Raw genomic sequence first — 56,563 nt, 5'->3', positions numbered from 1 at the left:
ACCGATACCAAGGCCGGTTTCCTGGGCGCGTTCGATCAGCATATCCTTGCCCCGCGCGGAATGGATCACCGGGTGATGTTCACCGGCCCCACCGGCGCCAATGCGGTCGAGGCCGCGATGAAACTGGCGCGCAAGGTCACCGGGCGCACCAACATCATTGCCTTCACCAACGGTTTTCACGGCGTGACCCTGGGGGCGCTGGCCGCCACCGGCAACAGCTATCACCGGGGCGGTGCGGGGATGACGCTGAACGGCGTCACCCGGATGCCCTATGACGGCTATATGGGCGAAGATTGCGATACCACCAAGTTTCTGGAGGCGATGCTGAGCGATCGCTCCAGCGGCATGGACGCGCCCGCCGCGATCATCCTTGAGACCGTGCAGGGCGAAGGCGGTCTGAACGCCGCGCGTCCCGAATGGGTGCGGCGTGTGGCCGACCTGGCGCAGGCGCATGGCGCGCTGCTGATCATCGATGACATTCAGGCGGGCTGCGGGCGTACCGGCACGTTCTTTTCGTTCGAGGATATGGGCGTGACCCCCGACATCGTGACGATGGCGAAATCGATTTCGGGCTTCGGCCTGCCGATGGCGCTGATGCTGGTGCGGCCCGAGCATGACGTGTTCGGCCCGGCCGAGCATAACGGCACCTTCCGCGGCAACACCCATGCCTTTGTCACCGCCCGCGTCGCGGTCGAAAAATTCTGGGCGGATGACGCGTTCCAGAACGAACTGGCCGACAAGGCGGTGGCGCTGACCACGGGGCTGGCCGATCTGGCCGCGCTGATCCCCGGTGCGTTCCTCAAGGGGCGCGGACTGATGCAGGGGGTCGATGTGGGCTCGGGTGAATTGGCCGGTGCGATTTGCGCGCGCGCCTTCGCCAACGGGCTTGTGATCGAAACCTCGGGCCCCGAAGATCAGGTGGTCAAGGTGCTGGCACCGCTGACCACCCCCGATGCGACCTTCCGCAAGGGGTTGAACATTCTTCTCGACGCGGCCCGCGATGTGGTCGCCACACAGCAATTCGCAGCGGAGTAACCCCCATGATCGTTCGCGACTTTCACGACCTTTCCGACACCGACCGCGCCGTATCGGATGCCGGGTGGACATCCGTGCGGATGCTGCTGGCCGATGACGGCATGGGGTTCAGCTTTCACATCACCACGCTGAAGGCGGGCTCGGAACATACGTTTGAATACAAGAACCACTTTGAAAGCGTCTATTGCATGCAGGGCACCGGTACGATCACCGATCTGAAGACCGGCCAGACGCACGCGATCAAGCCCGGTGTGATGTATGCGCTGAACCTGCACGACCGCCACACCCTGCGCGCCGAGGACGAACTGGTCATGGCCTGCGTCTTCAATCCGCCCGTCACGGGTAGCGAAGTACACCGCGCCGACGGTTCCTACGCCGCGGCAGACGGATAACAGAAGGCACCCGGCCCGACCGGGTGAGATACACGTGAATTATTCCGACCATACCGTCGAAAAAATCGGCGGCACCTCTATGTCGCGGCTGAACGAGCTGCTGGACACGCTGTTCATCGGCGGCCGCAAGGATGCCGCGCTTTACAACCGGATTTTCGTGGTCTCTGCCTTTGGCGGGATCACGAACCTGTTGCTGGAGCACAAGAAAAGCGGCGAGCCGGGGGTCTATGCCCTGTTCGCCAGCGCCGAGAGCGATCACGGCTGGCTGGACGCGCTGACCCGCGTGGCCGAAGCCATGGCCACGGCGCACGGTCAGGTGCTGACCCATCCCGGCGATCTGCGCGAGGCCGACGATTTCGTGCGCGAACGCATCGAAGGCGCGCGCAGCTGTCTGATCGACCTGCAGCGCCTGTGTTCCTATGGCCATTTCCGCCTGTCGCAGCATATGCGCATCATCCGCGAGCTGCTGTCGGGGCTGGGCGAGGCGCATTCCGCCTTTACCACCACGCTGCTGCTGCGCCGCGCCGGCGCCCGGGCCCGGTTCATCGACCTGTCGGGCTGGCGCGACGAGCGCGAGCTGAGCCTTGAAGAGCGGCTGTTGGCCGGGCTGCAAGATGCCGATCCGGCCAAGGAATTGCTGGTCGTCACCGGCTATGCCCAGTGCGGCGAAGGCTTGATGCAGGAATTCGACCGTGGCTATTCCGAGGTCACGTTCAGCCGCATCGCCGCCCTGACCGGCGCGCGCGAGGCGATCATCCACAAGGAATTCCATCTGTCCTCGGCCGATCCCAACCTTGTCGGCGCCGATGCGGTGTGCAAGTTGGGCCACACCAATTACGACGTGGCCGACCAGTTGTCGAACATGGGGATGGAGGCGATCCACCCCAAGGCGGCGCGCACCCTGCGTCAGGCCGGCGTGCCCCTGCGCGTGACCAATGCGTTCGAACCCGACGATCCCGGCACCCTGATCGACGACCAGCCCGCCACCGCGCCTGCGGCCGAGATCGTGACCGGGTTGAATGTCTATGCGCTGGAGCTGTTCGAGCAGGACATGCTGGGGGTCAAAGGCTATGACGCGACGATCCTTGATCTGCTGCGCCGTCACAACGTGCGCATCGTGTCCAAAAGCTCGAACGCGAACACGATCACCCATTTCGTGGACGCGCCGCTGAAATCCATCCGCCGGGTCGAGCGTGACCTGAACGACGCCTATCCGTCGGCCGATGTGACGGTGCGGGCGCTGTCGCTGGCCTCGGTGATCGGGCGCGACCTTCAGGGGTTGCGGGTGCTCAGCCGGGGCATGGTGGCGCTGGAAAAGGCGGGGATCGAGGTGATTTCCGCGCAACAGACCACGCGCAGGGTGGATGTGCAGTTCGTCGTGCCGCGCGAAAGTCTGGATGAAACGATCCGCACCATGCACGCGCTGTATTTCCCCGTCGCGCAATCCGAATTGCACAAGCGGGCGGCCTGACGATCGGGCCGCCCTTCGGGGCACACGCATTCAGGTGGGCAGAAAGCCTTTTACCTCGTCGCTGGACACCACATGGCAATAGATCATGTTGATGGTTTCCAACTCGTTGAGATGCAGCGCCTCGGTGGCGGCGGCGCAGCAATCTTCGACCACGATCACCTCAAAGCTTTCATCCGCCAGGCTGCGCACCGTGGACGAAACGCACTGATCGGTGAAGATCCCGGCGCAGATCGTGGTGGTGATCCCCATATTCGCCAGGATCAGCCGCAGGTTGGTGCCGGTCAGCGCGCTGTCGGTGGTTTTCAGTACCGTGATCTCGTCGCCCTGCGGGGCCAGTTCGGGCACGATCTGGCTTTCCCCGGTGTCCTTGGGCATCAGCAGATAGTTGAACCCGGGCTTCTTCTGGCTGAGCGAGCGGTCGCGGCCATCATCCTTCAGACAGGCGATCCGGGCAAAGATCACCTCGATCCCGCTGGTGCGGGCCCAGGCGATCAGCCCCGCCGTGCGCGGGATCACCTGGCCGTTCATCCGGTCGTAAAACGGCTGCCAGCGCGCGGCCTCTGCCGGGTCGTCATCGGGTGCCAGATAGGTGTTCTGGATGTCGATCACCAGCAACGCGGTGCGTGCGGCGTCCAGCACGATATCGTCGGGCTCGGGGGCCGTGGCGTAATAGAAGGAACGATAGGCGGTTTTCCAGCTCATGTCAGATCTCCGCGATTGCCTCCAGGCTTTCGGGCAGGATCTGGCCGCCATCCACCACGATCTGCTGGCCGGTGATATAGGCGGCCTCGTCCGAGGCAAAGAACAGCGCGGCATTGCCGATATCCTCGACCGCGCCCAGCCGTTTCAGCGGGATCGAGGCGGCCATGGTTTTCAGATAGTCGGCCCCCAGATCCTGCAACCCTTCGGTATAGATATTGCCCGGCATCACCGCATTGATCGTGGTGTTATAGCGCGCCAGTTCCATCGCGGCGGTCTTGAGAAAACCAAGCTGGCCGGATTTCGACGCGCCGTAATGGGCCCAGCCGGGAAAGCCGGTCACCGGGCCGGTGATCGACGAGGTCAGTACCACGCGGCCCTTTCCGGCGGCCTCGAATTCCGGGATGCAGGCCTTGACGCACAGGAAGCTGCTTTTGAGGTTGGTGGCCATGACATGGTCCCAGTCCTCGGGCGCCATGTCGATCAGCTTGACCTGCGGGAAAATCCCGGCATTGGCGCACAGGATATCGACGCTGCCGAAGGCGGCTTTGGTCGCGGCGACAAGGCCCTGCACATCGCCCCAGTCGGACACGTCGCACAGGTGATAGGCGGCGGTTCCGCCCGCGGCCTCGATCTCGGCCACGGTGTCCTGCGCTGCCGCTTCGCCCCGCGCGGCGATCATGACCGGCGCGCCCTTGGCGGCGAACACCTTGGCGATGCCCTTGCCGATCCCTTTCGAGCCGCCGGTGACGATCGTGGCGCGTCCCTTGATGGAATTGAACATGGTGTCCCCCTTATTGATGTCTGGATGCGGTAAGGCTGCGGATGGCCCGCAGCAGCCAGGGCAGCGTCAGGCCAAGCGTCAGCAGAACGACCGACGCGGCAACGGACAGCATGCCCACGGTCGGCACGAGCGGCGAATAGCCCGACACCATCTTGGCATACAGCCATTCGGGCAGGGTCGAATCCGCGCCTGTGGTGAACAGCGACAGCGGAAAATTGCCCCACGACAGCAGAAAGGCGAATAGTCCCGCCGAAATCACGCCGGGCATCAGCAGCGGGATCGTGACCTCGCGCAGGATGTCCCAGGTGTTGGCGCCCATGTCGCGGGCGGCTTCCTCCAGCGCGGCATCGAAACTGTAGGCGCGGATCGCGATCACCAGCGTGGCGATCGGCACGATCCAGACCAGATGCGCCACAATGGCGGTTTTCCAGCTTGGGATGATGCCGATGGCGTTGAACCACATCAACAGGGCCAGCCCCAGCACGGTCTGGGGAAAGAAGATCGGCAGCAGGATCAGTTTTTGATACAGCTTGCGGTAGCGCCACTGATAGCGGGCAAAGGCCAGCGCGCCAAAAAAACCCATCACCATCGATAGCACGGTCACGATCCCCGCGACGCGCAGCGACACGAACAGCAACTCGCGTACCGTGTCGCTGGCCAGCGCCTCGCCGTACCAGCCGGTGGCGTAGCGCCGGATCGGAAAGCTCAGATACCGCGCCTTCGACACCGACGCAAAGCCGACCGACACCAGCGGCACATAGAGAAAGGCAAGGATCAACAGGCCGTAGATCACAAGGGCGGCGCGGGTCAGGCGATGGGGCCGCATCAGCCGCGCCTCCCGATCATGCTGTCCAGATCGGCCTTCGAGATGCCCCAGACCGCCAGCGCCCCGACAATCGCGATCAGCACCATGGCAAGGGCCGATCCCAGCGGCCAGTTCTGGCCATAGGTAAAGGCGGTCTCGACCTCGTCGGCGATGACGATCACGGTCTGCCCGCCCAGCAGCTTGCTTTCGGCAATCGCCCCGGCGGCCAGCACGAAGGTCAGCAGGCTGCCGACCATGATCCCCGGCGCGGCCAGCGGAATGTCGATTTCCCACAGGATCTGCCAGCGGCTGGCGCCCAGATCGAACGCGGCCTGCCGGGCGTCGTCGGGGACCATGGAAATCCCCTGCGCCAGCGGAAACAGCATGAAGGGCAGATAGACATAGACCAGCCCGAAAACGATCACCGGCACGTTGTAGAGCAGCCCGTCAAAGCCCGACCCGGTCCAGTGGCGCAGGTACCCCTCGATCAGGCCGCCCTTCATCAGGGTCAGGCCCCAGCCGAACAGCCGGATGTTTTCCGACACGAACAGGGTCATCACCACGCCGATGGTCAGCACCAGGCTGAAGCGGCCAAAGACCTTTGCCATGCCGAAGGCCAGCGGCCAGCAGATCACGAACAGGATCACCGTGGCGACCAGCGCCATGCCCAGCGACCAGGCGATCGATTTCCAGTACCCCTGTTTCAGGAAGGTGCCATAGGCCGAAAAATCGGGGATATGCGCCAGTGAGAACACCTTGGCGGGCATGATCGAAAACCCCGCCACCAGAAGGATCGGCGCCAGAAAGGCCAGACACAGGAACAGGCCCAGCGGCAGTGCATAAAGAAAGCCAAGCCGGCTGTTATGACGTTCCATCGCCGGCCCCCCCAATCAAGTGACAGGCGGCGGCGGCGCAGCCCAGCCGTACCGGCAGCCCCTCGCTTGCGCCCTCGGCGGCGATGCGGTTTTCGCGCAACAGCTCCAGCACCACGGGCTGGCCCGACGGCAGGGCGATCGCATATTGGATGCGCGACCCGAGGATGTATTCGGCGGTGACCGTGCCGTCCAGCATGATCTCGGCCGTTTCGTCCGGGGCCAGAACATGCAGGTTTTCGGGGCGGATCATCAGCGTGCCGTGGGCGGGCATCAGGGGCGCACCGACCTGCGGTGCGACCGTCACCCCGGCAAAGCCGCCATCTGCGGCGGGGAACAGATTGACCTCGCCCATGAAGCCCGCAACGAAGGTACTGACCGGGCGGGCATAGATTTCATCCGCCGGCGCGATCTGCTCGAACCGGCCCGCGCGCATGATCGCGATCCGGTCGGACATCACCATCGCCTCTTCCAGACTATGGGTGATGTAGACGAAGGTCTTGCCGGTCCTGCGGTGCAGGTCTTTCAGCTCTTTTTCCAGCGTCTTGCGCAGCCGGTAATCCAGTGCCGACAGGGGCTCGTCGAAAAACAGGATCTCGGGATCGAAGGCCAGCGCCCGCGCCAGGGCGACACGCTGCTTTTCACCGCCCGAGCATTGGTCGATCCGCTTGCCGTAATACTCCGCAGGCAGGCGCAGCAGCGTCAGCAGTTCCAGCGCGCGGGCCTTGCGTTCAGCCGCGGGCACCTTGCGCAGTTTCAGCGGAAACTCGATGTTCTGGCCCACCGTGCGGTGCGGAAACAGCGCCAGCGACTGAAACACCATGCAGGTCGGACGCTTGTTGGCGGGGATCTGGTCGATCCGCAGGTCGCGCAGCCAGATCGCGCCATCGGTCGGTTCATCCATGCCGACCAGCAGCCGGATCAGCGTGGTCTTTCCGCTGCCCGATGGGCCGACAATGGCAAGGAATTCACCGTCGCGCACATTCAGATCAATCGAATGCAGCGCGGTGAAATCGTCAAAGGTCTTGTTCAGCGCAGTGATGCGCAGGATCGGCGTATCGCCCATGAGGTGCCTTCGTTTTGATCGCCGGCGGCCCCGGCGCAGGAATGCGCGGGGCCGCCCCTGGATATACGTCAGGGTCAGCCGCGCTTGGCCGCGGTATAGATTTCCATCAGTTTGTCATAGTCCGCGATTACGTCATATTCGACCGACCGCGACATTTCCTCGGGCAGGCTGTCCCACTGGATCGCGTCCAGTTCGTCGCTGTCCCATTGCGCGAAAACCTCTGGATTGCCCATCTGGCTGACTGGGTTATAGGTGCCCTCGGCAAAGCCCACGGCCTTGCAGATCTCGGGCTTTTGCACGAATTCCAGGAAATCCTCGGCCAGCGGGCTGGGATCGGGATTGTTGACCAGCGAGGTCAGCTCGATCCACACGACGCCGCCCTTGCCGTCGATCGGCCCCGATTTCGGGGTGATGCCGCGGATATTGGTCAGCCCGTCCAGACGTGCAGGGCTGGCGGTATAGGTGCCGCCGGTGAAATAGGCGTCGATCTCGCCGTTGATCAGGGCGGTGTTCATCGCCACCAGATCGTCGGTCAACAGCTTGGCGCCGCCGAAGATCTGCTCGGCCACGCCGGTGAAGGTGGCGAACCCGGCCTCGTCCAATGGCTTGAACGGATTCAGGTCGCCGGTGATGCACATGTGCATGACGTTCCAGTTGTCATAGGTCAGGATGCCATAGCGATCCTTCATCGCCGGATCGAGGAACAGCTTCCAGCCCTGATCTTCGGCCAGTTCGCGGCTGATCTTGTCGGTGTTCACCACGAAAGAGAACGGGCCATACCGCTGCGGCATGCCGATCAGATCGCCATTGTCGGCGAAGGCAAGCGGGTAGGGAGCCGAAAATTCCGGCGCCATGGTTTCGAAATACGGCAAGAAGCGGTCCTTGTTCAGCGGCTTGATCAACCCTTCGGGCAGAAGCTGACCGCGCGCCCAGGGCTGGTTGAGGTTGATCAGGTCCCAGACCTTCACCTCGCCCGCGCGCAGCTTGTTGATCATGTCGGGGTCCGAGGTGCCGCTTTCGGCGCGCACGGTGGCGCCGGGGTGCAGCTTGCGGAACGGGCCCAGCACGTCGTCGGTGTTGTACCCTTCCCAGCACAGGATGTTCAGTTGATCCTCGCGCGAAGCCAGGGCGCGGCTGGCGGGCATCATCGCGGAAGCGCCGGCCAGGGCCCCGAGCCCGGCGGTGAAAGCACGGCGTGTCAGGCTCATCGTCAGTCTCCATCTCTCTGTTGGGTTATGCCGCGCGGGCGGGCCGCGCGGCGTTGTTCCGAGTGCAGTCGTTATGTTGCGCTGCAGCATTTGCCGATTTAGGATTCTCTAAAAAATTCGATGACGCAAGTAAAATGTTGCAAGTCACAGATTCAGTTTCTAGACTTGCCTCAAGATGCAGCAATGAAAGGCGCGGGGATGAGCGGTCTCTATCAGGATGGATTCGTCGAAGCGCTCAGAATCGGGGCGCAATCGGTGATGTCCCAATGGGGATTGTCCGATCGGACCGAGGTCACGCTGCTGACCCTGTCCGAGAATGCGACCTTTCTGGCCCGCGATCCCGACCGCCCGTCGCCGGTGATCCTGCGTGTGCACCGGCCCGACTATCACACGCGGGCCGAGATCGCGTCAGAACTGGCCTGGATTACCGCGCTGCGGCAGGATCAGGCCGTCGCGACCCCCGAACCGCTTGTCATGCAAAACGGCGATCTGATTGGTCAGTTCGAGGATGCCGGCCAGATCCGCCATGTCGTGGCCTTCGAATTCATGCCCGGCCGCGAACCCGACCCCGACGGCGATCTGGTGGATGGGTTCCGGTGCCTTGGCGGGATCAGCGCGCGGCTGCACGGCCATACCCGCCGCTGGCAGCCCCCTGCGGGATTTGTCCGCAAGACCTGGAATTTCGAAACCGCGCTGGGCGGTGCCCCGCTTTGGGGGGAATGGCGCGCGGCACTGGGGTTGCGGCCCGAGGGCAAGGCGATGCTGGAACGGGTCTGCGTGCATCTTGACCGGACGCTGCACGCCTATGGCACCGGCCCGGACCGGTTCGGCCTGGTTCATGCGGATCTGCGGCTGGCCAATCTGCTGGTCGAGGGTGACCGGTTGGGTGTCATCGACTTCGACGATTGCGGCTTCAGCTGGTTCGCCTATGACTTCGCCGCCGCGATCAGCTTTCTGGAAACCAGCCCGGCGATCCCGGCCCTGCAGGAGGCCTGGGTCGCGGGCTACCGCGCCGTTGCGCCGCTGGACGACGAACATGTCGCGATGCTGCCCACATTCATCATGTTCCGCCGGCTGCTGCTGACCGCCTGGATCGCCAGCCACGCGGAAACCGAAACCGCGCAATGGGCCGGGCTGGACCGGTTCACCGACGGGACGCTGGAGATTGCGGAAACCTATTTGAACGAAGTTCAGAAACAAGTGGTGTAACCGGAAATGAACAGCAAGGTTCGGCAGATCCTGGATATGAACGCTTTCGACAAAAGCTCGGTCCGGGCGGGCGAGGAGCCGGTGGCGCTGCGGCGCAGGCTCGACAATCTGGGCGCGGCCTCGGTGCTGTTCTACCGCGACCCGCTGGAGATCGCCTCGGCCGCGGGCAGTTGGATGATCAGCCGGGATGGCACGCACTATCTGGACTTCTACAACAATGTGCCGTCGGTCGGGCATTCGCATTCCGCCGTGGTGCGGGCGGTGGCCGATCAGATGGCGGTGCTGAACACCAACACGCGCTATCTGGTCGATATCGTGGACGACTATCTGGAGCGGCTGAAGGCGCGGCTGCCGCAGGGCCTGACGAATGTGGTCATGACCTGTTCGGGGTCGGAAGCGAACGATCTTGCCATGCGGGTGGCGCAGAAGGCCACCGGCGGCACCGGGTTTATCGTGACCGAAAACGCCTATCACGGGAATACCGCGCTGGTGACCCAGGTTTCGCCCTCGGCACTGAAACGGGCGGTTCTGCCCGATCACGTGGTGACGATCCCGGCCCCGTCCGCACAGGTTTTCGGCGCAGACCTGGCCGCCGGTTTCGCCGACAGCCTGCGCGCCGCGATTGCCACACTTGCGGCGCGCGGGCACAGACCGGCGGCTTTCATCTGCGATTCCATCTTTTCCAGCGATGGGATTTTCGCCGATCCGGCCGGGTTCCTGCAGCCTGCGGTCGCGGCGATCCGGGCCGCGGGCGGGCTGTTTCTGGCCGACGAGGTGCAGCCCGGATTTGCGCGGACCGGCGATTGCTTCTGGGGATTCGCGCGGCACGGGGTCACGCCCGACCTGATCACGATGGGCAAGCCGATGGGCAACGGATTTCCGATGGCGGCGATGGCCGCGCGGCCGGATTCTCTGGAAAAATTCTGCGAGGAAGTGGGCTATTTCAACACCTTCGGCGGAAATCCGGTTGCGGCGGCGGCGGGGCTGGCCGTGCTGAGCGTCATCGACGACGAGGGGTTGCAGCAGAACGCGCAAACGGTCGGCGCGCATCTGAAATCCCGGCTTTCGGCGCTGGCTGCGGCGGACCCGCGCATCGCCGATGTGCGCGGCGCGGGCCTGTTCATCGGGCTGGAACTGTGCGCGCCGGACGCGCCGGACAGCCCCGATCCGGGCTTTGCCCTGACGCTGATCGACCGCCTAAAAGAACGCCATATCCTGATCGGCGCGGCGGGTCGGTTCGGGAATACCCTGAAAATCCGCCCGCCGCTGTGCCTGAGCATGGACGAGGCCGATATCTTTGCCGATGCGCTGGGTGCGTCGCTGGCGGGTTGAACTAGGCTTTCGCCGGGCCGCCCGCCGTCAGGACCTCAACCTCGGCCTGTTTCAGGGCGCGGCCAAGCGGGCCGCCGGGCACCGCATCGCTGACCAGAATGTCGATATGGCTCCAGCGGGCATAGCGCGCGGTCGAGACCCGGTCGAATTTCGTCCTGTCGGCGACGACCATCCGCTGACCGGCCTGCCGCAGCATCGTGGCATAGACATCCGCCGCCTCGACCAGTGCGTCGCTTGGCCCGTCGGGCGCCAGCCCGCTGGCCCCGAGCACGGTCCAGTCGGCGTTGTATTCCGACAAGAAGCGGACGGTCTGGGCGCCATGCATCGCGCCTTCGCCCGAATGATAGAGGCCGGGCGCCATGATGACCTTGATCGTGGGGTTGAAGGACAGTGTTGTCGCCACGCCAAAGGAATGGGTGATCACGGTGATGTCGCGCATCTCGAACGCGATCCGGCGCGAGACATGCACCGTGGTCGCGCCCGACCCGATCATGATCACCCGTGCATCGGTCAGCCGGGGGACGGCGGCCCTGGCGATCGCGGTGCGCTCTTCCTTCAGCTCGTTCTGGCGGACCGACAGCGCGGGTTCGAGCCCCTGCCGCAACATCGCGCCGCCATAGGTGCGGCTGATCAACCCGCGCTCGGTCAGCTCGTCCAGATCCCGCCGGATCGTTTCGGTCGTTACCCCCAGTTCGCTGGCCAGCGCACCGACCCGCATCGTGGGAAGGGCCGTCAGTTGCGCGAGAATTTGGTTATGACGGCGGCTCTTCTTGTTCATCGCTCCGGGGCGTTCGGCTGTGCTGCTGCGGTTGAAGCAGAACTATAAGCCGCGCCGGGCCGCGCGTCACGCGGTTCGGTGGCGGGCGCCAATACGCCGCGCCGCCCCTTGCGTTTTGAACGGCGTTCCCATCTAGCCTTGCCGCAGACAGGCCTGAAACAGCCGCCGCGTGTTGTCGAAATCCATCGCCACCGGATTGCCGCCCACGCTGGGATCGTTCAGCGCCATTTCGGTCAGTTCGTCCAGCCGGTCGGACGGAACCCCCATATCGGTTAGCGTGTCGGGGATGCCCAGGGTCGCGCGCAGTTCCAGAACCCGCTGATAGAAACCGTCGAAACCACCCGGGATGCCAAGATAGGCGGCGGCCTGAACGATCCGGTCTTCGATGGCAGGGCGGTTGAAGGTCAGGACGGGCGGCATAACCACCGCGTTGGTCGTGCCGTGATGGGTGTTATAGACCGCGCCCACCGGATGGCTCAGCGCGTGGATCGCACCCAGACCCTTCTGAAAGGCCACGGCGCCCATGGCGGCGGCGCTCATCATATGGGCGCGGGCCTCCAGGTCGGTGCCGTCGGCATAGGCGCGGGGCAGGTAAGTGTCGACCAGCCGCATCCCTTCCAGCGCGATGCCCTGGCTCATCGGGTGATAATGCGGCGAGCAGAACGCCTCCAGGCAATGGGCGAAGGCATCCATGCCGGTCCCTGCGGTGATCGCCGCGGGCATTCCCACGGTCAGTTCCGGGTCGCAGATCACGACGCTGGGCAGCACCTTGGGATGGAAGATGATCTTTTTCACATGGGTTTCGGAATTGGTGATGACGCTGGCGCGCCCGACCTCGGATCCGGTGCCGGCGGTGGTGGGCACGGCGATGATCGGGGCGATGCCATCCGGGTCGGCGCGGGTCCACCAGTCGCCGATATCCTCGAAATCCCAGATCGGGCGGGTCTGGCCCGACATGAAGGCGATCATCTTGCCCAGATCGAGTCCCGAGCCGCCGCCGAAGGCGATCACCCCGTCATGGCCGCCCGCGCGATAGACGTCCAGCCCGGCGGCAAGGTTGATCTCGTTCGGGTTGGGGTCGACCTGCGCAAAAATCGCGCGGCCCAGCCCGGCGGCCTGCATCAGGTCAAGCGTCGCCACGGTGATCGGCAGCGGTGCCAGCCCGCGGTCGGTGACCAGAAGCGGGCGTTCGATACCGGCCTGTGCGCAGGCCTCGGCCAGTTCTTTGATCCGACCTGCGCCAAAGCGGATCGCGGTGGGGTAGGACCAGTTGCCAGTCAGTGTCATGATGTGACCTTCTTCAGGTGATAGGATTTGGGACGGGTCAGGTTGTGATAGCCGATCAGCGACAGCGCGCCGCCCTTGCCGGTCGATTTGCAGCCGGTCCAGCACAGCGCCGGGTCAAGGTAATCGGCGCGGTTCATGAACACCGTTCCGGTTTCGATTTCGCCGCCCAGCCGTTCGGCCCGTTCGGGATCGGCGGTCCACAGCGATGCGGTCAGGCCGAACGCGCTGTCATTCATCAGCGCCAGGGCTTCGGCGTCGCCCGACACCGGCATGATGCCGACCACGGGGCCAAAACTTTCGTCGCGCATCACCCGCATCGAATGGTCGACGCCGGTCAGGATCTGCGGCGTAAGGTAGGTGCCGCCGTCATCCTCGGCGAAGGGGGGGATATGGGCGGTGGCCCCGGCGGCCACGGCCTCGGCCACCTGCGCGCGGACTTCGTCCGCGAAACGGCGATGCGCCATCGGGCCCAGCGTGGTTTCGGAGCGCAGCGGATTACCAAGCCGGTAACCTTTCACCAGCGCGACCGATTTTTCGACAAAGGCACCGAACAGGGTTTCGTGAACATAGATCCGCTCGATCCCGCAACAGCACTGGCCGGAGTTGAACATCGCCGCATCCAGCAGCGTATCGACCGCCGCGTCCAGATCGGCGTCTTCCATCACATAGCCCGGATCCTTGCCGCCCAGTTCCAGCCCGACGCCGGTGAAGGTGCCCGCCGCCGCGCGTTCGATGGTCTGTCCGCCGCCGACCGAGCCGGTGAAGTTGACGAAGCCGAAGGATTTCGCGGCGATCAGGTCGGATGTCGTCTGATGGTCCAGAAACACGTTCTGGAACACGTCTTCGGGCACACCGGCCGCATGGAAGGCCTGTGCCAGGCGCTCGCCGACCAGCAGGGTCTGGGTCGCGTGTTTCAGCAGCACCGTATTGCCCGCGATCAGCGCCGGCGCGACCGAGTTGATCGCGGTCATGTAGGGATAGTTCCAGGGCGCGATGACCAACACCACACCATGCGGTTCACGCTTGATCAGCCGCCGGAACGTGGCGCTGTCCTCGATACTGATCGGGGCCAGCGCCTGTTCGGCGATCCCGGCCATATAGCTGGCGCGTTCGTTGAAGCCGCCGAACTCGCCGCCATAGCGGATGGGCCGGCCCATTTGCCGGGCCAGTTCCGGTACGATTTCGTCGTTCATTTCGCCGATGCGGGCGACCCCGGCCATGACCAGCGCGATACGCTGCTGCAACGGGCGGGCGGCCCAGTCTTTCTGTGCGGCGCGGGCGCGGGCGACGGCGTTGGCGGCCCCGTCCGGGCCCAGCACCGGACGTTCGGCATAGACCGATCCGTCGATCGGCGAGATACATTTCAGAACGTTGTTCATAGGTGTGTTCCTCAGGCGCGCTCGAACCCGCGCGCGATTTCCCAATCGGTGACTACGGCGTCGAAGGCTTGCTGTTCCCATTCGGCGGCGCGGGTGTAGTGATCGACAACAGCATCGCCGAAGGCGTCGCGCAGCATGGCCGATTGCCGCAGCTCTTCGGTGGCGTCGCGCAGGGTGGTGGGGATGTGGGTCCCGTTCCCTTCATAGGCATCGCCGGTGAAGGGCGTGCCGGGGTCGAGCTGTTCCTCGATCCCGCTGATCCCGGCGGCCAGCATCGCGGCAATCGCCAGATAGGGGTTCATGTCGGCGCCTGGCACGCGGCATTCGATCCGCACCGCGGGCGAGCCATCGCCGCACAGCCGGAACGCCGCCGTGCGGTTATCGACCGACCAGACCTTGCGCGTGGGCGCGAAGCTGCCGGTCTGGAACCGCTTGTAGCTGTTGACATAGGGCGCAAAGAACCAAGTGATGTCGCCCGCGTATTTCAGCAACCCGCCCAGATAGTGGCGCATCATCTGCGACATGCCCAGCGGGGCGTCGGGATCATAGAACAGCGGCGTGCCGTCGGTACCGCGCAGCGACTGATGCACATGGCTGGCCGAGCCCACGCGGGAGGCGTGCCATTTCGGCAAAAAGCTGACCGCGTGGCCCTTTTGCCAGCCGATTTCCTTGGCGGCGTGCTTGGCGATACTGTGGTAATCGGCGCAGTCCATCGCGCTGCCATAGCGGATGTTCAGTTCCTCCTGACCGGCCTCGGCCTCGCCCTTGGACCCCTCGACCGGGATGCCCGAGGCATAAAGCCCGTTGCGCAGGGTACGCATCACGCTTTCTTCCTTGGTGGTCTGAAGGATCTGGTAATCCTCGTTATAGCCGCTGATCGGGGTCAGATCGCGAAAACCCGCCTTGCGGATCTCGTCAAAGCTTTGCTCGAAGATGAAAAATTCCAGCTCGGTCGCGCAGACGGGCGTCAGGCCCATCGCCGCCAGCCGCGCAAGCTGCGATTTCAGCATCGCGCGGGGGGAATGGGCGATCTCGTGGTGGCCGTGATGATCCAGCACATCGCACAGCACCATCGCGGTGCCGTCCAGCCAGGCGGCGCGGCGCAGGGTGGCCATGTCGGGGCGCAGCAGGTAGTCGCCATAGCCGCGCGACCAGCTTGTGGCGGCATAGCCGTCCACCGTGTTCATTTCCAGATCGGTGGCCAGCAGATAGTTGCAGCAATGGGTTTCCTGCCAGGCGCTTTCCACGAAATGCTGCGCCAGAAAACGTTTGCCCATCAACCGGCCCTGCATGTCGACCATGCAGGCCAGAACGGTGTCGATCTCGCCCGACTCGGTCAGGTCTTTCAGCGCATCCAGCGTCAGGTTTCCGGGCATTGTGCTGCCTCTCCGGTTTTTAGCAAAGGAAGCCCCGGACCTGTGTCCGGGACTTCGGGTTTCGAAAGCGGGCCACCGGCCCGAAAGGACGATCAGCCGTAGCGGTAAGGCCGGCCGGCTTTCACCATGTCGGCGTTATACTGCTTAAAGATCTCGACCACCTTCGCCTTGGTTTCGGATTCGGCGGCGATTTCGTCCCAGAAGGTCAGCGCGGCGGCCTCGACCGTGGCCCATTCTTCGTCCGGGATGGTTGTCAGTTCCATCTTCGGGCCGTTGACCCGCAGGCTGGCCTCGCCGCCCCAATACCACCACTGGCGGTAATAATGCGACTGATCCATGCAGACCTTGAGCAGCTCTTTCAGGTGATCGGGCAGCTCGTTGTAGCGGTCCATGTTGGCAAAGAACGATCCGGCCCAAGCGCCCGAGATGTTGTTGGTCAGGAAATAGTTGGTCACATCGGCCCAGCCAACGGTGTAATCCTCGGTGATGCCCGACCAGGCGATGCCGTCCAACTCGCCGGTTTGCACGGCGACTTCGATGTCTTCCCAGGGCAGGGTGACCGGCACCACGCCGAACTGGGTCAGGAAGCGGCCGGCGGTCGGGAAGGTGAAGACGCGCTTGCCCTTCAGGTCTGCCAGGCTGTTGATCGGATCCTTGGTGGCGAAATGGCACGGATCCCACGCGCCCGCCGACAGGTGCTTGACGCCGACCTTGGAATATTCCGCATCCCAGATTTCATTCAGTCCGTACTGGTTGAACAGCACCGGCACATCCAGCGAATAGCGGCTGGCGAATGGGAAATAACCGCCAAACACCGTCACTTCGGTCGGCGAGGCCATGGAGTCGTCATCCGACTGCACCGCGTCGATCGTGCCCGACTGCATGGCGCGGAACAGCTCTCCGGTGGGGACAAGCTGATCGGCGAAGAACAGCTCGATCTGCATTTCGTCGCTGGCGATCTTGTTGAAGCTGTCGATGGCGGGCTTGATCACATGCTCGGCCAGCGCCGGGCCGGCATAGGTCTGCATCCGCCAGCGGATGGTCGATTGGGCCAGTGCGGGCGCGGCAAGACCCGCCGCCGGGATCAGCGCGGCACCCTTGATGAACTTACGTCTCGTCGTCATTTCCACTCTCCTTGTTGCTCTATGAATTGCTCCGTTATCGGAGTTCTTTAGGGGGTTATTTTCCGTAAACATAATTCGGCAGCCAAAGCGCGATCTGCGGGAACAGCATCACCACGGTCAGGGACAGGATCATCACCAGAACGAAGGGAACGATTGATCGGTAGATGTCGATCAGGCCGATTTCCGGCGGCGCCATCGCGCGCATCAGGAACAGGTTATAGCCGAAGGGCGGGGTCATATAGGCGATCTGCGTGGTGATCGTGTACAGCACACCGTACCAGATCAGATCGAACCCCAGCGCCTTGACCAGCGGCACATAAAGCGGTGCGACGATCACCAGCATGGCGGTGTCGTCCAGGAACGTGCCCATGACGATGAAGCTGAGCTGCATCAGGATCAGGATCATCCAGGGATCAAGGCCCAACTCGTCGGTGAACAGCGTGTCGATGGCGCGCACCGCGCCCAGCCCGTCGAACACCGCGCCAAAGCCAAGCGCGGCCAGGATGATCCACATGAACATGCACGAAATGCCCAGCGTGTTGCGCACCGAGTTCTCGAACACCTGCGCCGTCATCCGGCCTTTCAGAACGGCGGCCAGGAACGCGGCCAGCGCGCCCACCGCCGAACTTTCGACCAGCGAGGTCCAGCCGTTGATGAACGGCACCATCATCACCGCGAAGATGATCAGCGGCAGCAGCCCGGCGCGCAGCAGGCGCATCTTTTCGGCGCGGGTGATGCTCTCGCGCTCGCTTTCGGGCAGGACCGGGCCCAGTTCGGGTTGCAGCCAGCAGCGGATCACGACGTAAAGCACGAACATCGCCGCCATCATCAGCCCGGGAAACAGGCCCGCCAGCCACAACTGCCCGACCGGCTGACGCGCGATCATCGCATAAAGCACCAGCACCACCGAGGGCGGCACCAGAATGCCAAGCGAGGATCCGGCCTGAATGACCCCGGTCACCATGATCTTGTCATAGTTGCGCCGCAGCAGTTCGGGCAATGCGATGGTCGCGCCGATGGCCATGCCCGCCACCGACAACCCGTTCATCGCCGAAATCAGCACCATCAGCAGGATCGTCCCGATCGCCAGACCGCCGCGCAGCGGCCCCATCCAGACATGGAACATCTTGTACAGATCGTCGGCGATTTTGCTTTCCGACAGCACATAGCCCATGAAGATGAACATCGGCAGGGTCAGCAACGGATACCATTTCATCAGCTTCATCGCCGCCGAAAAGCCGATATTGGACCCGCCCGTCCCCCACAGCAACAGGGCCGCGACGACGCCGACGAACCCGATCGCGCCGAACACCCGCTGCCCGGTCAACAGCATGACCATCATGGTCGAGAACATGACGATCGCGATCATTTCATAGGACATCAGAACTTTACCCCGCGCAGCTTGGCGACATCCTTCAGAAACTCGGAAACCGCCTGCAGCAGCATCAGGAAAATGCCGAAACACATCGCGATCTTGATCGGCGCCAGATAGGGCCGCCAGGCGGTCGGGCTGCGCTCGTTATATTTCAGCGCATAGGCGGTGCTGTCGATCCCGCCATACAGCAGAACCCCAAGAAAGAAGATCAGGAAGAACACCGTAAAGGCATCGACCCAGGCCTTCGTCCGGTCGCTCCAGCCGCCATAGAACAGATCCATCCGCACGTTCGAGCCAAGCTGGATCGAATAGGCGCCGCCCAGCATGTAATAGGCCACCATCGCGAATTGCGCCATTTCCAGCGTCCAGCGCGAGGGCAGGAAAAAGGTCTTCGACACCGACGACCACAGCAAAATGCCCATCATCACAAAGATGCCGTACATGGCGATGCGCCCGACCCGGCGGTTGAAGCCATCGACAAGGCGAATGAATGTCAGCACGCCCGGATGCATCATCTGGCCCCTTCCATCACGACCCCGCAGCGCGTCAGCGCGGCGTGCAGATTGCGGTCCAGCAATGCGGCCATCGCGGCCAGCCCTTCGGGGTGGTCGATCAGATCGCTGCGCACTTCGATCATCACATTGGCCCGCCCGCGCGACTGCGCGTGCAGCTTCAGCGAATGGGTCACCCCGTCCCCGGGGCCGTAGGGTTGATTGCGCTGCACGTCCACATTGCCCCAATCTTGGGCCAGCAGTGCATCGGCAAGCCGGCGGTCGCTGTCATGCAGGATGCCGATCTGCACCGGGCGGGGCTGGCCGTTATAGACCGGGGTGAAACTGTGGACCGTGACCAGCGCCGCGGGCCGGGCCGCCAGCATCGCCCGGTCGACCGCCGCGCAAAACGGGTCGTAGACATCCGTCTGGCGGGCCTGTCGCGCCTGCGGGGTCAGATCGGCATTGCCGGGAATGTCGAATACCTCGCTGCGGGCGGGGATCGCGTCGGGGGCTTCGGGCGGGCGGTTGCAGTCATAGATCAGCCGCGACACCCGGCCCGCGACCAACGGCGCGCCAAAGGCCCCCGCCAGACGCTGCGCCAGCGCCAGCGCGCCGATATCCCAGGCGATATGGCTGGTCAAAGCGGTCCCGCGCAGCCCCAGATCGTGGTACTGTGGCGGGATGAAATGCGCGGCGTGTTCGCACAGGAAAACCACCGGGGACGGTCCTGCCAGCCCCTCTATCGCCACTGTGTCGAATGATTGCCCGTCGCGCGCCATGGCACCTCCACCCGGACAGGGTTCGATACTCGGCCCCGGCCTGTCAATAAAAAATCTGAAAAATTCTCTTCTAACAAAACGGGCCTGAAGATAAGCTTACAAACTGTGCGAACCATGCGTGGGGTGAAGAGGAGTGATGGAGACCGTTCAGGAACAGATCAAAGACCTGTTCGACACCTTGACCCGCGCCGAGCGGCAGCTGGCGAACACGATCCTGGAAAACTATCCGATGTCGGGCATGGGCTCGATCACGCGGCTGGCCGAAACCTCGGGCGTGTCCACGCCCACCGTGGCGCGGATGGTGCAAAAACTGGGGTTTTCCGGCTTTCCGGCGTTTCAGGCCGCCCTGCGGGCCGAGCTGGAGGCGCGCATCTCGAACCCGATCGAAAAGCACGATCACTGGTCCGACAGCGCCCCGCAAGAGCATATCCTGAACCGGTTCGCCGACGCGGTTTTGCACAATATCCGGCAGACGCTTGCCAATGTCGATCCGGTGCAGTTCGACCGGGCCGCGGCCCTGATCGCCGATACCGGCCGGCGCGTCTTTGTCCATGGCGGGCGTATCACGCATACGGTCTGCGACTATCTGCAACTTCATCTTCAGGTCATCCGCCCCGGCGTGATCCTGGTGCCGCCGGTATCCTCGGCCGCCTCGCACGCGCTGCTGGACATGCAGGACGGTGACGTTCTGGTGATCTATGACGTGCGCCGCTATGAAAACATGTCGCTGCTGCTGGCGCGCATGGCGCAGGAGCGCGGGGTCGAGATCATCCTGTTTACCGATCAGTGGCAATCGCCCGTCGAAAAGCACGCCATCCTGACCTTCAGTTGCCGGATCGAGGCACCCTCGGCCTGGGATTCGCTGACGGCGGTTTTGCTGCTGACCGAAACGATCATCGCGGCGGTTCAGGAAATATCCTGGTCCGATACGGCGCGGCGGATGAAAGAGCTGGAAGAGATCTTCGACCAGACCCGGATTTTCCGCAAATTCATCTGATCTGCCGGTGATCCGCCCGCCGCCGCTCTTCACAAAAAATTCACGAAATCTCCAAGCAGCTACGCAGTCCCGGGACTAGGGACGATGCAAACCAACCTTGGAGAATGCCATGAAATATTCGATGATGATTGCGGCGGCTGCTCTGTCCATCGGAAGCCTGAGCGCGGACATCGCCGCGGCGGAAGATGTTTCCATCACGCTTTGGTCGCGCGCCGACCGTTCGGGGCCGCTGCGGGCCGGCAACATCGTTGCCGCCGCCGAGCAGATGAACCGCGAGTTCGAGGCAGCCGGTTCCGACACGCGGATCGTCATCGACCTGATCGAGACCAACGCCAAAGGCTTCGACGCTGACGCGCTTGACCTGCTCAAGGCGCATTCGGTTGGCGATACGCCCGATATCGCCGTGGCCGCGCATGAATGGATCGGCTCTTTCGTCGAGGCCGGCTTTGCCGCCAATCTCGAAGATCACATCGCTGCGAACCCGTCGATGTATGCCGACATCATCCCGCAGCTGTGGAACGCGGTGATGTACAAGGGCGAGCGGTACGGCATCCCGCAGGATTCCGAAGTGCGCATGTTCTTCGTCAACAACGACATCCTGCGCGCGGCGGGCAAGTCGGAAGAGTTCATCGCCGAACTGCCCGGCAAGGTCGAAGCGGGCGAATTCACCATGTTCGACTGGTGCGACATGGCCGCCGAAACGGTACAGTCGGGGGCCGCGAAAATCGGCTGGGTCCACCGCCCCAATGTCGGCCCCGACTTCCAGATGGCCATGGCCTCTTTCGGGATCGACATCTACAACGACGACGAAGCCAAGCTGCAGATCACCAAATCCGGGCTGGAAGATTACTATGGCTGGCTGAAATACTGCGTCGACAAGGGCGCGCTGCCCGGCGACATGACTACCTATAGCTGGGACAGCACGCACGCGGCCTTCCGTGGCGGCGACGCAATGGGCAAGTTCCACGGTATCTGGAACGTCGGCGCCCAGATGGAAGCCTTCGATCTGGACGGCAAGGACGCCTATTTCCACAAGCTGACCTGGCTGCACGCCCCCGCCGGCAAAAAGGGCGGCCAGCCGAAGAATCTGAGCCACCCGGTCGTCTATGTCGTGGGCAACACCGAGCACAAGGACCTGGCGGCCATGTTGGTCGCGATGGCATCGCAGCACGTGCCCAACACCGCCCACGCGGTCAGCACCAACCACACCCCGATCAACTATGGCCAGACCGCGATGCCTGAATTTCAGGAAAAGGGCTGGGCGCTGATCGCCGGGACGCCGATGCTGAAATACGCCGAATTCATGCCCAACCACGCCAAGATCGGCCAGTACAACGCCATCACCTTCACCGGGGTGCAGGCCGTCGAAACCGGCGAGATGACCCCGCAGGAAGCGACCGAGATGGTGATCGAAGAGCTGGAGATCGAGCTCGGCGATGACGTGATCATCCTTGATTGATCAGGTTGGGGCCGTCCCTTTGCGGGCGGCCCCGCTTTTATCCGGATGAAACCTTCCGCCGCACGCACACACCTGAACATGCTGGTCTTTCTGGGGCCGGCCTGTCTGTTTCTTGTCTGCCTTCTGGTGGTGCCGATCTTTGTCGATCTGGTCGTGTCCTTCACCGACATGGCGCAGACCGTGCGCATCGGCGAATTCACCACCGAGCAGTTCGGCAAGCTGGTCACGGCCTCGGATGATACGCTTTTCGGGTTCGAGCTGCGCAAGTCGTTCTACCGCGCGCTCAGCCTGTCGGCGATCTACATCTTTTTCACCCTCGGGATCTTCAATGTCAGCTTCGCGCTGGTGCTGGCGCTGACCACCACCGCGCTGCCGGACTGGCTTGGCGGGGTTTATCGCGCGATCTGGCTGTTGCCGCGCATGTCGCCGTCGGTGGTCTATGCGCTGCTGTGGCTGTGGACGATCGACCCTACCGAACGCGGACTGCTCAATCAGATGATCGGCGTGGTGGGCCTGGGCCCGGTCAACATGAAACTCGACGCGCCGATGGCGCTGATCGTGGTGGCGAACGGGTTTATCGGCGCCTCGATCGGGATGCTGATCCTGACCAGCGCGATCCGCTCGATCCCCGAGCATCTGTTCCATGCGGCCCGCGCCGATGGCGCCGGGTCCTGGTCGATCACCCGCCATATCGTGCTGCCGGCCCTGCGCTGGCCGATCAGCTATATCATGGTCTTTCAGTTTCTCGCGCTGCTGGTGTCGTTCGAATACATCTTCCTGATCATGGGGCCGGCCCGGTCGACCATGACCATGGCAATGCTGGCCTATACCAAGACGCTGGCGCCGGGGATCGGGTCGGGCCAATACGCCTATGGCGCCGCGATCACCCTGATCCTGATCGTGATCGGAACCTTCGTGGCGCTGGTGCTGTGGCGCCTGACCAACATGAAGGCGCTGCTGACCACCCCGCGGATCGAGGTGCAGTGATGGTGGCCGTTCCCGACGCCCCGCGCACCGACTGGGCCGCACTTGCCCGGCAGTCCCGCCGCGCCCGGCTGTGGAAATCCGGGCTGCTGATCGGCTTTCTGACGCTGGTGTCGGTTCCGATCGTGCTGCCGTTCTTCTGGATGTTCGTGATCTCGATCTCGGCCCGCACCGGCGGCGTCGAATCCGCCGTGCTGTGGCGGGCCTGTGCCGTGCTGGTTCCGGCCGTCTTTGCCTGGGGCGTGGCCCATGCGGCCCTGCCACGCCCCCGCCAGCGCTGGATCGCGGCGAGTGCCCTCCTTGTGCTGGCGGCGCTTGGGCTGACCCTGACCGTGGGCACGGAGCTGCACCTGAACAACTATCGCTTCCTGATCACCCCCAACCTGATCGAGGAGATCCGCGGCGCGGCCACCGCCGGCGGCCAGTTCCCCTGGGTCTGGACCGCCTTCGGCAATTCGCTGCTTGTCGCCTCGGTCTCGACCGCGATGAAGATCTCGGTGGCGACCCTGGCGGGTTATTACCTGTCGCGCTTTTCGTTTCGCGGGCGGTCGGGCCTGTTGCAGGGCCTGCTGATCCTGGAGGTATTCCACCCCTGGATGCTGACGATCCCGATCTTTCTGGTGATCTTCTGGGTCGGGCTGTTGAACACGCTGACCGCCCCGATCCTGGTGCTGACGGCGATCGACCTGCCATTCTTCATCTTTATCATGAAGGGGTTCTTCGACGCCGTGCCCTGGGACATCGAGATGTCGGCGATGACCGACGGCGCTTCGCGCAGGCAGGCGTTCCGGATGGTGGTCATGCCGCAGGTGCGCAGCGGGATCATCGCCATCGCGGTGCTGGGCTTCATCAAAGGGTGGGAGGAATACGTCTTTGTTACCGCCCTGCGGACCGGCAATTCCTATTGGGTGATGTCGACCTACCTCTATTACGTGGCCGAGGATGTGATGGGCGTGGATTACGGCCTCGTGGCGGCGGTGTCGGTGTTCTACATCGTGCCGTCGCTGGTTCTGTATCTCTTCTGTCAAAGATATCTGACGCAAATGACGCTAGGGGGCGTGAAGGGCTGATGGCACGGGTCGAGATGAAAGGGCTGCGCAAGGCGTGGGATACCGCCGTCGCGGTGGACGGGATCGACCTGACGATCGAGGATGGCGATTTCGTCGCCATTCTGGGCCCTTCGGGCTGTGGCAAATCCACGACGCTGTTCATGCTGGCGGGGGTCTATCTGCCCACCGGCGGCGATATCCTGTTCGACGGCGCGCGCGTGAACGAGGTCGAGGCGCGCAGCCGCAATGTGGGCATCGTGTTTCAGTCCTACGCGCTTTATCCGAACATGAGCGTGTTGCAGAACATCATGTTCCCGCTGCGGTTTCAGACCATCCCCGACGCCGAGACGCGGGCGCGGGAAATGGCCGATCTGGTTCAGGTCGGCGATCTTCTGTCGCGCCGTCCCAGTCAGTTGTCGGGTGGCCAGCAGCAGCGCGTGGCATTGGCGCGCGCGCTGGTGAAACGCCCCAACCTGCTGTTGCTGGACGAACCGCTGTCCAACCTCGACGCCACCTTGCGCCTGACCATGCGGGCCGAGATCCGGCGCATCACGCGCGAACTGGGGGTGACCACGATCCTGGTCACCCATGATCAGCTCGAGGCGACGACGATGGCCGATCACGTGGTCTGCATGCATGCGGGCCGGGTGGAACAGACCGGCACCGCCGAAGACCTGTACCTGCGCCCCGAAACGCTGTTTGTGGCAGGCTTCATCGGCTCGCCGCCGATCAACCTGATTGTCGGCCCGGCGCCGGGCGGGGCGCTGACGCTGACCGGCGGTCATGGCGCGCGCACGGTCGGCATCCGCCCCGAAATGCTGCATGTCGCGGAAACCGGGCTGGGCGCACGTGTCATTGCCGTTGAACCGATGGGGCGCGAGGTGCTGACAACCGTAGACAGCGCCGTCGGCATGTTGCGGTTTCTGGAGGCGACGGCGCGCCCGACCTGGAAGGTGGGCGATACGCTGGCGCTGCGCTTCGCGCCGGGCGACAGCATTCTGTTCGACGAGCACGGCCGCCGGATCAAAGGCGCCCATGCAACGCTCAGGGAGCATATCGATGCGTGATGTCATCCGCACCATCACAGGCGAAATGGAATGCCCCTCGGCCGCGGATCGCCAGGCCGCTGCCGCCGCCTGGGGCAGCCGCGCCGCGCATGACGGGTTTCAGGGCGGTTGGCCCTGCCTGAACACGATCGAATACGTGGCCCCGGCCCAGCCATTGGCGATGCCCGCCGCGCTGACCGTGGCCGCCTGGAATATCGAACGCTGCAAACGGGTCGAGGAGTCCGCCTCGGTCTTGCGCGCCGCCGGGGCCGATGTGGTTCTGGCCACCGAGATGGATCTTGGCATGGCCCGCTCGGGCCAGCGCCACACCACCCGCGATCTGGCCGCCGCGCTGGGCATGGGCTATGCCTTCGGCACCGAATTCGTCGAACTGGGCGCGGGCGATCCGTTCGAGACCGCTGAATTCAAGGACTGTCCCAACCTGCACGGGCTGCATGGCAACGCGATCCTGTCGCGCTGGCCGCTTGAAAATCTGGCGCTGATCCCGCTGGACGATGGCGGTGAATGGTTCGTGCGCGCGCCGAAGGCGGACGGCCAGTACCGGGTCGGCGGGCGGATGGCGATGGCGGCGCAGATCGCAACGGGGGCCGGGCCGCTGACCCTGATCGCCGCGCATTACGAAAGCGAAAGCGACGCCGCCGGGCGGGCCGCGCAAACCGCGCGGATGTTGGACGGCGTGGCAAAGCTTTACGGCGGTGGGCCCTGCGTGATCGGCGGCGATTTCAACACCAATGGGTTTCAGGAGACCATAATTCGCGGCGCCGACATGCTGGCGCGGGCCCCGGATATTGAGCCCGCCTTCGCGCAGTTCGCCGGGTTCGGGTTCGACTGGCGCGCCTGCAATACCGGGCAGGTCACCACCCGGCTGCAACCGCACGCGCCGCCCGACCGGCCGCTGAAAACCCTGGACTGGTTGCTGACCCGCGGCGTGCGGGCCGAGGCCCCGTTCGTGCGCCCGGCCCTGTCCGAAGCCGGGGCCTATCTTTCAGACCACGAAATGATCGGCCTGCGGGTCCATCCGTGACCGTGCAGCCATCAGGAGAAACACCCATGAAATGCGTAAGCTATAATATCCAGTACGGGCTGGGCGCGGATGGCCGCTATGATCTGGCGCGCATCGCCGGGGAAATCGCACAGGCCGATATCATCGCCTTGCAGGAGGTGGACCGCTTCTGGCAGCGCAGCGGCATGGTCGACAGCCCGGCCGAACTGGCGCGCCACCTGCCGCAGCATCACTGGGTTTATGGGGCCAATCTGGACATGGATGCCAGCTTTGCCCAGGACGGGCGAATCGTGCAGCGCCGCAAGCAGTTCGGGACCATGATCCTCAGCCGTTGGCCAATTCTGTCATCGCGCAATTTTCCGCTGCCGAAATGGGGTGACCGCAGGCATCATTCGATTCAGCAGGGCCTGCTGGAGGCGGTCGTCGACACGCCACTGGGCGCCTTGCGGATCTATTCGGTCCATCTGAGCCACCTTTGCCCGGCCACCCGGCTGCCGCAGGTCGCCGCGATCCGCGACATCCTGGCGCGCGCGCCAGCCGAGGGGGGCGCCTGGTGCGGCGGTCATCCGACCCCGGCGGCGGGCTGGACCGAAGAGGACGAACCGCCGATGCCGCGCGATTTCATCCTGATGGGTGACATGAATTTCGACCCGTCGTCAAAGGAATACGAGGCGCTTGTCGGCGCGGTCGCCCCCGGTTTTGGCCGGCTGACGAACCGGGCCGGGCTGATCGACGCCTGGGTCGCCGCGGGTCATGACGAGGCGGGCGGCGCCACCCATCCCGGTGCCAGTTCGCGGATCGATCATTGCTTCGTCTCCGCCGATCTGGCGGGTCAGGTGACGGGCGCGTGGATCGACGACACGGCCGTGGGATCGGATCACTGGCCGGTCTGGGTCACGTTCGACAAAGCCCCCGCAGGGGTGCGGTAATTCGCGCAGTCCAATTAGTTGAGTTTTTTTGTCTGACGTTAAGCCCGCGTCATATTCAGCCGTTAACGCCAAGCCATGCGTAAGGGCATCGGCGGCTCTGATGCCTTCTGTTCGCGCAAAACTCATAATGGGAGATTTCCGACATGAAAGTTGCATCGCTTCTTTCCGCAACGACGCTGCTGGCCGGGACCGCGGCCTTTGCCCAGGACGTGCCGCAGGCCGACAATGAATGGTTCACCGCCGGTCAGGCGCTGATCGAACAGAAGATGGCTGTTCAGCCCAACACCAGCCGCGCCAAGAACGTGATCATCCTGATCTCGGACGGTAACGGCGTCGGCACCAACTACGCCACCCGTATCTGGCTTGGCCAGCAGGACGGAAAGCTGGGCGAAGAGCACGTCCTGCCGCAGGAGGATTTCCCCTATCTGGCGCTGTCCAAGACCTATAACGTCAACGCCCAGACCCCCGACAGCGCCGGCACCGGCACCGCGATGCATACCGGCGTCAAGACCAAGGCCGGTGTGATCGGCGTGGACGAAACCCTGGTCCGTGGCGATTGTGCCGCCGTCGAGGGCGCCAAGGTGACCACGATCGCCGAAATTCTGGCCGATCAGGGCAAAGCTGTGGGTGTGGTTTCGACCGCCCGCATCACCCACGCCACCCCGGCCTCGGTCTATGCCCATACCGCAGACCGCGATTTCGAAAGCAACAACAACCTGCCCGAAGGCTGCACCCAGAAAGACATCGCCGTGCAGCTGATCGAGGCCATGCAGGCCGGCACCATCGACCTGGCGCTGGGTGGCGGCCGCCGTCACTTCCTGCCCAAGGATGTCGAGGGCGAAGAAGGCAAAGGCGGCAAGCGTACCGATGGCCGCAACCTGATCAACGAAGCGAAAGAGGCTGGGTTCCAGTACGCCTGGAACGACGAAAGCTTTGCCGCGCTGACCACCGGCAACAACGCCCCGATCCTGGGTCTGTTCGAATCCAGCCATATGAAATACGAGCATGACCGCACCGGCGAACCCTCGCTGGCGCAGATGACCGAAGCCGCGATCAAATCCTTGGAAGGCAGCGAAAACGGCTATTTCCTGTCGATCGAAGCGGGCCGTGTCGACCATGCCAACCATGCCGGCAACGCGTATCGCACGCTGACCGACGGTGCCGCCTTCGCCGAGGCCGTGGCCATGGCCGACGAGTTGACCGACGATGCCGATACGCTGATCATCGTCACCGCCGACCACGAGCACGCCATTGCCTTCAACGGCTATTGCGGTCGCGGCACGCCGATCAACGGTCTGTGCTATGACATCGACCCGGCCGGGGTAAAGCACAGCGACAAGGTCCTGACCGGCGATGACGGCAAGCCCTATACCGTGATCGGCTATCTGAACGGCGTTGGCTCGGTTCTGCGCGAAGACATGAACTGGGTCGGTGCCCGCGCCGATCTGGCGCAGGAGGATGTGACCGATCCCGATTACGTGCAGCAGGCGCTGATCCCGAAATCCTCGGAAAGCCATTCGGGCGAAGACGTGGCGATCTATGCCAAGGGTCCGTGGGCGCATCTGTTCACCGGCACGGTCGAGCAAAGCTTCATCTTCCATGTGATGAATCACGCCGCAACCGCCGAATAAGCGGCGTGTGACAGAGCGGGCGAAGGGCCGGGAAATCGGCCCTTCGTCACCACACGGCCCGTCAACGACCCCACAACGGAGTGATCAGATGAAGCGCCGAGAATTCATAGCCCTGGCCACCGGGCTGGTCGCCGCCCCCGGCCTGGTGTGTGCCGCGGGCGATACCATCAAGCTGCGCGATCTTTACAACAAGGATCTCAGCTTTTCCGATCTGGCGCAGTCGCACGAAGGCAAGCGGATCACCGTTTCCGGCTTCATGGCCCCGCCGCTGAAAGCCGAGTCCGCCTTTTTCGTGCTGACCAAAACGCCGATGGCGGTCTGCCCGTTTTGCGAAACCGATGCCGAATGGCCCGACGACATTCTGGCGATCTATACCAAGCGCACGGTCAGGGTGGTGCCCTTCAACATTCGGATCGAAACCACCGGCGTGCTGGAGCTGGGCACGTTCAAGGATGAAGAGACCGGATTTGTCAGCCGCGTGCGTCTGAGCGACGCGATTTATTCGTAAGGCGCGCGCGATGGGGCTTGCACTGTCTGTAACCGATCTGACCGTGACCGGCGACAACGGACGCCGGTTGCTGGAGGTGCCCGCGCTGGCGCTGCCGCCGGGTCAGAGTCTGGGCATCCGCGGCCCGTCGGGGGCGGGCAAATCCACGCTGCTGTTCGCACTGGCCGGGTTGCTGGACCGGGTGACCGGCCGCACCCATTGGGGCGAAACCGATCTGATCGCGCTGCCCGCCGATCGGCGCGGGGCCTTTCGCGCCCGGCACATGGGGCTGATCTTTCAGGATTTCCTGCTGTTCGAGGAGCTCAGCGCCATCGGCAACGCGGCCTTGCCCGCGCTGTTTCAGCCGCGCCGCCGGCGCGCCGCCCTGCGCGCCCGCGCCGCCGCCCATCTGGCGCATCTGGGCCTGACGGAACCCGACCGGGGCGTCGCCAGCTTTTCGGGCGGCGAACGTCAGCGCGTGGCCATCGCCCGCGCCCTGGCCAATGACGCCGATATCCTGCTGGCCGACGAGCCCACCGCCAGCCTGCACCGCGAAGCTGCCGACCGGCTGATCGAGGATATGACCGCCACCACGCGCGCCGAGGGCAAGACACTGATCGCCGTCAGTCACGACATGGGCCTTCTGAACCGGATGGACCGGGTTCTGACGATCACCGACGGGCGCATTTCCGACGACAGCGGGGCCGGGTAAATGGGCACGCTTTGGGACAGCCTGACTGCTACGCAACAGGATGTGGCGCTGCTGATCGGCCTGCTTGTGCCGGCGGCGCTGGTCGGCGTTGCGGTGCTGCGTGGTTTTCACCCGCTGCCACTGGTGCGCGCGATGTTGTGGCGGTTTCGCTGGGCCAATGCGCTGTTCGTGCTGCTGATCGCGGTTTCGGTCGGCATCGGCATCGGATTGCTGGCACAGGAACGGGGCCTGCGGCGGGGCACGGCGGCGGCGGCGGACAAGTTCGATCTGGTGATCGCCGCACCGGGCAGCGAGATCACGATGATGCTGGCTGCGGTCTATCTGCAGCCCAGCGATGTGCCGCTGCTGTCGGGTGCGATCTATAACGAGGTCGCGACCCACGAAAACGTCTCGGTCGCTGCACCTTTGGCCTTTGGCGACAGTTTCGCGGATGCGCCGGTGATCGGCACCACGCCGGAGTTTGCCCGCTATCTGACCGGAGACCGGATCGAGGGGCGGATGTTCGCCACCAGTTCCGAGGCGCTTGTCGGGGCCACCGTCGCGTTGCAGATCGGCGCCAGCTTCACCCCCGCCCACGGCGTGGGCGACGCCGCCGATACCGAGGCGCATGAGGGCGGCGCGATGACGGTGGTCGGCCGCATGGCGCGCACCGGCACGCCCTGGGATCGCTCGATCCTGGTCCCGGTCGAGGCAGTGTGGGAAGTGCACGGTCTGGCCAACGGCCACGCCCCCGAGCGCGGCGGGCAGATCGGCCCGCCGTTCGATGCGAAATACTTTCCCGGCACCCCGGCGATCATCGTCCATGCCGAGGCGCTTTGGGCCAATTACGCGCTGCGTTCGGAATTCACCCGCGACGCCGAAACCATGGCGTTCTTTCCCGGTGCGGTGCTGGCCCAGCTTTATACGGTGATGGGGGATGTGCGGCAGGCGATGTCGGTGATGTCGCTGGTCACGCAGATTCTGGTGGCGGCCAGTGTGCTGGTCGGGCTTCTGATCCTGACCCGGCTGTTCCAGCGTCAGCTTGCGCTGCTGCGGGCGCTGGGCGCGCCGGTGCGCTTCGTCTTTGCGGTGGTCTGGTCCTATGCCGCGGCGCTGCTGCTGATCGGTGCGGCGCTGGGGCTGATGGTGGGGCAGGGGGCCACGGCGGTGCTGTCGCGCATCCTGAGCGCGCGCACCGATATCACGATCAGCGCGCCGCTGGGCTGGCCCGAGCTGCACTTCACCGCCGCCTTCGTCAGCGTGGCCACCGTGCTGGCGCTGCTGCCCGCCGTGGCGGTGCTGCGCCAGCCGGTCGTCAAATCCCTGCGTTCCTGAATATCCGAGGTCATATCATGCGCTTTGCCATCCTTGCTGCCGCCGCCCTTGCCGCCCTTCCGGCGGTCGCCCAGGAAACCCATACCCACGAGACCGGCCATGACAGCCATCTGGCGGAGCTGCACGGCCTGCATGTGCTGCATGCCTGGACCGCAGCCACCGGGGCGGACACCACGCTGGTCTATATGGATATCGAAAACACCGGCGCGCAGGACGTTGTGCTGGAGGGCGCCGAATGCGCGCTGGCCGAAACCGTGGCGCTGGTCGGCTTCACCCTGAAGGACGGCGCGGCGCAGTATCAGGATTTGCCACCGTTTCCAATCAAGGCGGGCGGCGAAGTCGTGCTGGCCCCGAACGGCCTTGCGCTGCGCCTGACCGGCCTGTCGGCGCCGCTGGAGGAAGGCGAAGGTTTCGAACTGGAACTGCAGACCAGCCTGGGCCATCTGGATGTGGACGTGCAGGTCGAACCCAAAGGCGCCACCGCGCACAGTCACGCGGGTCATAGCCACTGACGTCCCGTAGCGCATGGCGGCGGTGCCGGGTGGCGCTTGTTTCACGAAATGGTGCGGTGCGGGACTTGACCCTCCCGTAAGGGGAACCCCTATCTGTGGGACGAACCTGCCAGGGATGACGATCATGACCGCAGCAACAGAACTGAAGCTTTCGATCGAGGGGATGTCCTGTGCGTCCTGTGTCGGGCGTGTCGAAAAGGCGCTGCTTGGGGTGCCGGGTGTGGAACGGGCCGCTGTCAATCTGGCGTCTGAAACGGCGCAGGTGGCGTTTTCCGGCCCTGCGGATGCCAAGGCCATGGCCGCGACGCTGAAACAGGCGGGCTATCCGGCCCGCACGCGCACCATTGTTCTGCTGATCGAGGGGATGTCCTGCGCGTCTTGCGTCGGGCGGGTGGACAAGGCGCTGGCGGCGGTGCCGGGCGTGCTTGCGGTCAATGTGAACCTTGCCGCCGAAACCGCCACCGTCACCTGTCTGGACGGGCAGGTCAGCCATGCGGATCTGTTGGCGGCGGCGTCCGGCGCCGGCTATCCCGCCCGCCTGCAGGACACGGCGACGGCGTCCGAGGATATGGGCGCACGCAAAGAGGCCGAAGCGCGCGATCTTTGGCGCCAGACCCTGGGGGCGGCGGCATTGGCGCTGCCGGTTTTCGTGCTGGCGATGGGGGGCCATGCGATCCCCGGATTTCACGACTGGATCGGGCGCGCGATCGGGCATCAGACAAGCTGGATCCTTCAGTGCGTGCTGACCACGATCATTCTGGCCGGGCCGGGGCGGCGCTTTTTCATCAAGGGCGTTCCGGCGCTGCTGCGCGGCGCGCCGGACATGAACAGCCTTGTGGCGCTGGGTACCTCGGCGGCTTATCTGTTTTCCGTCGTGGCGACGTTCGCGCCGTCGCTGCTGCCACAGGGCACCCGGGCGGTGTATTTCGAGGCGGCGGCGGTGATCGTTGTGCTGATCCTGCTGGGCCGGTTTCTGGAGGCACGCGCCAAGGGGCGCACGGGTGCGGCGATCCGCAAACTTGTGGGGCTGCGGCCGAAAACCGCGCGCGTGGTGCGCGGGGGCGAGATCGTGGAGACCGACGTCGATCAGATCGGGGTCGGCGACCTGCTGCTGGTACGCCCCGGCGAACGTATCGCGGTGGATGGCGAAGTGACCGAAGGGTACAGCTATGTCGATGAAAGCATGGTCACGGGCGAGCCGGTCCCGGTCGCCAAAACCGCAGGTGCCCCGGTGACCGGCGGCACGGTCAACGGCACCGGCAGTTTCCGGTTCCGCGCCACAAGGGTCGGCGCGGATACGGTGCTGGCCCAGATCATCCGCATGGTCGAAGAGGCGCAGGGCGCCAAACTTCCGGTGCAGGGTCTGGTCGACAGGATCACCCTGTGGTTCGTTCCCGCCGTGATGGCGGCGGCCGCGGCAACGGTGCTGATCTGGCTGGTCTTCGGCCCCGATCCCGTGCTGACCCATGCGCTGGTCGCGGGGGTGTCGGTGCTGATCATTGCCTGCCCCTGCGCCATGGGGCTGGCCACGCCGACCTCTATCATGGTCGGGACCGGACGCGCGGCCGAGATGGGGGTGCTGTTTCACAAAGGCGCGGCACTGCAAAGCCTGCACAGCGTCGATGTGGTCGCCCTGGACAAGACCGGCACGCTGACCGAAGGACACCCCGAACTGACGGACATGTCGCTGGCACAAGGGTTTGACCGCGCGGAGGTGCTAGGGTTGGTGGCATCGGTCGAGCAGTCCTCGGAGCATCCCGTCGCGCGTGCTATCCTCCGCGCGGCACAGGCTGAGGGGATCGAGCTGCCCGCGGCGCGCGATTTCACCTCGGTCACCGGCTACGGCGTCCGCGCGACGGTTGGCGGCCGGGCCGTGCTGGTCGGCGCCGACCGTCTGATGGTGCGCGAAGGGATCGGGCTTGGTGATCTCGCGGAGGCGGGCCATGCCCTGGGGGCGGCCGGAAAGACCCCGCTTTATGCGGCTGTGGATGGCCGGATCGCTGCGGTGATCGCGGTCTCGGACCCGATCAAACCCGCTACGGCGGCGGCTGTAAAAGCGTTGCATGATCTTGGGCTCGAGGTCGCCATGATCACCGGCGACAACCGGGACACCGCACAGGCGATCGCCCGGCAGATCGGCATTGCCCATGTGGTGGCCGAAGTGTTGCCCGACGGCAAGGTTGCCGCGCTGAAAGAGCTGACACAGGGCGGCAAGAGGGTGGCCTTTGTCGGCGACGGGATCAACGATGCCCCGGCCCTGGCCCATGCCGATGTGGGGGTGGCCATCGGGACGGGGACCGATGTGGCGATCGAGGCGGCCGATGTCGTGCTGATGTCGGGCGATCTGCGCGGTGTTGTGAATGCCTTCGACATCTCGGCCCGCACGATGCGTAACATCCGTCAGAACCTGTTTTGGGCCTTCGCCTATAATGCGGCGCTGATCCCGGTGGCCGCCGGTATCCTGTACCCCGCGTTCGGGGTGATGCTGTCGCCGGTTCTGGCGGCGGGGGCCATGGCGCTGTCCAGCGTCTTTGTCCTGAGCAATGCGCTGCGCCTTCGGCTGATCCGTCCGGTGCTGTCCGATCCTGCGGCGCAGGGCCCTTTGCCACGCTGACGGTTCCTGAACGGGCGGCGTTTCAGTCCGGGGTGATGACCGGAAGATCAATGAAGAACGTCGTGCCGACGCCCATCTTGCTGGTGTAGTGGATGCTGCCCCCATGCAGTTCCAGGATACGCTGGGCGATATTCATGCCCAGACCCGAGCCGCCTTTTTTGCGCGTATCGGACGCGTCGACCTGCGTGAAATGGCCGAAGACCTTGTCCTCCGCGCCCTCGGGGATACCGATCCCTTCGTCCCGGACGGAAATCCGCGTGATCGGGCCGTGCTGCTCCAGCGTGATTTCGACCACGTCGCCCGGCTCGGAAAACTTGAGCGCGTTTGACAGGACATTGGCCATCACCTGCATCAGCCGCGCGTGATCGCCCTTCACATAGACCGGCGCCGTGACCCCGGTCAGGCGCAGCGACACCGACAGCGACTTGCCATAGCCCTCGTTCGCCTCGGCGGCGTCGCGGAGCAACTGCGCCAGATCGATCGGGATAAGCTGAACCGCCATCGCGCCGGACTCGATCTTGCTCAGATCCAGCAGATCGTCGATCAGCGCGCGCAATCTGTTGCTGTTGTTGCTCGCGATCTGCACGACGCGTTTCATTTCGGGGGGCATTTCGCCCAGCACCCCGGCATTCAAAAGGTCCAGGGTGCCCTTGATCGAGGTCAGCGGCGTGCGCAGCTCGTGGCTGACGGTGGACAGGAACTGCGTCTTGGCATCGCTGGCCGCCTGCGCCTGATCCGCCGCCAGCCGCAACGAGACCGCCGCCCGCTGTTGCGCGGTGATGTCCACCAGCATCAGCAGCCAGCCCAACGCGGGATGCGTGGGGGTCAGGGGATTGATGATCGGCCGCAGGCGCGGATCGAATGCGCGCCCGTCCCGTATCAGCGGCGCCTCTTTATGCAGCGCGCCGCCGCTCCGCATCTGCGGCACGATCGGACCCAGCGCGGCCATGCCTTCCAGCGTGTCGCCGATTTGCGGAAGCTCTTTGCCGAACACGCGATGCGCCTCGGGGTTGCAGCCCACAAGGCGACCGTCGGGGTCGGCGATCAGGATCGGGTTGTCCGAATTGTAGAACAGGATATCGCGTGCGATGCCGTTGATATCCATCATACTGTTGTTCATGACCAGCCAGCCGAATGCGCTGAGCACCAGGGCGAACATGAACGGCGTCGGATCAAAGCCGAAGAACGTAACGCCTCCGACGACATAGGCCAGATTTCCCATGATCGGCCCGAGCGTCGCCACCAGCAGTGCCACGAAGAAACCCCGAAAGGCAGGCGAAGCCCCCCGCAGCGCCCGCACCGCGATCGCCATGGACAAGACCATGAACGCGTAATCGTAGGCCGCGGCGACATAGAACAGCGGCCCGTGGTCATAGCTCACCGACAGGCGCCCCGACACCTCGACCATCCGCGTGCCGGGGCCATAGAACAGGTGGTGCCAATCGTTGCTCAGTGCCAAAAGGGCAATGGTGCCCGGTCCCCCGATCAGCAGCAGCAGCCGCCAGCGGGTGTATTTCTCCGTGCCCCCCGCCGCGTAGTCATACAGAAACATCGCCCAGGCCGTGGGCAGCAGGACAATGCCCGGCCAGGCGAACTGGGCCCAGAACACCTTGCAGCCCAGCCCGTCCGAGGCCAGTTCCATTCCGGCGGCAAGAAGCCACCACAGCATCGCCCAATGCGTGATCAGAAAGGCCCGCTTTCCCGGAAAACGGCGCTGTCGCCAGACCCAGCGCGTCAGTGCGGCCAGACCCGCAAACACCATGGCTACGACGGCCACCGGAAAATCAAACGTCAAAGAAGTCAGGCAAGGCAGCATAGTTGATCCTAGCGGACGAAGGATCAGGTTAATTCCTTCGAGTGAGATCGGAAAAGCGGTATCTGCAGAACGTAAATGTCTCGAACACTGGTACGCAAAGCGGCACGGGAAGACAGTCACATACAGGGCCGCTGTGCATGCAAAACCAGAAACTACCAACCAAGATTGGCCACATTGCGGCGAATTTTGAATTTACGCACCCCGCGCGTGGCCGCAACCACAGAGTGCACGTTAAAGGTGGTGTGCAAGGCAGGGTGAACCGCTAAAGCGTGCGACATATCGCCCGCAAGCGCCACGGGCATGTGCGCCGGGCGCCGGGCCGTTGCGTTGCGTTTTCAGATGAAATCCGCGTGGTTCTTTGCGGTGGGGGCGGGTCGCGGCCATCCCGCGAAAGCGCAGAATCATCTGCCGAAAAGAATGAAACCGTTGCGCGAACAAGGGCTTGCAGTGTATATGTAACGTAAAAATAGGTGTGCAACGCTTATGCGCAACTAAATGTGGCAATTTTGGGGCAGCGGAACATGCGGGACGGCGTTATCTACGTGGCGGCGGGGGCGGACTATCTTGACTTGGCAGAACGTTCCGCCCGGTCATTGAAGGCCAGGAACCCAGGGCTGGAAGTCGATCTTTTCACCGATCAGCCGGTTGCAGAGGGTCTGTTCGACGCTGTGCACCCGATTCCGCGGGGGGTTACGCCAAAACTGGCCAGCCTGCCTTTCAGCCGTTTCGACCGCACCCTCTATCTTGATTGCGACACCTTGGTGCTGGCCCCTTTCGGGGATCTGTTCGATGTGTTGGAACGGTTCGAACTGGCCGTTGCGCATGATGTGCGGCGCACCTCGGCTTTGATCCGCGAGGGCCACGCGCATGACACGCCCTATGCGTTCCCGCAGATGAATGCCGGCGTGATGCTGTATCGCAAGTCCCCGGCGATGGCCCGGTTCTGGGCCGACTGGCAAAGGCGCTATGCCGAGGCCGGGCGCAAACGCGACCAGATCACGTTCCGCGATCTGTTGTGGGCCTCGGATTTGCGTTTCTATGTGTTGCCGCCCGAGTTCAACCTGCGCCGGGTTACGATGCTGGACGCCTGGGAACCGCTGGATGCGCGCCCGACGATCATGCATTCGCACCGCCTGTTGCAACATCTGCGCGGGGAGGAAGAGCGCCTGGACGACCTCGCGGCGATCCTTCCCGCCGAACGCGAGGCGCTGACCGATGAATGGGCGGCGTTTCCGGATGTTCAAGGCGGGGCGCCGGCGGATGATCCTGCGCGGCGTTTTCACCTGGCCGAGGCGGCGCATATAGCGCAAAACCATGCGAAAGACCTTGCCGAGCAGGAGGCCCTCGCCAGGGCCGCGTCCGCGGCATGACCCGCAGCCCGGAGGATGGGGTGCCGTGTCTGTGCGCGGTGACGGATCAGGCGGACACCGCCTGAAGTTGTGGATTCTCCGCGCACATCGCGTTATTGTTATATTTTGAAGTTATGTTTCACAGAAAAATGCAGAGCGTCTGACAATAACAAACTGATATCGTCAACAATCGCTATGCTATATGATAGGGACGAGACGTAAAATCGATCAATTTGGTCGAATTGGGAAACAGTGATTGAGTATCGTACCGGACTTTCGCAGTAAGGGCAGATCCATGAACACACATACCCCCGACGTTGATCGCAAGCCGAGCGATGGGGAAGCCGAACAGGCACTGGCACTTTTGCGGCTGTGGGCGGCGAAATCTTCTGGCGACGAGATCGCGCAACTGGACCCGGCCGTCGCGCGGCTGCTGGGGGTTGATGGGCGGCCGAACTATCCCGCGTTCAGCCGCGACTATCCGCAGGCGTTCCGGGTCGATGACGGTTACAAACGCTCGCTTCCCGATCTGCAGAATGGCCCCGCCAGCCTGATCGTGGGCGCGCGCCAGCAAATCCAGCATGTCGGCATTTCGAATTTTCGCTTGCCGGTGCGGTTCCATACCCGGGACAATGGCGATCTGATGCTGGAAACCTCGGTCACCGGCACCGTCAGCCTGGAGGCCGAGAAGAAGGGCATCAACATGTCGCGCATCATGCGCAGCTTCTATCGTCACGCGGAACGCACGTTCAGCTTCGAGGTGATCGAGGCCGCGCTGGACGATTACAAATCCGATCTGGAAAGCTTCGATGCCCGCATCCTGATGCGCCTGTCGTTTCCATCGAAGGTGCGGTCGCTGCGCTCGGGTCTTGAGGGGTATCAGTATTACAGCATGGCCCTGGAACTGGTCGAAAGCGCGGGTGTCGCCAAGAAGATCATGCATCTGGACTATGTCTATTCGTCGACCTGCCCCTGTTCGCTGGAACTGTCGGAACATGCGCGGCAGATGCGTGGCCAGCTGGCAACCCCGCATTCGCAGCGGTCGGTGGCGCGCATTTCAGTCGTGTTGCAGAAGCATCGGGAATGCTTGTGGTTCGAGGATCTGATCGAAATCTGCCGTGCGGCGGTGCCGACCGAGACCCAGGTGATGGTCAAGCGCGAGGACGAGCAGGCCTTTGCCGAACTGAACGCGGCCAACCCGATCTTCGTCGAGGACGCGGCGCGGTCGTTCTGCGCCCAGTTGCTGGCCGATCCCCGTATCGGTGATTTCCGGGTCGCGGCCAGCCATCAGGAAAGCCTGCACAGTCATGACGCGGTCAGCGTCCTGACCGAAGGTCCGACCTTTGCAGCCGAAAGCCTTGATCCGCAGTTGTTCGCCACGCTGATCCACCGGGGCTGACCTTGGGGCAGTCGCCCGGGTGCCGTCCGGTTCGCCGGTCACGGTCTCCGGGCGGTCCTGCGACTATACGCTGGCCATGGGTTGCGGCGTCAGGTCGGGTTGCAGAAATCCCCCCGACTGCTGCGCCCACAGGCTGGCATAAAGCCCCTTGCGCGCCAGCAGGGCCTCATGTGTGCCATCCTCGATGATGGAACCGTCATCCAGAACGATGATCCTGTCCATGCGGGCGATGGTGGACAGACGATGCGCGATGGCAATGACGGTTTTGCCTTCGATAACCTCGTAAAGCGTATCCAGGATCGCGGCCTCGACCGCGCTGTCCAGGGCTGATGTCGCCTCGTCCAGGATCAGGATCGGTGCATCCTTGAGGATGACGCGGGCAATGGCGATGCGCTGGCGCTGACCGCCCGACAGTTTCACGCCACGCTCGCCGACCTGCGCATCATAGCCGCGCCGCCCATGGGCATCGACCAGCGTCTGGATGAAGTCGTGCGCCTCTGCCCGTTTGGCCGCGGCGATCATCTGCTCTTCGGTGGCGGTGGGGTTGCCATACATCAGATTGGCCCGGACCGAGCGATGCAGCAGCGACGAATCCTGCGTCACCACACCGATCTGCCGGCGCAGGCTTTCCTGTGTCACCTCGGACACGGGCTGACCGTCGATCAGGACCCGCCCGTGTTCGGCGTCGCGAAAGCGCAGCAACAGGTTGACCAGGCTCGACTTGCCCGCGCCCGAGCGTCCGATCAGCCCGACCCGCTGACCGCTGGGGATGGTCAGGTCGATGTGATTCAAGCCGCCGCGCCCCTTGCCGTAATGGTGCGAAAGCCCCTCGAACCGGATTTCGCCCTTGCGGACAACAAGCGGTTGCGCGTCGGGTGCGTCGGTCACGGAATGGGGCACCGCGACCGAGCGCAGGGCCTCGCGGATGACGCCCGCATGTTCGAAAAGCTGGGCCGTCAGCCCCATGATCCAGCCGCTCATCCCGTTCAGGCGGATTGTCAGCGCGATCGTCGCCGACACCTGCCCAAGGGTGGCGCCGCCATCGGTCCAGAGCCAGACAGCCGGGCCCACCAGACAGACGATCAGGGCACCGTTCAGGGTATTCATCCCGAAAGAGAGTTCCGTCATCAGCCGGCGAAAGCGCTGAAAGCGCAACCTCAGGCGGCGCATCGACGACAGGGCATAGGTTTCTTCCCGCGCGCCATGGGCGAACAGCTTCACCGTTTCGATATTGGCATAGGCATCGACGATGCGCGCCGTGACGCGCGACCGGGCGTCGGACCATTTTTCAGAGGCCGCCGCCACGCGAAGGGCCATGCGCCAGACATAGACGACATACAGCACAAGCCAGAGCGCCAAAGGCAACGCCAGACGATAATCGATCTCTCCGAGCAGAAAGATCGCGCCGGCAACATAGGTCAGTGCGAACCAAATGCCCTCGAATGTCAGGTAAATGCTGGCTTCGACCGCCGGCCCAAGCTGCATCACGCGATTGGTCAGGCGACCGGCGTAATCGTTCTGAAAATAGGTCAGCGAATGTCCCAGCAGGTGCCGATGGGCCTGCCAGCGCGCCTGCTCTTGCATATTCGAGGCCAGCGTCTGATCCAGAAAAAAATGGTTCAGGGCGATCAATGCGGGCCGCGCGAACAGCAGCAACAGGATCACCGTGGCCATTTCGACCTTATGTTCCGGCCAAAATGCCTGTGGCCCGGCGGCGGACATCAGATCCACCAGACGCCCGGCATAGAAGATCAACCCGGTTTCGACCGCAGCAACCACAAAGCCGATCACGGCCATCCAGGGCAGCCAGCGGCGGTAGGGTGCAAGCTGAACTTTCAGATAGTCCCAGAGCCCGGGGGGTGGTGTGGCCTTCGACACGTTTTTGAAAGGGTCGAGCAAATTTTCAAAAACGCGAAACAAGATGGCCTCCGCAGCGCGACACAGGAATTCCGGGGGATGATGGTACAAGGCCGCTTCGTCAGGTTGGGCGTCTGGCAGGCCGAACTGGTTACCAGCACACCCAATGAGAAAGTCGCGCCTTGTGTCAACATCGCGGTTTGACTTTTTGACCCCAAGGTCAAAAGATCTGCGCCCTGTCACGGAGTTTGCTATAATATATTGATAAAAGTAATTATTCTTGCAACAAGAATGTCACATATTGTGGCGAAACGGCATTCCATCTTGCTTTCGAACGATCTATTCTGGCGTGAATTATGAAATGCATTCGTGAAATTGCCTTCTATTTGTCGCATTTTTTTCATCGACGTTTGGCAAGGCTGCGCTCTGCGATAAAGTACAGGCTTTGTTCTCCGGACAAGGTCATTGGTGATTTGTATCAGTTCCTCCTCGTTCCGATCTGAAAACACAGGCAAGCCAACTGACCGTCGCCAGCCTGAGCAATTGAAAGCAAAAGGAACCTTCCGAATGAAGAACCGTCTGTTGACTACGCTACTGGGGGCGGCGCTGGCATTGCCTATATGCGCTTGGGCCGACCCCTTGCTGACCGTGACTTCGACCATCGCGGATGGCACGACAATCACCCAAGAATTCTCTGCGGAAGAGTTGCTTGCCCTGGAACAGGTCGAGGTCCTGACCGCAAACGACTATGTCGAGGGCGACGTTTCGTTTTCCGGCCCGTTGTTGCGTTCGGTGTTTCCCGACGGCACGCTTGACCCGTCCGATACGATCAAGCTCACGGCATTGAACAATTACAGCACGGAAATGCCGGCGAGCGAAGCGCTCGACTATAACGTTATTCTGGCGATGTCCCAGAACGGTGTGCGGATGTCAGTTCGTGACAAGGGGCCGCTTTGGGTGATCTATCCCATGAACGATCACAAGGAGCTTCGTGAACCATTGTTCAACGATCGCCTGGTATGGCAATTGTCGAAAATGGAGCATCTTCCATCGCACTGATTACCAAATTTACTGCCTTCCGCTGGGTCGTCGTCCTCGTTGTTCTGGTGACATTGGGGCTCGACGGCGTGGTGCTGACAAGCATGCAGCGCACGTTGGACGAGATGTCCGAAACAAAGCGTGGCGGTCCGCTATGGATTGCGACCCAGATGGAATTCGAGTTCATGCGCTTCGAAAAGGCGTTGGCACTCTTTGCGCACGACGCGCCTGATGTGACGGCGGATGACGTCCGGTTTCGTTTCGATATTCTATGGAGCCGGGTGGACATCGCCGCGGCCGGCCAGGCAGGTCAGCCGGCGGCGGCGGGATCGGACGCCGCGAATATCATTTCGGCACTGGCCGAAGAATTGCGCCGTCAGGATCCGGTGGTGCTGGCGTTCAAGGGGGGAGAGACCGAAGCGGCCAAGGCTATGCTCGAAACATTCGGCTCCTACCGCGAGGGTCTGCACGACTATACGCTGGCGGCCAAGCACGAGCAGTCCGATCAGGATACCTTTGCCAGAACGCACCTTTGGCTCATCTCCAAACTCATCGCGTTTTTAAGCGCCGCGATCGGGGTGGTTTCTTTGTTCGTTGCGGCCCTGTTTTTCGCGGACTCGCGCCACTATCGGAAAATGTCCGCCGAAAACGCCGAACTGCTGGCAGAGGCGCAATTGGCCTACAAGGCAAAGTCGCAGTTCCTGTCGACTGTCAGCCATGAACTCCGAACACCGCTTACATCAATCAAAGGTACATTGGGCCTGATGAAGGGCGGCGCGCTTGGCCCGTTGCCGGACAAGTTTCAGCGGATCGTCGATATCGCCTATGAAAACAGCAACAGGCTGGCCTTGCTGATCAATGACATTCTTGATCTCGAAAAATCCGAATCCGGCAGCCTCAGCTATCAGTTCCGCGATCTCGACCTGTCCGCCCTTGTCGAAGACGCGGTCGAGGCAAACCGGAATTACGACCCAGCCCGCAACATAGCGGTTACGATTTCGGGCACGGAAACGCCGGTGACCGTGCATGGCGACGACGATCGGCTGATGCAGGTCATGCTGAACCTGCTGTCGAACGCGGTGAAGTTTTCATACCCGAACGGGCAGGTGCATGTGACGTTGGCGCGGACGGGCCGCAAGGTGCGCGTGTCCGTTCAGGATCATGGATACGGCATTGCCGAGGGCTTCCGCGACAAGGTATTCGAAAAGTTCACTCAGGCCGATGCGTCCGACACGCGCCAGAGCGGCGGGACGGGTCTGGGGATGAACATCGCGCGCACGATCATCGAAAACCATGGCGGAACGATCGGTTTCGTCAGCGAAGTCGGGCGCGGGACAACCTTCTTTTTCGAATTGCCCACAGTTTGATGTGAACTCAGTTCATGTGGGGCGGCAGGGCGTGACACCGTGATCGGGGTCACGGGTGATCCGTCCTGCCGGTCTCCCGCCGGGGCGGGGTGGGCCGCAGTGGGCCTGTCGAAAAGCCCGAAATTCCGCTTGATTTCCCGTTGCAGCCCTATTAGCTGGATAATAATTGCCTATGCAACCATTATCCAGGCAATGACATGGAAGCGCAGGCGATGGATCGCGACCCTAAAAAAGAGTTCCTCGACAATACCGGCAAGTTCGTAAGGCTGCTGCGAAAGCTGTTCGATGCGCGTGCTAGGTCCATGGATCTGACCTATTCGCGGGCGCGCGCGCTTCTCGAAATCGAGCGGCGCGAAGGGGCGACGCAAACGGAACTGGCCGAGGCGCTGGAGATCGGAACGCCATCGGTCAACCGCATTCTGGACGGGCTGGAAGATAGCGGGCTGGTCGAACGGCGCGCGCAGGAAGGCGACAAGCGCACGCGCCAGCTGTTCCTGACCCCGCTGGCGCGGGCGCGGGGCGACCGAATTCTGACCTTCACCGAGGATCTGAAGGAAGAGTTGTTTGACGGGATTTCCGAGGATGACCTGCTGACTGCGAGCCGCGTGCTGGAACAAGTCACCCGAAATCTGGAAAGTGGCCGGTCGTGAGGACGGAAGGTGTGGAACAGCGCCAGCCCGGCCCCGACGGATCCGCCGTCGCCACGGCGGCAGCGGAACCGGAACAGTCCCCCGCGCCGCCAGCTGCCCCGCCCTTTACCCCGATGCCGTTACCCCGCGCCGCGGCCTATGTGCTGGCGTCGATAATGTTGGGGTTGTCGCAGGGCCTTGGCCAGGGTTTCGTTTCCGCCAACCTTCAGACGATCGCGGGCGAGATTGGCGCCACCCAGACCGAAGCGATCTGGCTGATGGCGGCCTATATGGCGCCTCGGGCTTCGTTGCCGCTGCTGCTGATCAAGATCAGAACCCAATACGGGCTGCGGGCCTTCGCAGAGGTTGGCATCGTGTTCTATGTCGTCGCGGCGGGGATGAGCCTGATGGTGTCGGACCTTCATTCCGCGATTGCGGTTCAGTTCATCAGCGGCTGCGCGGCGGCCCCGCTGTCGACGCTTGCATTTTTCTACATGCTGGAACCGCTGCCGCCGAAGCTGAAGATGAGCATGGGCCTGTCGCTGGCCCTGACCGTCATCATGCTGGGCACACCGCTGGCACGGGTCATCACGCCCGAGTTGCTGTCTTACGCATCCTGGTCTTCGGTGCTTGTGATGGGGTTGGGCATGGCGCTGACCGCGCTGGCGCTTGTCTTCATGCTGCCGCTTGCACCGCAACCCCGGGCCAAGGTCATCTCGGCGCTTGATATCGTGGTCTATCTGTTGATCGCCGTGGCGCTGGGCGGCCTGACGGTGACCTTCCTGATGGGCGCGACATATTGGTGGACCTCTGCCCAATGGCTGGGCGAGCTGCTGTTCGTTTCGCTTTGCGCCGGGACGGTCGCAGCCGTGATAGAGCTGAACAGGAAGGCACCGCTGTTGGATATCCACTGGCTGGCAAGCCCGGCCATCCTTCACCTGACCGGCGCGCTTTTGACCTTTCGCATCATCCTGTCGGAACAGAGTTCGGGCGCACCCGGGCTGTTCCGTGCGCTGGGGATGGGGCCCGAGCAGTTGAAGCCGCTGTTTGTCGTTATCGTCCTGGCAAGCCTCGCGGGCGGTGTCGCATGCGCGATACTGCTAAAGCCCGGCCGGGAAGAGAAATTCCATATCGTGGCCCTTGCCCTGATTGCGGTCGGCGCGTTCATGGACAGCCACGCAACTAGCCTGACCCGGCCCGAGCAGATGTATGTCAGCCAGGGCATGATTGCGTTCGCGAGCGCACTTTTCCTGCCGCCGGCCTTGCTGAACGGGCTGTTATCCGCGCTTGCCAAGGGGCCGCAATATCTTCTGAGTTTCGTGATTGTCTTCCTGACGACGCAAAGCGTGGGCGGCGTCATGGGATCGGGGTTGTTCACCACGTTCATCAACCACCGCCGGGCATTCCATTCCCAGGTTCTGTCGGAACAGCTGATCATTGGCGATCCGGCCCTGTCGGCACGGATTGGCCAGATCGGCGCGCAATATGCGTCTTCGTTGCCGGATCCCGCCCTGCGTTCGGCGCAGGCGGTGTCCAGCATCGGCGGCGAGCTGTCCACGCAGGCCTATGTCCTGGCCTATAACGACGCCTTCCTGGCGCTGTCGTCGGTGGCGACCGCGGCCCTGTGCGTTCTGCTGATCCATTTTGGCGCTCTGCGCTTTCTCGAACATCGTGCGGGCGCGGCGACGCCTGCCTGAAAGAACCTGCCATGAAGAAACACATCAAACGTCACTTCCCGACTTTCCTCGCGCTGTTCCTTGGCGTTGCAGGCATCGTTATCGTGCTTTACGCGTGGCAGCTTCCGCCGTTCCGGAACACGGTCGCGACCACTGAAAACGCCTATGTCCGGGGCCGTATCACCAGCATTTCGCCGCAGCTGTCGGGGTATGTGGCCGACGTTCCGGTGACTGACTTTCAGGAGGTGGAGGCCGGGCAGGTTCTGGTTCGGCTCGATGATCGGCAATACCGGCAAAGACTGGCCCAGGCGGTCGCCACGGTGCAGGCCGCGCGCGCGGCACTGGATAACAGCGAACAGGAAAGCCATTCGGCCACGGCCTCGCTTCACCTGCGCGAGGCGGCGCTTGACTCTGCCCAGGCCGCTCTCGCGTCGGCGCAGTCGGATTGGAAACGGGTGACAGAGTTGCAGGAGCGGGGGGTGATTTCCGTCAGTTCCGCCGATAAGACAGAGTTGGCGCTGCGTCAGGCTGAATCGCAGGTTTCGCAAGCGCAAAGCCAGATCGAGGTCGCACGGGAAGCCCTGAAATCCGTCGAGGTGCAGCGCCAGTCGCTGCTGGCCGGCGTGGCAAGCGCCGAGGCGGCGGTGGAACTGGCCCGCATCGACCTTGAGAACACGGTTATCAGAGCCCCCGAAGCCGGGCGGCTGGGCCAGATCGGCACCCGGGTCGGACAATATGTGTCGGCCGGAAGCGCGCTGATGTCGCATGTCGCACAGGACATCTGGATCATCGCGAATTTCAAGGAAACCCAGTTGCATGGCATGACGGTCGGTCAGCCGGTCACGTTCACCGTGGACGCGCTGCAGGATCGCGCCTTTACCGGGCATATAGAGCATTTCGCCCCCGCCACGGCATCCGAGTTCAGCCTGCTGTCGGGAAGCAACGCGACGGGCAATTTCACGAAAATCGCCCAGCGGCTGTCCGTCCGGATCGAAATCGACCCCGATCAGCCGCAGCGCGAGGTTCTTGCGCCGGGCCTGTCGGTCGTCGTTCACATCGACACGGCCTATGCGGACAGGTGACCGGACCGGCCGCACCCGGCGTGTGTCTGCGTCGCGCGGTAAAAAGATGCACTTTCCGGCCGGTTTAAGGCTGAAGGACCCGTGGGTGATCCGACGGCGGGATATTCGGCCAGATGTTCTTGACAAAAACAGTCAACTAAAATAGCGACGCACTCAGCCAGCTACGGGAAACCTCTCGAAAGCCAGTCCATCAGGCAAAAACGAGGGGAAACCATGACTGCCCAAAGATTCGCGGCGGCCGCGTTGGCCGTAACCGTTGCACATTCCGCCCAGGCGCAGACGTATGAGGGCGAGGTCCTTGGGACGATCGTGCTTGGCGAAAGCAAGCGCAGCGTCCAGACCGACACGGCCGCCTCGGAAACCGTGATCAACGAGGAAGAGCTGCAGGACCGCCAGGCCAACACCATCGCCGAACTGGTGGATTCAGTGCCCGGTGTTTCACTGGTAAACGGCTCGACCCCGGCGGGTTCGGGCATCAACATCCGGGGCTTCGGTGCGAATGGCACCTATGGCACCGACCAGAAGGTGCTGATCCAGGTGGATGGCGCGTCGAAAGGGTCGGAGGAACTGTACCGGATCGGCACGCAGCTTTTCACCGACCCCGAACTTTACAAAGAGGTCCGGGTGATCCGCGGCACGGTCGGGTCGTTCGCCTATGGCTCTGGCGCGGTGGGCGGGGTGGTCATCCTGAAGACGAAGGATGGCTCTGACTTCACCGGCGGCACGCCGGGGTTCGCCGTGCGGCAGGCGTTGTCCTACACCTCCAATGGCGAAGGGTTCGACAGCTCGACGATCCTGGCCTGGCAGCCGACCGAAAAGCTCGAATTTCTGGTCAACTATGTCTACCGCGACATGGGCGTTCAGCAGGACGGGAACGGCGATGATATCGGGGAAGACGGTTTCTCGCTGCCCTCGGGCCTGCTGAAGGGCAAATACACCTTTGGCAATGACGATCAGCACAGCATCACAGCGGCGCTGAGCTATACCGAAACCGATGAAAAAGACGTGCCCTATGACACGTTCGCGACCACGGGCGGCGCGTTCGGAAATGTGGACCGGTACACGCAGGACACCACCGCCACGCTGGAATACGCCTATAACCCGGCGGGGAACGACCTGATCGATCTGACCGCCACGCTCAGCTATTCCGATCAGAAGATCGACAGCGAAGGGGTCAGCGGCCAGACCGGCGGCCTGGCCGATATCGTGAATGCCGATCACCAGTACGAGACGACCAAGCTGAATGTCACCAACGACGCCTTCTTCACCACCGGCGCGCTGCGCCACAATCTGAAGGCGGGCGGCGAGCTGATCCACAAGAAGCGGCTTGATGCAAGTTCGGCCCCCGGCGGAACCGACAAGCGCTTTGCCCTCTTTGCGATTGACGAGATCGGCTATGGCGGCCTGACGGTAACGCCGGCGGTGCGTTATGAGACGCAGCGCGTGGGCGGGCCCAGCTATGACTATTATAACAATGACGCGCTGATGGGCGGTGTCTCGGCGCGGTATGAATGGGACAGCGGCCTGTCTGTATTCACCAGCGCGGCCTATACCGAAAACCTGCCGATCATGGATGACCTCACCAACCCGGACTATATGAAGCAAAGCGAAAAGGCGCAGACCTATGAGCTGGGCCTGGGCTATGCCAACAACTCGCTGCTGGCCGAAGATGACAATCTGGCCGCCAAGGCGACGATCTATCGGACGCGGGCCTGGGATCTGACCTCCTATTCCGGGGTGAACAAGGTCTATATCGAAGGGCTGGAGGTCGAGCTTTCCTACGCCATGGACAGCGGCTATTACGCCGATCTGAACGGGACCATGATGCGGGGCGAGGATCGCACCGTCACCCCGAATGAGGATTGGGAAGGCATCCCGGCCGACAACGTCCGCCTGACGCTGGGCAAGCGGTTTTATGACAACAAGCTCGATCTGAACTGGGAGGTGGTCCACAACGCCGAAATGACGCGGTCGACCGATCCGACCCCCAGTTCGACGGTGCATAATCTTGGTGTCTCCTACCGGCCTGACAGTGGTGCGTTCAACGGGGTAGAGGCGCGGTTTGCCGTCGAGAACCTGTTCGACAAGGCCTATCAGCCACATCTTTACACGCGCAAGGCACCCGGCCGGACCTTCAAGCTGACCCTCGCCAAGACGTTCTGACCGAATAGCGGGCGCATCCTCCCTGAATTCCCTTTGCGCCTGCCGTCACCTCCCACCTTGTGGGAGGTGACATATCATAGTAAAAAGATCGGGTATCGGGTCATCCCTGAATGCCCCAAGATCAGCGCCCAGCCACGCCGCGCCCGACAGGGGCGGTTGCGCCAGACACGCGTTCCCCCACATGTGAAAAGGAGCCGACATGGCGCAGCCTGCCCCCCTCAGCGCGGATCAAATCCGCCAAGCCCGTATCGACAGCCCCAAGACCCGCGACCGCGATCTGGCCGATCAGCTGGGCATCAGCGAGGCGGAACTGGTCGTCGCCCAGGTCGGTCGCGGCGCCACCCGGATCGACGCCAACCCCGACAAGCTGCTGCCGCTGGCGCGCGAGTTGGGCGAGGTGATGGCGCTGACCCGCAATATCTCGGCGGTGCATGAAAAGGTGGGGCTTTACGATAATTACCACAGCGGCGAGCACGCGGCGATGATCCTGAACGAAGAGATCGACCTGCGCCTGTTCCCGAAACACTGGGTGTTCGGCTTTGCCATCGAAACCGAAACCGGGGTGCGGCGCACATTGCAGGTGTTCGATGCGGCGGGGGATGCGGTGCACAAGATCTTCCTGCGCGCGGGGTCGGATCATGAGGCCTGGGCCAGGGTCGTGGCCGCGCTGGCGCTGCCCGATCAGTCCGACCGGATAGAGGTCGCCGCCCGCGCCCCGGCAGAGCCCGCGCGCATCAATCCCGAAAAGGTCGAAACGCTGCGCCAGGAATGGGCGGCGATGACCGACACGCATCAGTTCAACCGGCTGGCCGCGAAGCTGAAGATGAACCGGCTGGGCGCGTATCGCAGCGTCGGCGCGCCGTTCGTGCGGCCGCTGGCGCCCGACGCCGTGGACCGGCTGATGACCCGGCTGCAGGAAACCGGGGTCGAGGTCATCCTGTTCGTCGGCAACAAGGGCTGCATCCAGATCCATTGGGGGCCGTTGCAAACGCTGACGCCGATGGGCCCCTGGCTGAACGTGATGGACCCGCGTTTCAACCTGCACCTGCGCGGCGACCATATCGCCGAGGTCTGGGCGGTGGAAAAGCCCACCAAACGCGGCCCGGCCCTGTCGGTCGAGGCATTCGATTCCGAGGGCGGGCTGATCCTGCAAATCTTCGGGCGCCGCTTTGATGAAGGTGACAATTTCGACCGCTGGGCCGACCTTGTGGCTGCGCTGCCCGCACTTCATGTGGTCGAGGAGGCCTGAATATGGGCCGCTTTGCCGCAGCGCTGACCGGCGCGCTCATGCTCCTTGCCGGGCCGGTTCGGGCCGAAGGTTACCCCGAGGCCCGCCGGATTGTCGCCATCGGCGGGCCGGTGACCGAAATCATCTATGAGCTGGGCGAAGGCGACCGGCTTGTTGCGCGCGACACGACCTCGGTTTTCCCGGCGGCTGTCAGCGCGCTGCCCGATGTGGGCTATATGCGGCAATTGTCGGCCGAGGGCGTTCTGTCGGTCGGGCCGGACCTGATCGTGGCCCGCGCGACCAGCGGCCCGCCCGAAACCCTGGACATCCTGCAGGCGGCCTCGGTGCCGGTTGTGCTGATTTCCGACGATTTCACCACCGAAAGCGTGGTCGCGCGGATCGAGCAGGTGGGCGCGGCCCTGGGTGTGCCCGGCAAGGCGGCGGCGCTGTCGGCGCGGGTCGGCGATGATCTGGCGCAGATCGAAGCCGCGAATGCAGCGCTGCCGGCGCGCAAGCGGGTGATGTTCGTGTTGTCGATGACCGGCGGGCGGGTGAACGCGGCCGGGCGCGACACCGGCGCCGACGGGATCATTTCGCTGGCGGGCGGACGAAATGTGCTGGCGGATGCGTTCTCGGGCTATAAGCTTCTGACCGACGAGGCGATCATCGAGGCCGCCCCCGAGATCATCGTGATGATGACCCGTGCCGGTGATCACACCACCCAAAAAGAACATGTCCTGGCCCATCCGGCCATCGCCGCCACCCCGGCGGCCCGGGGCGGCGAGGGCGGATTTGTAGAGGTGGACGGCTATGCGCTGGGCTTCGGCCCACGCACGGCGGCGGCGGCGCGGGATCTGCACGCCAAGCTGTACGGGGCAGGGGGCTGACGGGTCATGGTCGCACTGACAGGCATTCCCGGCGACAGGCCGCTGCGCGCGCCGATGGGGGATCGCAGCCGCCGGGCCGCGCTGATCGGGCTGGGGCTGATGGGGCTGCTATGCGCCACGGCGTTGTTCAGCCTGGGCCATGGCGCCGCGGCGGACACGCGGGTGCTGCGCGCGGTTCTGGCCGGGATCGGTCTGGCCGAGCCGGTCAGCGCCCGCGATCAGGTGATCATCTGGGACATCCGGCTGCCCCGGCTGGTGCTGGGGGTCGCGGTGGGCGCGGCGCTGGCGGTGTCGGGTGCGGTGATGCAGGGGTTGTTTCGCAACCCGTTGGCCGATCCGGGGCTGGTCGGCATCAGCGCGGGTGCCGGGCTGGGCGCGGTGGCGGCGATTGTGCTGGGCGGGGCCTTGCCGGGGGCGATGGTCGCGGCGGTGGGGGGCTACCTTGTGCCGGTTGCCGCATTCGTCGGCGGCTGGGCCGCGACCTTGCTGCTGTATCACATCTCGACCCGGCGCGGGCGTACCTCTGTCGCGACCATGCTGCTGGCCGGTATCGCGCTGGCGGCGCTGACCGGGGCCGCGACCGGGCTGATCGTCTATTACGCCGATGACGCGCAGCTGCGCGACCTGACGTTCTGGAGCATGGGGTCGCTGGCCGGGGCGACCTGGGGCAAGGTGGCCTCGGCCGCGCCGATCATCGTGCTGGCGCTGGCGGCCAGCCCGTTTCTGGCGCGGGCGCTGAACGCGCTGGCGCTGGGCGAGGCGGCGGCCGCGCATCTGGGCGTCCCGGTGCAGCGCATGAAGAATATCGCCATTCTGGGCGTGGCGGCGGCGGTCGGGGCCTCGGTCGCGGTGACCGGGGGGATCGGTTTCATCGGTATCGTGGTGCCGCATCTGTTGCGGCTTGTGCAGGGGCCGGACCACCGGTTCCTGCTGCCCAACGCGGCGGTGCTGGGCGCAAGCCTGCTGTTGCTGGCCGATGTCATCAGCCGCACGGTCATCGCCCCGGCGGAACTGCCCATCGGCATCGTGACCGCCGTCTTGGGCGGGCCGTTCTTTCTGTGGATTTTGCTGCGCAACCGCAGCGTTGTGGATTTGTGAGGCGGCGATGGTGATCGCGCAGGACATTCAAGTCAGGCTGGGCCGGGTGCCGGTGCTGCACGGGGTCGGGTTCAGCGCCGCGCCGGGCCAGGTCACGGCCATCGTCGGGCCCAACGGTTCGGGCAAGACGACGCTGCTGCGGGCGCTGACCGGCGAGGTGCCCTATGGCGGCACGGTGACGCTGAACGGCCGCGTGGTGGCGCAGATGGCCCCGTGGGAGCTGGCCGCGATCCGCGCCGTGCTGCCGCAGGCGGCGGCGCTGGCCTTTCCGTTCACGGTGCTGGAGGTGGTCCGGCTGGGCCTGACGGCGGGGGTCTCGGCCCAACGTGCGGCGCTGCCGCACGAGGCGCTGGCCCGGGTCGGGCTCGCCGGGTTCGACGGGCGCATGTATCAGGAGCTTTCAGGCGGTGAAAAGCAGCGCGTGCAGCTGGCCCGCGTGCTGACCCAGATATGGGAGCCGGTGGCCCATGGCGCGCCGCGCTGGCTGTTTCTGGATGAGCCGGTCTCCAGCCTTGATATAGGCCATCAGCTGGGCGTGATGCAGCTTGTGCGCGACTATGCCGAAGCGGGCGGCGGGGTGATCGCGGTGATGCATGACCTGAACCTGACGGCAATGTTCGCCGACCGTGTGGCGCTGGTGTGCGGCGGGCGGATTCGGGCGCAGGGGCCGGTGGACGAGGTGCTGACCGATGCGCATCTGTCCGCCGCCTATGGCTGTGCGCTGCGTATCAATACCGCGCCCCCCGGGGGTGCTACCTATGTGCTGCCGCACAGCGCATCGGCCCCCGTGCCGGGCAAGCTGGCGGCAGAGTAAAGAAGGCAGCCGCCAGGGGTATGAACACTTGACAGTTTTAGTCAGATAATAGTATCCAATATCCAAACTGCGCATCTCACGCCAGCGTTCAGGCCAGCCCCGGCGATGCGACCAGAAACCGGGGCACATATGATACCAAAGATGCACACAGTCGCCGCGCTTTGCCTGTTGGCCTGTCCGGCAATCGCCGTCGCCGAAGGTGCCACGCTTCGCGTAGATCTGAACGCGGCCGAGCAGGTCGACAGCGCCTGCCGCCTGATCTTCACCACTCGCAACGAGACCGGCACGGCGATTGACAAGCTGGTCTATGAAACCGTGCTGATCGGCAGCGACGGGGCGGTGCAGCGTCTGACCCTTTTCGATTTTCGCGACGCGCCGGCGGGCAAGCTGCGGGTGCGCCAGTTCGATGTGCCGGCGACCGACTGCGCCGCGCTGGGGCAGGTGCTGTTCAACGGGGTCAGCAGTTGCGTCGTAGGCGGAGCGGAAAACCCGGTCTGTGCCGAAGCGTCGGACATGTCGTCACGGGTATCGATCGAGGTGCTGCAATGAGCATTGCCGCAACCGCGCATGACCGCATCGCCGGGCTGGTCGCGCTTGGCGGGCCGGTGGTCATGCTGTTGCTGGGGCTGTCGGTGCTGTCCCTGGCGATCACGCTTTACAAGCTGGCTGAATATCAGCGGCAGCGGCTGGGCCATCATCGCGGATTGACCGGCGCGGTGGCGCTGTGGCGCGACGGGCGGCGGGCCGAGGCGATCGCGACACTGGCCAACCGGCAAGGCGCGGTGGCGACCCTGCTGCGCGAGGCGATGCAGGCCTGTCTTGCGGGGGCCGGCACCGCAGCCTTGCGCGAACGGATGTTTACCCGCGCCGAGGCGGCGTTCGGGCGGCTGCAATCGGGGTTCAGGCTGCTGGATTCGATCGCGCAGATCGCGCCGTTGCTGGGGCTGTTCGGCACGGTTCTGGGCATGATCGACGCATTCCGTGCGCTGCAGGATGCGGGCGCGGGCGTTGATCCGTCGGTTCTGGCGGGCGGCATCTGGGTGGCGCTGATGACCACGGCGGTCGGGCTGGCGGTGGCGATGCCGACCGCGCTGATCCTGACCTGGTTCGAGGCGCGGATCGCGCGCGAACGGCTTTATGCCGACGAAGCACTGGAAGAGGTGCTGAACCCCGGCATGATCCGGCCCGCCGCGACGGCGGTGGACCCTGCCGGATACCGGGCGCAGCCCGGCGCGGGCCATGCGGCGTAGTGCGGGGCAGATACGGCGGCGGCGGCTGTCAATGACATCGCTGATCGATGTCATTTTCCTGCTTCTGCTGTTCTTCATGCTCAGCTCGACCTTTTCGCGTTACAGCCAGATCGATCTTGCGGTGGTCCGGCGCGGCATGGCCGAGCCGTCCGGGACCCGCCCGATTTTCCTGCGGCTGACCGGGGCGGGGCTGTCGCTGAACGGGCGTGCGCTGTCATCGGGGGACGCGGCAACCGCCATCGCCGCCATGCGCGACACGGGGCAGGCGCGGATGCTTCTCAGCGTGGGGGCGGACGCCACGGCGCAGCAGTTGGCCGATGCGCTTTTGGTTTTGCGCGCGGTGCCCGATGCCACGCTCAGCGTGATCCGATAGGTGCGGCATGCGGCGCAGATCCATCCCCATGACACGCGAAAAGGGCGAACCGACCATCGCGCTGATCAATATCGTGTTTCTGATGCTGGTGTTCTTTCTGGTCGCGGGCAGCATGGCACAGCCGCTGGACCCCGCGTTGCAACTGGTGTCCACCCGCGCGCTTGAGGGCAGCGCGCCGCCCGATGCGCTGGTGCTGCATGCCGACGGCACGCTCAGCCACCGGGGGCAGGGGGCGACCGAGACCGCGTATCTGGGCAGCCTGACCGGCGCCGCCCCCGAGGCCCGCATCCTGCCGGACAGGAACGTTGCGGCAGAACGCCTGCTGGAGGTGGCCGAAGCCTTGCGCGCGGGCGGCGCCGGGAAAATTCTGATCGTGACCGAGAAGGAACTGAAATGACCCTGCGCGGTATTATGGCGACCCTGGCGGCGCTAAGCGGTTCGGTGGTGATGCATCTGACCGGGGCCGGTCTGGCGACGGGAACGCAGGAGGCTGTGCAGATCGAGGGCGGGACCATGGTTCAGGTCGCGATGCTGGGCAATTCCTTCGAGGATATGGTGACGGGGGCCGTGGCCCGCCCGCAGGTCGCCCCCCCGGTGCAGACGCGGCCCGAAACGCTGCCTGCCCAAACGGCCGAAACCACCCCCGTGACGCCGACAGAGGTGCCGTTGCTGCCGACGGCCGACCTGCCGGCGCAGGCACCGTCGCCTGCGCCACATACCGCCGTCGCCGCCCCGCCGATGATGACCAGCGCGCCGGTTGAAACCCTGACGGCGCAAGACCCGCCTCCGCATCCCAAGCCCGCCGCGAAGGCGCCCGAGGCGTCACCGGGCAATGGCGCGCAGAACCGTGCGCGCGGGCAGGCCGACGGTCGCAAAACGGCCAAGGCCGTGACGGCGAAAACCGCGACAGGTGCAAGCGGGGCCGCACCCGGAAATGCCCGCCTGAGCAACTACAAGGGCCAGATCATGCGCAAGATCGCCCAGCAGCGCAAGAAATCCGCCGGGGCCCGGGGGACCGCCGCGGTGGCCTTTCGGATTGCCGGCTCGGGTGCGATTGCCGGTGTGTCCATCGTCACCAGTTCGGGCGACAGCCGGATCGACCGTGTGGCGGTCGAGCATATCCGCCGGTCCGGCCCGTTCCCGCCGCCGCCGGGCGGGCAGCAGCTCAGCTTTGTGGTGCGGTTCGAAAGCAAGGGGTAACCGCTTGACTTCTGGCGTTGCGCCACGCGGATCAGGGGCCGAATGCGGTTTATCCGAAATGGTGAAACGATCCCGGTTTTTCCGGTAACATCGCGATTTTTCCACGCTATATATCCCGATCAGCTTTCGCGAAGCGGCCTGTGCCGTTCCGCCGGTCTCGTCCCGTCGCGGGGGCAGGCCCAGAAAGACCGGAACCGCAGGTGGGGTGCGGCGTTGGTTTATCGGGGCGTGATGTGTCAAAGTGAAATGATGGAATGTTGATGGATCGGCGCCGGTTTTCGGAAATAACGACCGCGCCGCGCGGTTGTGTTGTTCGGGGGCAAACCTGATATGGTGAAACGAGTTTTGAGAAAGTGGAGCCCGTTCTGACGTCCGCCCCCGACACCCCTGCGCCATTGGACGATCTGATTGCCTGCCCGTATTGCGATGTTCTGCACCGCATTTCGGCAGTGCCCAAAGGCGCACGCGCGCGCTGCAAGCGCTGTGGCACGGTGCTGATCGCGCCGCGCGCCGGCGCCTTTGCCCGGATCGTCAGCCTGGCGGTCACCGCCATGATCCTGATGAGCGCGGCCATGTTCTTTCCGTTTCTGGCGCTTTCGGCGGGCGGGCTGCATCACGCCACCTCGATTCTTGGCGCCGTGCTGGCCTTTTCGAGCGGCCTGATGGTGCCGCTGTCGGTCGCGGTCGCCGGTCTGATCGTGCTGATCCCGCTGATCCGGTTGGGGGCGATCATCTATACGCTGTGGCCCCTGACGCAGAACCGGCCGCCGTTTCCCGGCGCGCGCCGCGCCTTTGCGCTGGCGGAAAAGCTGAAACCCTGGTCCATGGCCGAGATCTTCATCGTCGGGGTCGGCGTGGCCCTGGTCAAAATATCGGGCATGGCGTCCGTCACCCTCGGGCCCGCCTTCTGGGCCTTCGCCGCGCTGGTTCTTGTGACCGCGCTTCAGGATACCTTTATGTGCAAGCACACCGTATGGACGACACTGGAACATCCCGAACGACCCTGACCGCGCGCGCCGCGGGGCTGATCGCCTGTCGGCGCTGTGGCAAAGTCCATGCCGGGGGCATCGCGCGTTGCGTGCGTTGCGACCGCGCGCTGCATAGCCGCGAGCCG

At 64.0% G+C, this 56,563-nt stretch carries 53 protein-coding genes (2 of these 53 only partly in view); 37 read left to right on the top strand and 16 right to left on the bottom strand.

Features of this window, described 5'->3' with window-relative positions:
- The 3 genes in view from ectB to ACSR1C_RS10225 are tightly spaced (at most 34 nt apart) and all read left to right on the top strand, a layout consistent with a single transcriptional unit that may run on beyond the window.
- On the top strand, positions 1-1,035 hold the 3' portion of the coding sequence (ectB, locus tag ACSR1C_RS10235; protein ID WP_460258977.1) for a diaminobutyrate--2-oxoglutarate transaminase. 255 nt of this gene lie to the left of the window's left edge; only the last 1,035 of its 1,290 coding nucleotides appear in the window; its start codon lies beyond the left edge, outside the window; its stop codon occupies positions 1,033-1,035.
- Between the two features lie 5 nt (positions 1,036-1,040).
- The gene (locus ACSR1C_RS10230) at positions 1,041-1,427 is read left to right on the top strand and encodes an ectoine synthase (RefSeq protein ID WP_460258978.1); all 387 of its coding nucleotides are present in this window, start codon (positions 1,041-1,043) and stop codon (positions 1,425-1,427) included.
- Positions 1,428-1,461: 34 nt separating this feature from the next.
- Complete coding sequence (locus ACSR1C_RS10225) at positions 1,462-2,898, top strand: aspartate kinase (RefSeq protein WP_460258979.1); 1,437 nt, start codon at positions 1,462-1,464, stop codon at positions 2,896-2,898.
- Positions 2,899-2,928: 30 nt separating this feature from the next.
- On the opposite strand, the gene ACSR1C_RS10220 is transcribed toward ACSR1C_RS10225, so the two are convergent.
- The 6 genes from ACSR1C_RS10220 to ACSR1C_RS10195 form a co-directional block, all read right to left on the bottom strand.
- Positions 2,929-3,600 carry a cysteine hydrolase family protein gene (locus ACSR1C_RS10220; protein WP_460258980.1) on the bottom strand — a complete coding sequence of 224 codons (672 nt, stop codon included), beginning with the start codon at positions 3,598-3,600 and terminating at the stop codon, positions 2,929-2,931.
- Between the two features lies 1 nt (position 3,601).
- Positions 3,602-4,381, bottom strand: coding sequence for a 3-oxoacyl-ACP reductase FabG (fabG, locus tag ACSR1C_RS10215; protein WP_460258981.1), 780 nt, complete (start codon positions 4,379-4,381; stop codon positions 3,602-3,604).
- 10 nt (positions 4,382-4,391) lie between these two features.
- Complete coding sequence (locus tag ACSR1C_RS10210) at positions 4,392-5,207, bottom strand: ABC transporter permease (protein ID WP_460258982.1); 816 nt, start codon at positions 5,205-5,207, stop codon at positions 4,392-4,394.
- Positions 5,207-6,061 carry an ABC transporter permease gene (locus ACSR1C_RS10205; protein WP_460258983.1) on the bottom strand — a complete coding sequence of 285 codons (855 nt, stop codon included), beginning with the start codon at positions 6,059-6,061 and terminating at the stop codon, positions 5,207-5,209. The genes ACSR1C_RS10210 and ACSR1C_RS10205 overlap by 1 nt, the downstream gene beginning before the upstream one ends.
- On the bottom strand, positions 6,048-7,124 hold the full coding sequence (locus ACSR1C_RS10200; RefSeq protein WP_460258984.1) for an ABC transporter ATP-binding protein: 1,077 nt from the start codon (positions 7,122-7,124) through the stop codon (positions 6,048-6,050). The genes ACSR1C_RS10205 and ACSR1C_RS10200 overlap by 14 nt, the downstream gene beginning before the upstream one ends.
- 74 nt (positions 7,125-7,198) lie before the next feature.
- Positions 7,199-8,332 carry an ABC transporter substrate-binding protein gene (locus ACSR1C_RS10195; protein WP_460258985.1) on the bottom strand — a complete coding sequence of 378 codons (1,134 nt, stop codon included), beginning with the start codon at positions 8,330-8,332 and terminating at the stop codon, positions 7,199-7,201.
- A 198-nt stretch (positions 8,333-8,530) separates the two neighbouring features.
- Between ACSR1C_RS10195 and ACSR1C_RS10190 the strand changes: the two genes are divergently transcribed.
- Both ACSR1C_RS10190 and ACSR1C_RS10185 read left to right on the top strand, forming a co-directional pair.
- Entirely contained in the window at positions 8,531-9,541 is a 1,011-nt protein-coding gene (locus ACSR1C_RS10190; RefSeq protein WP_460258986.1) for a phosphotransferase enzyme family protein, read from the top strand.
- A gap of 6 nt (positions 9,542-9,547) precedes the next feature.
- Positions 9,548-10,873 carry an aspartate aminotransferase family protein gene (locus ACSR1C_RS10185; RefSeq protein ID WP_460258987.1) on the top strand — a complete coding sequence of 442 codons (1,326 nt, stop codon included), beginning with the start codon at positions 9,548-9,550 and terminating at the stop codon, positions 10,871-10,873.
- A gap of 1 nt (position 10,874) precedes the next feature.
- On the opposite strand, the gene ACSR1C_RS10180 is transcribed toward ACSR1C_RS10185, so the two are convergent.
- From ACSR1C_RS10180 to ACSR1C_RS10145, 8 genes are all read right to left on the bottom strand, one after another.
- Positions 10,875-11,651, bottom strand: coding sequence for a DeoR/GlpR family DNA-binding transcription regulator (locus ACSR1C_RS10180; protein WP_460258988.1), 777 nt, complete (start codon positions 11,649-11,651; stop codon positions 10,875-10,877).
- A gap of 132 nt (positions 11,652-11,783) precedes the next feature.
- The gene (locus ACSR1C_RS10175) at positions 11,784-12,938 is read right to left on the bottom strand and encodes an iron-containing alcohol dehydrogenase (protein ID WP_460258989.1); all 1,155 of its coding nucleotides are present in this window, start codon (positions 12,936-12,938) and stop codon (positions 11,784-11,786) included.
- A complete protein-coding gene (locus ACSR1C_RS10170) occupies positions 12,935-14,317 on the bottom strand; it encodes an aldehyde dehydrogenase family protein (RefSeq protein WP_460258990.1) in 1,383 nt (460 codons plus the stop codon). The genes ACSR1C_RS10175 and ACSR1C_RS10170 overlap by 4 nt, the downstream gene beginning before the upstream one ends.
- Before the next feature lie 11 nt (positions 14,318-14,328).
- Positions 14,329-15,693, bottom strand: coding sequence for a glutamine synthetase family protein (locus ACSR1C_RS10165; protein WP_460258991.1), 1,365 nt, complete (start codon positions 15,691-15,693; stop codon positions 14,329-14,331).
- Between the two features lie 92 nt (positions 15,694-15,785).
- Positions 15,786-16,817, bottom strand: a complete 1,032-nt coding sequence (locus ACSR1C_RS10160) for a TRAP transporter substrate-binding protein (RefSeq protein WP_460258992.1) — start codon at positions 16,815-16,817, stop codon at positions 15,786-15,788.
- A 55-nt stretch (positions 16,818-16,872) separates the two neighbouring features.
- The gene (locus tag ACSR1C_RS10155; protein WP_460258993.1) at positions 16,873-18,198 is read right to left on the bottom strand and encodes a TRAP transporter large permease; all 1,326 of its coding nucleotides are present in this window, start codon (positions 18,196-18,198) and stop codon (positions 16,873-16,875) included.
- Entirely contained in the window at positions 18,198-18,704 is a 507-nt protein-coding gene (locus tag ACSR1C_RS10150) for a TRAP transporter small permease subunit (protein WP_460259286.1), read from the bottom strand. The genes ACSR1C_RS10155 and ACSR1C_RS10150 overlap by 1 nt, the downstream gene beginning before the upstream one ends.
- The gene (locus ACSR1C_RS10145; protein WP_460258994.1) at positions 18,704-19,465 is read right to left on the bottom strand and encodes an N-formylglutamate amidohydrolase; all 762 of its coding nucleotides are present in this window, start codon (positions 19,463-19,465) and stop codon (positions 18,704-18,706) included. The genes ACSR1C_RS10150 and ACSR1C_RS10145 overlap by 1 nt, the downstream gene beginning before the upstream one ends.
- 136 nt (positions 19,466-19,601) lie before the next feature.
- On the opposite strand from ACSR1C_RS10145, the gene ACSR1C_RS10140 reads away from it, so the two are divergent.
- The 13 genes from ACSR1C_RS10140 (at position 19,602) to ACSR1C_RS10080 (ending at position 34,223) form a co-directional block, all read left to right on the top strand.
- Complete coding sequence (locus tag ACSR1C_RS10140) at positions 19,602-20,462, top strand: MurR/RpiR family transcriptional regulator (protein ID WP_460258995.1); 861 nt, start codon at positions 19,602-19,604, stop codon at positions 20,460-20,462.
- 109 nt (positions 20,463-20,571) lie between these two features.
- A complete protein-coding gene (locus ACSR1C_RS10135) occupies positions 20,572-21,921 on the top strand; it encodes an ABC transporter substrate-binding protein (RefSeq protein WP_460258996.1) in 1,350 nt (449 codons plus the stop codon).
- Positions 21,922-21,966: 45 nt separating this feature from the next.
- Entirely contained in the window at positions 21,967-22,908 is a 942-nt protein-coding gene (locus tag ACSR1C_RS10130) for a carbohydrate ABC transporter permease (RefSeq protein WP_460258997.1), read from the top strand.
- Positions 22,908-23,975, top strand: coding sequence for a carbohydrate ABC transporter permease (locus ACSR1C_RS10125; protein ID WP_460258998.1), 1,068 nt, complete (start codon positions 22,908-22,910; stop codon positions 23,973-23,975). Before ACSR1C_RS10130 ends, ACSR1C_RS10125 begins: the two co-directional genes overlap by 1 nt.
- Entirely contained in the window at positions 23,975-25,021 is a 1,047-nt protein-coding gene (locus ACSR1C_RS10120) for an ABC transporter ATP-binding protein (RefSeq protein WP_460258999.1), read from the top strand. Before ACSR1C_RS10125 ends, ACSR1C_RS10120 begins: the two co-directional genes overlap by 1 nt.
- Positions 25,014-26,045, top strand: coding sequence for an endonuclease/exonuclease/phosphatase family protein (locus ACSR1C_RS10115; protein WP_460259000.1), 1,032 nt, complete (start codon positions 25,014-25,016; stop codon positions 26,043-26,045). Before ACSR1C_RS10120 ends, ACSR1C_RS10115 begins: the two co-directional genes overlap by 8 nt.
- A 26-nt stretch (positions 26,046-26,071) precedes the next feature.
- The gene (locus tag ACSR1C_RS10110; RefSeq protein WP_460259001.1) at positions 26,072-26,953 is read left to right on the top strand and encodes an endonuclease/exonuclease/phosphatase family protein; all 882 of its coding nucleotides are present in this window, start codon (positions 26,072-26,074) and stop codon (positions 26,951-26,953) included.
- 143 nt (positions 26,954-27,096) lie between these two features.
- The gene (locus tag ACSR1C_RS10105) at positions 27,097-28,584 is read left to right on the top strand and encodes an alkaline phosphatase (RefSeq protein ID WP_460259002.1); all 1,488 of its coding nucleotides are present in this window, start codon (positions 27,097-27,099) and stop codon (positions 28,582-28,584) included.
- Between the two features lie 88 nt (positions 28,585-28,672).
- Positions 28,673-29,092: a hypothetical protein gene (locus ACSR1C_RS10100; RefSeq protein WP_460259003.1), complete on the top strand. Its 420-nt coding sequence runs from the start codon at positions 28,673-28,675 to the stop codon at positions 29,090-29,092.
- 10 nt (positions 29,093-29,102) lie between these two features.
- A complete protein-coding gene (locus ACSR1C_RS10095) occupies positions 29,103-29,783 on the top strand; it encodes an ABC transporter ATP-binding protein (protein WP_460259004.1) in 681 nt (226 codons plus the stop codon).
- Complete coding sequence (locus ACSR1C_RS10090) at positions 29,784-31,097, top strand: FtsX-like permease family protein (RefSeq protein ID WP_460259005.1); 1,314 nt, start codon at positions 29,784-29,786, stop codon at positions 31,095-31,097. It begins immediately after the preceding gene.
- Positions 31,098-31,114: 17 nt separating this feature from the next.
- Positions 31,115-31,609, top strand: coding sequence for a copper chaperone PCu(A)C (locus ACSR1C_RS10085; RefSeq protein ID WP_460259006.1), 495 nt, complete (start codon positions 31,115-31,117; stop codon positions 31,607-31,609).
- 124 nt (positions 31,610-31,733) lie between these two features.
- The gene (locus ACSR1C_RS10080; RefSeq protein ID WP_460259007.1) at positions 31,734-34,223 is read left to right on the top strand and encodes a heavy metal translocating P-type ATPase; all 2,490 of its coding nucleotides are present in this window, start codon (positions 31,734-31,736) and stop codon (positions 34,221-34,223) included.
- A gap of 22 nt (positions 34,224-34,245) precedes the next feature.
- On the opposite strand, the gene ACSR1C_RS10075 is transcribed toward ACSR1C_RS10080, so the two are convergent.
- On the bottom strand, positions 34,246-36,000 hold the full coding sequence (locus tag ACSR1C_RS10075; protein WP_460259008.1) for a histidine kinase N-terminal 7TM domain-containing protein: 1,755 nt from the start codon (positions 35,998-36,000) through the stop codon (positions 34,246-34,248).
- A 560-nt stretch (positions 36,001-36,560) separates the two neighbouring features.
- Here ACSR1C_RS10075 and ACSR1C_RS10070 point away from each other — a divergent pair.
- Together ACSR1C_RS10070 and folE2 are read left to right on the top strand one after the other, a co-directional pair.
- A complete protein-coding gene (locus tag ACSR1C_RS10070; protein WP_460259009.1) occupies positions 36,561-37,409 on the top strand; it encodes a hypothetical protein in 849 nt (282 codons plus the stop codon).
- A gap of 274 nt (positions 37,410-37,683) precedes the next feature.
- Positions 37,684-38,787, top strand: a complete 1,104-nt coding sequence (gene folE2, locus ACSR1C_RS10065; protein WP_460259010.1) for a GTP cyclohydrolase FolE2 — start codon at positions 37,684-37,686, stop codon at positions 38,785-38,787.
- Between the two features lie 63 nt (positions 38,788-38,850).
- On the opposite strand, the gene ACSR1C_RS10060 is transcribed toward folE2, so the two are convergent.
- Positions 38,851-40,707 (bottom strand): ABC transporter ATP-binding protein, encoded by a 1,857-nt coding sequence (locus ACSR1C_RS10060; protein ID WP_460259011.1) that lies wholly within the window; start codon positions 40,705-40,707, stop codon positions 38,851-38,853.
- 504 nt (positions 40,708-41,211) lie between these two features.
- Between ACSR1C_RS10060 and ACSR1C_RS10055 the strand changes: the two genes are divergently transcribed.
- From ACSR1C_RS10055 to ACSR1C_RS09975, 17 genes are all read left to right on the top strand, one after another.
- A complete protein-coding gene (locus tag ACSR1C_RS10055) occupies positions 41,212-41,703 on the top strand; it encodes a putative pterin-binding protein (protein ID WP_460259012.1) in 492 nt (163 codons plus the stop codon).
- Positions 41,664-43,049 carry a sensor histidine kinase gene (locus tag ACSR1C_RS10050; RefSeq protein ID WP_460259013.1) on the top strand — a complete coding sequence of 462 codons (1,386 nt, stop codon included), beginning with the start codon at positions 41,664-41,666 and terminating at the stop codon, positions 43,047-43,049. The genes ACSR1C_RS10055 and ACSR1C_RS10050 overlap by 40 nt, the downstream gene beginning before the upstream one ends.
- A gap of 197 nt (positions 43,050-43,246) precedes the next feature.
- The gene (locus ACSR1C_RS10045) at positions 43,247-43,699 is read left to right on the top strand and encodes a MarR family winged helix-turn-helix transcriptional regulator (RefSeq protein ID WP_460259014.1); all 453 of its coding nucleotides are present in this window, start codon (positions 43,247-43,249) and stop codon (positions 43,697-43,699) included.
- 11 nt (positions 43,700-43,710) lie between these two features.
- Positions 43,711-45,375, top strand: coding sequence for an MFS transporter (locus ACSR1C_RS10040; protein WP_460259015.1), 1,665 nt, complete (start codon positions 43,711-43,713; stop codon positions 45,373-45,375).
- Between the two features lie 11 nt (positions 45,376-45,386).
- Positions 45,387-46,436, top strand: a complete 1,050-nt coding sequence (locus ACSR1C_RS10035; protein WP_460259016.1) for an HlyD family secretion protein — start codon at positions 45,387-45,389, stop codon at positions 46,434-46,436.
- 213 nt (positions 46,437-46,649) lie between these two features.
- Positions 46,650-48,599 (top strand): TonB-dependent receptor plug domain-containing protein, encoded by a 1,950-nt coding sequence (locus ACSR1C_RS10030; RefSeq protein WP_460259017.1) that lies wholly within the window; start codon positions 46,650-46,652, stop codon positions 48,597-48,599.
- Positions 48,600-48,798: 199 nt separating this feature from the next.
- Positions 48,799-49,848 (top strand): hemin-degrading factor, encoded by a 1,050-nt coding sequence (locus ACSR1C_RS10025; protein WP_460259018.1) that lies wholly within the window; start codon positions 48,799-48,801, stop codon positions 49,846-49,848.
- A gap of 2 nt (positions 49,849-49,850) precedes the next feature.
- Positions 49,851-50,714, top strand: a complete 864-nt coding sequence (locus ACSR1C_RS10020) for a heme/hemin ABC transporter substrate-binding protein (protein WP_460259019.1) — start codon at positions 49,851-49,853, stop codon at positions 50,712-50,714.
- A 6-nt stretch (positions 50,715-50,720) separates the two neighbouring features.
- Positions 50,721-51,812 (top strand): FecCD family ABC transporter permease, encoded by a 1,092-nt coding sequence (locus ACSR1C_RS10015; protein ID WP_460259020.1) that lies wholly within the window; start codon positions 50,721-50,723, stop codon positions 51,810-51,812.
- Positions 51,813-51,819: 7 nt separating this feature from the next.
- Positions 51,820-52,626 carry a heme ABC transporter ATP-binding protein gene (locus ACSR1C_RS10010; RefSeq protein ID WP_460259021.1) on the top strand — a complete coding sequence of 269 codons (807 nt, stop codon included), beginning with the start codon at positions 51,820-51,822 and terminating at the stop codon, positions 52,624-52,626.
- A gap of 141 nt (positions 52,627-52,767) precedes the next feature.
- Positions 52,768-53,175 carry a hypothetical protein gene (locus tag ACSR1C_RS10005; protein WP_460259022.1) on the top strand — a complete coding sequence of 136 codons (408 nt, stop codon included), beginning with the start codon at positions 52,768-52,770 and terminating at the stop codon, positions 53,173-53,175.
- Complete coding sequence (locus tag ACSR1C_RS10000) at positions 53,172-53,876, top strand: MotA/TolQ/ExbB proton channel family protein (protein WP_460259023.1); 705 nt, start codon at positions 53,172-53,174, stop codon at positions 53,874-53,876. Before ACSR1C_RS10005 ends, ACSR1C_RS10000 begins: the two co-directional genes overlap by 4 nt.
- A gap of 31 nt (positions 53,877-53,907) precedes the next feature.
- Positions 53,908-54,249: a biopolymer transporter ExbD gene (locus tag ACSR1C_RS09995; RefSeq protein WP_460259024.1), complete on the top strand. Its 342-nt coding sequence runs from the start codon at positions 53,908-53,910 to the stop codon at positions 54,247-54,249.
- A 28-nt stretch (positions 54,250-54,277) separates the two neighbouring features.
- Positions 54,278-54,646 (top strand): ExbD/TolR family protein, encoded by a 369-nt coding sequence (locus ACSR1C_RS09990; RefSeq protein ID WP_460259025.1) that lies wholly within the window; start codon positions 54,278-54,280, stop codon positions 54,644-54,646.
- Positions 54,643-55,449 (top strand): energy transducer TonB family protein, encoded by an 807-nt coding sequence (locus ACSR1C_RS09985; protein WP_460259026.1) that lies wholly within the window; start codon positions 54,643-54,645, stop codon positions 55,447-55,449. Before ACSR1C_RS09990 ends, ACSR1C_RS09985 begins: the two co-directional genes overlap by 4 nt.
- Before the next feature lie 353 nt (positions 55,450-55,802).
- Positions 55,803-56,456 (top strand): paraquat-inducible protein A, encoded by a 654-nt coding sequence (locus ACSR1C_RS09980; protein ID WP_460259027.1) that lies wholly within the window; start codon positions 55,803-55,805, stop codon positions 56,454-56,456.
- A protein-coding gene (locus ACSR1C_RS09975) for a paraquat-inducible protein A (RefSeq protein ID WP_460259028.1) crosses the window boundary here: on the top strand, positions 56,423-56,563 show its 5' end (the start). It continues 492 nt past the right edge of the window; the window shows 141 of its 633 coding nt (coding positions 1-141); it begins with the start codon at positions 56,423-56,425; its stop codon lies off the right edge, out of view. Before ACSR1C_RS09980 ends, ACSR1C_RS09975 begins: the two co-directional genes overlap by 34 nt.

The sequence above is a fragment of the Actibacterium sp. D185-2 genome, assembly GCF_054954595.1.
The sequence above is the reverse complement of the archived record's forward strand: the minus strand, read 5'-3'. Positions and strand labels throughout refer to the sequence as shown.

What these genes read in the sequence shown, in the direction of transcription:
- ACSR1C_RS10020 (WP_460259019.1), top strand. Translation starts at nt 49,851, where the DNA reads ATGGGCCGCTTTGCCGCAGCGCTGACCGGCGCGCTCATGCTCCTTGCC.
- ACSR1C_RS10115 (WP_460259000.1), top strand. Translation starts at nt 25,014, where the DNA reads ATGCGTGATGTCATCCGCACCATCACAGGCGAAATGGAATGCCCCTCG.
- ACSR1C_RS10230 (WP_460258978.1), top strand. Translation starts at nt 1,041, where the DNA reads ATGATCGTTCGCGACTTTCACGACCTTTCCGACACCGACCGCGCCGTA.
- ACSR1C_RS10210 (WP_460258982.1), bottom strand. Translation starts at nt 5,207, where the DNA reads ATGCGGCCCCATCGCCTGACCCGCGCCGCCCTTGTGATCTACGGCCTG.
- ACSR1C_RS10160 (WP_460258992.1), bottom strand. Translation starts at nt 16,817, where the DNA reads ATGACGACGAGACGTAAGTTCATCAAGGGTGCCGCGCTGATCCCGGCG.
- ACSR1C_RS10155 (WP_460258993.1), bottom strand. Translation starts at nt 18,198, where the DNA reads ATGTCCTATGAAATGATCGCGATCGTCATGTTCTCGACCATGATGGTC.
- ACSR1C_RS10090 (WP_460259005.1), top strand. Translation starts at nt 29,784, where the DNA reads ATGGGCACGCTTTGGGACAGCCTGACTGCTACGCAACAGGATGTGGCG.
- ACSR1C_RS10170 (WP_460258990.1), bottom strand. Translation starts at nt 14,317, where the DNA reads ATGAACAACGTTCTGAAATGTATCTCGCCGATCGACGGATCGGTCTAT.
- ACSR1C_RS09990 (WP_460259025.1), top strand. Translation starts at nt 54,278, where the DNA reads ATGACACGCGAAAAGGGCGAACCGACCATCGCGCTGATCAATATCGTG.
- ACSR1C_RS10180 (WP_460258988.1), bottom strand. Translation starts at nt 11,651, where the DNA reads ATGAACAAGAAGAGCCGCCGTCATAACCAAATTCTCGCGCAACTGACG.
- ACSR1C_RS10145 (WP_460258994.1), bottom strand. Translation starts at nt 19,465, where the DNA reads ATGGCGCGCGACGGGCAATCATTCGACACAGTGGCGATAGAGGGGCTG.
- ACSR1C_RS10095 (WP_460259004.1), top strand. Translation starts at nt 29,103, where the DNA reads ATGGGGCTTGCACTGTCTGTAACCGATCTGACCGTGACCGGCGACAAC.
- folE2 (WP_460259010.1), top strand. Translation starts at nt 37,684, where the DNA reads ATGAACACACATACCCCCGACGTTGATCGCAAGCCGAGCGATGGGGAA.
- ACSR1C_RS10165 (WP_460258991.1), bottom strand. Translation starts at nt 15,693, where the DNA reads ATGCCCGGAAACCTGACGCTGGATGCGCTGAAAGACCTGACCGAGTCG.
- ACSR1C_RS09995 (WP_460259024.1), top strand. Translation starts at nt 53,908, where the DNA reads ATGACATCGCTGATCGATGTCATTTTCCTGCTTCTGCTGTTCTTCATG.
- ACSR1C_RS10120 (WP_460258999.1), top strand. Translation starts at nt 23,975, where the DNA reads ATGGCACGGGTCGAGATGAAAGGGCTGCGCAAGGCGTGGGATACCGCC.
- ACSR1C_RS10185 (WP_460258987.1), top strand. Translation starts at nt 9,548, where the DNA reads ATGAACAGCAAGGTTCGGCAGATCCTGGATATGAACGCTTTCGACAAA.
- ACSR1C_RS10055 (WP_460259012.1), top strand. Translation starts at nt 41,212, where the DNA reads ATGAAGAACCGTCTGTTGACTACGCTACTGGGGGCGGCGCTGGCATTG.
- ACSR1C_RS10150 (WP_460259286.1), bottom strand. Translation starts at nt 18,704, where the DNA reads ATGCATCCGGGCGTGCTGACATTCATTCGCCTTGTCGATGGCTTCAAC.
- ACSR1C_RS10015 (WP_460259020.1), top strand. Translation starts at nt 50,721, where the DNA reads ATGGTCGCACTGACAGGCATTCCCGGCGACAGGCCGCTGCGCGCGCCG.
- ACSR1C_RS10105 (WP_460259002.1), top strand. Translation starts at nt 27,097, where the DNA reads ATGAAAGTTGCATCGCTTCTTTCCGCAACGACGCTGCTGGCCGGGACC.
- ACSR1C_RS10110 (WP_460259001.1), top strand. Translation starts at nt 26,072, where the DNA reads ATGAAATGCGTAAGCTATAATATCCAGTACGGGCTGGGCGCGGATGGC.
- ACSR1C_RS10045 (WP_460259014.1), top strand. Translation starts at nt 43,247, where the DNA reads ATGGAAGCGCAGGCGATGGATCGCGACCCTAAAAAAGAGTTCCTCGAC.
- ACSR1C_RS10000 (WP_460259023.1), top strand. Translation starts at nt 53,172, where the DNA reads ATGAGCATTGCCGCAACCGCGCATGACCGCATCGCCGGGCTGGTCGCG.
- ACSR1C_RS09985 (WP_460259026.1), top strand. Translation starts at nt 54,643, where the DNA reads ATGACCCTGCGCGGTATTATGGCGACCCTGGCGGCGCTAAGCGGTTCG.
- ACSR1C_RS10220 (WP_460258980.1), bottom strand. Translation starts at nt 3,600, where the DNA reads ATGAGCTGGAAAACCGCCTATCGTTCCTTCTATTACGCCACGGCCCCC.
- ACSR1C_RS10050 (WP_460259013.1), top strand. Translation starts at nt 41,664, where the DNA reads ATGGCAATTGTCGAAAATGGAGCATCTTCCATCGCACTGATTACCAAA.
- ACSR1C_RS10005 (WP_460259022.1), top strand. Translation starts at nt 52,768, where the DNA reads ATGCACACAGTCGCCGCGCTTTGCCTGTTGGCCTGTCCGGCAATCGCC.
- ACSR1C_RS10140 (WP_460258995.1), top strand. Translation starts at nt 19,602, where the DNA reads ATGGAGACCGTTCAGGAACAGATCAAAGACCTGTTCGACACCTTGACC.
- ACSR1C_RS10125 (WP_460258998.1), top strand. Translation starts at nt 22,908, where the DNA reads ATGGTGGCCGTTCCCGACGCCCCGCGCACCGACTGGGCCGCACTTGCC.
- ACSR1C_RS10085 (WP_460259006.1), top strand. Translation starts at nt 31,115, where the DNA reads ATGCGCTTTGCCATCCTTGCTGCCGCCGCCCTTGCCGCCCTTCCGGCG.
- ACSR1C_RS10195 (WP_460258985.1), bottom strand. Translation starts at nt 8,332, where the DNA reads ATGAGCCTGACACGCCGTGCTTTCACCGCCGGGCTCGGGGCCCTGGCC.
- ACSR1C_RS10080 (WP_460259007.1), top strand. Translation starts at nt 31,734, where the DNA reads ATGACCGCAGCAACAGAACTGAAGCTTTCGATCGAGGGGATGTCCTGT.
- ACSR1C_RS10175 (WP_460258989.1), bottom strand. Translation starts at nt 12,938, where the DNA reads ATGACACTGACTGGCAACTGGTCCTACCCCACCGCGATCCGCTTTGGC.
- ACSR1C_RS10205 (WP_460258983.1), bottom strand. Translation starts at nt 6,061, where the DNA reads ATGGAACGTCATAACAGCCGGCTTGGCTTTCTTTATGCACTGCCGCTG.
- ACSR1C_RS10025 (WP_460259018.1), top strand. Translation starts at nt 48,799, where the DNA reads ATGGCGCAGCCTGCCCCCCTCAGCGCGGATCAAATCCGCCAAGCCCGT.
- ACSR1C_RS10030 (WP_460259017.1), top strand. Translation starts at nt 46,650, where the DNA reads ATGACTGCCCAAAGATTCGCGGCGGCCGCGTTGGCCGTAACCGTTGCA.
- ACSR1C_RS10130 (WP_460258997.1), top strand. Translation starts at nt 21,967, where the DNA reads ATGAAACCTTCCGCCGCACGCACACACCTGAACATGCTGGTCTTTCTG.
- ACSR1C_RS10100 (WP_460259003.1), top strand. Translation starts at nt 28,673, where the DNA reads ATGAAGCGCCGAGAATTCATAGCCCTGGCCACCGGGCTGGTCGCCGCC.
- ACSR1C_RS10035 (WP_460259016.1), top strand. Translation starts at nt 45,387, where the DNA reads ATGAAGAAACACATCAAACGTCACTTCCCGACTTTCCTCGCGCTGTTC.
- ACSR1C_RS10200 (WP_460258984.1), bottom strand. Translation starts at nt 7,124, where the DNA reads ATGGGCGATACGCCGATCCTGCGCATCACTGCGCTGAACAAGACCTTT.
- ACSR1C_RS10190 (WP_460258986.1), top strand. Translation starts at nt 8,531, where the DNA reads ATGAGCGGTCTCTATCAGGATGGATTCGTCGAAGCGCTCAGAATCGGG.
- ACSR1C_RS10010 (WP_460259021.1), top strand. Translation starts at nt 51,820, where the DNA reads ATGGTGATCGCGCAGGACATTCAAGTCAGGCTGGGCCGGGTGCCGGTG.
- ACSR1C_RS10135 (WP_460258996.1), top strand. Translation starts at nt 20,572, where the DNA reads ATGAAATATTCGATGATGATTGCGGCGGCTGCTCTGTCCATCGGAAGC.
- fabG (WP_460258981.1), bottom strand. Translation starts at nt 4,381, where the DNA reads ATGTTCAATTCCATCAAGGGACGCGCCACGATCGTCACCGGCGGCTCG.
- ACSR1C_RS10070 (WP_460259009.1), top strand. Translation starts at nt 36,561, where the DNA reads ATGCGGGACGGCGTTATCTACGTGGCGGCGGGGGCGGACTATCTTGAC.